Below are 47,475 nucleotides of genomic sequence, written 5' to 3' on the forward strand. Positions count from 1 at the left end.
ACAGGATCAGATCCTGGGTGATCAGCGACTGGCCCAGCGTCCAGCGGAATCTCAGCACATCCCGGACTTGGCCGGAGTGAAGCACGTATTTCTCCACCAGCTCGGCCTCGCCAGCGGGCTGGGCTTCATAGCGGCTGTCGATATCCCAGGCATCCCAGAGTGTCGGACGGTCATGGAAGAAGTGGAATTGGTTGGCCCGTCCGCCCTGCTGCACCACTTCCCGGCCGGCCGCTTTGTCGAACAGGCTGGTGATTTCGCCCCGTTCATTGAACGTCAGGCGGTAGTGCGGGGTCTCCCAGCGGTCATTCAGGACGGTGCGTTCCGGCCTATTCACTGCTTCCAGGCTTCCCGGCGTTGGCCGTTCCCCGCGTCTCAGCCAGATCGTTGTATACCCCATAGCCGGAATGGCCGGGACATGAATGTAAGCGGTCCGGTGATCTGTTGTCGGGTCCAGCGGAACGTCCGCAGCGGGCAAACCGGCGACGAGATCTATCGGAAGTGCATTTCCTGACGCATCATATGCTGCTATATTCCGTTCATTTTCCGTTGGTTTATTTTCCGTTTGTCTATTTGCTGTTGGTTCCCTATCTGTTGCTTCCGTATCTGCCAATGGAATGGCAACGACTGCATCACGCGCCCAGCCGAGGCTGTTGAACAGCACGTAAGGCTGGCCTTCGCCTGCTGTTGTGACCTGAGCCGCCAGGGCTTCCAGCCCCGGCTGCAGCGCTGCCTCACCAAGGGCGAACACCTCGCGGTATTCCTTCTCCGAAGTCTCATAGGCTTCGGGGATGGCCGAACCGGGAATAATGTCGTGGAACTGGTTCAGCAGTATCCGCTTCCAGCCGTGATGCAGCTGTTCGGCACTGCTCCTGCGCAGCTCGGGCTTCATGGCAGGAGCGGCCAGGGTCTGCCACAGCTCAGCCTCACGGTAGAGAATCTCCGCCTTGCGGTTGTTCCGCTTGTTACGGCCATGTGTGGTATAGGTGCCGCGGTGCAGCTCCAGATACAGATCGCCGCGCCATTCGGGCAGCTTGGGCTGCCGCTCCTCCATGCCTGCGAAGAAATCCGCGGCGCTGCTGAAGGTACTGGCCGGCTGGCCGACCATCAGGTCTGCACGGCGGATGTATTCCAGCATCTCGCGGGTGACACCGCCGCCGCCGTCGCCATGGCCGTAGAGCAGCATCTGCTCGTTATGGATCTTCTTTTCGCGGAAGGATTGCCAGTGTTCATGCACGTCCTTCGGCAGCGTATTCTCGTTCACCCCATGGTTGAGGTAGGACAGCATCGGGGTGCCGTCAATGCCCACCCAATGGAACAGATCGTACGGAAATACATTGGTGTCATTCCAGCCGAGCTTCGTGGTCATGAAATAGCGCACGCCGCCATGACGCATAATCTGCGGCAGTGAAGCGCAGTAGCCGAAGGTGTCCGGCAACCATTCAATCTCTGAGGTCTGGCCGAATTCCTTCTGGTAGAACCGCTGGCCGTAGAGCATCTGGCGCATCAGGGACTCTCCGCTTGGGATGTTCAGGTCCGGCTCGACCCACATGCCACCGACCAGCTCCCACCGGCCTTCACGAATTCGCTCTTTGACCTTGGCGAACAGGACCGGGTCGTTTTCCTTGAGATATTCGAACAGCTGCGGCTGGCTCTGGGCGAATTGATAGTCCGGGTATTCGTCCATTAAGGCATTGACGGTGGAGAAGGTCCGGCTGGTCTTCCGCACGGTCTCCCGCGCCGGCCACAGCCAGGCAATGTCGATATGCGACTGGCCGACCATATGAATGGTGCCTTCTGCGTTGCCGCCAATCCCTGCGATATCTGTACGCAGCGCCTCTTCCAGGGCGGCTACAGCACTGCCTTCACGAACCTCAGGCTCATTTAAATTCAAATATTCATCCATCACCCGGTACAAGGCTTCCAGCATCCGCGCGCGGCGCATATCCGCATCGGGCAGCAGGACCGCCGCATCGCGGACGATGACGGCGGTATACATCAGGCTCTGGACCGGCTCATTGACCCGTACCAGCCAGGTGCGGATGGCCCGGATCGGCGGCTGGATGACCGCCTGCTGATTCAGCGGGTCCACCGGCTCGGGAATGGGATCGAACAATTCGATTTCCAGCTCCAGCGGCCGGCCGTCCGGCGAGGCTTCCAGGGTTACAAAGGTGTGGTTCCGGTCGAGGCCGTGGCGGGATTCCCCGTTCACCCGCAGCAAGCCCTCGCCGCCCGACTCAAATATGAGCCCCGTACGCTGCCCTTGCCATTCTGCCGGGATCGTAAGCGAAAGGCGGAAAAAATACGTGGTTCCCTGCACACTCGGGAACAGGTTGAAATCTCCGCCTTCGGTATACGGCCGCATTCCGTCATATTGACCCGGCATGGTATAGACCGAAGCCTGAATGTCCCAGCCTTCCAGCGCCTGCTGCTCCAGCCATTGCCGCTCGGACAGCTCGCGGATGAATCTTCTAATCCGTTCCATGTGACCCCTCCGTTACCTCGAGTGCAGCTTCCAGCACCTCATTGACATGACGGCCCACCAGCACTTTGAATCCTCCCGGCTCCACGACAGGCTGAGCCCCCGGGCCGATATATTGCAGCTGCTCCGCGCCGACTTCAAATTCTACGATTTGCGCTGCGCCTGGAGCCAGCGTGATTTTGCGGAAGCCTTTGAGTTCCTTCGCGGGTCTGGATACCTTGCTCACCACGTCGGAAATGTAGAGCTGAACGACCTCGGCGCCTTCCCGTTCTCCCGTGTTGGTCACGGTGACCCGTACGGTTGCGGTTTGGTCTGCCGTGATTGCCTGTGGCTCCACCTGGAGTTCTGAGTAGCGGAAGCTCGTATAGCTCAGTCCGAACCCGAACGGGTAGCGGGGCTGCGAATCGGCTTCCAGATATTGTTTGCCGCGTGAACGCTTGCCGTTGTAGTACATCGGAAGCTGACCCACATCCTTCGGCCAGGAGATGGTCAGCCGTCCGGAGGGATTCACGTCTCCGAACAGAATATCCGCCACCGCATGGCCGCCCTCCTGGCCGGGATACCAGGCTTCCAAAATGGCATATGCGTGCTCTTCAATCCAGGGCTCGCTCACCGGACGGCCGTTGATATAGACCACAATGACCGGCTTGCCCAGCTGATGAATCTTCTTGAACAGTTCAAGCTGCACACCTGAGAGGGCCAGCGAGATCCGGTCAATCCCTTCGCCGCAGTCCATATCGCTCCAGGCATGCTCCGTCACTTTTGACGCTCCGGTCTTCAGGTCGATGCTGCCTTCGCCGAAATCGCGGGCGCTTGAGCCGCCGAGCACCATGACCACCGTGTCAGCCTGCGCGGCGCAGGCCAAGGCGGCTTCGAAGCCTTCCCTGTCCTCGCCTTTGATCCGGCAGCCGGGGGCATACAGCACCCGCTCTGCTCCAAGCTTGCTGCGGACACCGTCTAAGACGGTGACGATGCTGGACCGCGGCTGCGGTGAGGTATAATCCCCCAGCTGATTGTACGGTGCATCGGCGTTCGGGCCGATGACCGCAACCTTGCCGGTGCTCCCGCTGCCGCTATTGCCTGTGGCACTCGAACTGACGCAGCCACTCAGGCTGTTGTCCGCGCCACTCGAACTAATGCTGCCACTCCTACCGTTGCCTGCACCACTCGCACCGACGCCGCCATCGCTGCCAGGATTGCCTGCGCCGATCGCACGGACGCCGTCAACGCTACCGTTACCACTACCACTGTCACTGGTGCCCCCGCTGACCTTTAGCGGCAGCGTCCCGCCCTCATTCTTCAGCAGAATGATGCTCTCCGCAGCCAGCTTCCGGGCCAGCTCCCGGTGCTTCGCGCTGCCGATGAATTTCTCCGCCGCCTCCGGATCGGCGTATGGCTGCTCGAACAGGCCGAGCTTGAACTTCAGCTCCAGCACCCGCTGCACGGCGCGGTCCAGAACCTCCACCGCCAGCTTGCCGCTGCGGACAGCACCGACGAGATGTTCTCCGAACATGACGCCGGACATCTCCATATCGATGCCTGCCGTGATGGCTTGCACCGACGCATCCAAACCGTCCTCAGCGACGTCATGGCCGGCGGCCAGCATTTCGATGGCGCCGCAATCGGTAATCACGAGGCCGTCAAAGCCCCAGGCCCCCCGGAGAATCTCCTCCAGGAGTGCGGTATTCGTTGTACAGGGCACGCCGTCAATCTCATGGTAGGCGGGCATAATGGACACCGCGCCTGCTTCCACCGCCTTCTTGAACGGCAGCAGATCCACTTCCAGCAGCTCGCGCCAGCCCATATGCACCGGACCGGCATTGCGGCCGCCCTCGGAGCTGCCGTACCCGGCGAAGTGCTTCAGTGTAGCACCCACACTATCCGGGCTGCTCAGCGATTCCCCCTGCAGCCCCTCCACGGCGGCCACGGCCAGCTCGCTGATCAGGTAGGCATCTTCGCCAAAGCATTCCTCCGTCCGGCCCCAGCGGGGATCGCGCACCACATCCAGCACCGGCGAGTAGGTCACCGTTCCACCCTGGCTCCGGGTTTCCAGCGCCACCGCCCGGCACATCTCCCGGTACAGGTCCACATTCCACGAGCTGCCCAGTGACAGCGGAACCGGAAATACGGTCGCCCCGATGGCCATATGGCCGTGCGAGCACTCTTCCCCGATCAGGATCGGGATGCCGAGGCGCGAGTTCTCGATGGCATAACGCTGAATCGCATTCACTGCCTCCGCCCCCTGGCGCGGGGACAGCCCGCTGGCCAGGGTCACTCCGGTCCACGGATCCGCGCGGAGCATACCGTAGAGCGAGCCGATGCCCGTTTCTGCCACCTGACGTTTAAAATCCTCAGTAAGAGTAATCTCCCCTTCAGTATGTTCATAAGCCTGCCAGCCGAAGGGCTGAACCAGCTGTGCAGCCTTTTCTTCCAAGGTCATCTGTCCCAGCAGATGCTCTGCCCGTTCCCGGGCCGGTCTGTCTGGATCTGTATAGGTCATACTCTCCACTCCCTCTCTGGTGACGGTCTTATTCTTTCACGGCTCCTATCGTAAGACCCTGGATGAAATAACGCTGGAAGAATGGATAGGCAAAAATAATCGGACCCGTCGCCAGCACCACCATCGCCATACGCGAGGTATCCTGCGGCATAGAGCGAAGAGCCTCCATGCTGAGTGAGCTGTTGGTCGAGTTCTGCATAATGAACTGCATGCTGGTCTCGATCCGCATCAGCATAGACTGCAGCGGCACCAGATTCGGATCATCGATGTAGAGCAGTGCATTGAACCAGTCATTCCAGTAACCCAAGGTACTGAACAGGGCAATGGTCGCCAGACCGGGCAATGAGAGCGGCAGTACCAGTGTAAGAAAGATGCGGAATTCGCCTGCGCCGTCGATTTTACCGGATTCGAGAATGGCATCGGGAACGCTGGTACTGTAAAAAGTACGTAGGATCATAATGTAGAAGGCATTGACCGCCAGCGGCATCACAAGCGCCCAGATCGTATCCTTCAGGCCCAGAAACTGTGTAACGATAATATAGGTCGGAACGAGTCCGCCGTTGAAGAGCATGGTGAAGAAGGCAAAGAACGCAAAGAAATTGCGGTATCTGAAGCTTTTACGCGAAATGGCATAGGCATAAAAAGAAATAAACAGCAGGCTGATCAGTGTGCCGAGCACCGTCACGAGGATGGTCACCCCATAGGATTGCAACAGCATATCTCCCGACTGGAATACATATTTGTACGCACCCAGACTCCATTTAGCCGGGAACAGACTATAGCCGTCTCTGGCCAAAGCTCCTTCATCCGTGAAGGAAATGATGACTACAAAGATAAACGGAAATACGCATAGTAACGCAAAAACACCGGCAAACAGATTAAACAGCACGTTCCAGGTTTTGGAGAGCTTATGAAAATCACGTTTTTTATTGACAATAGTGGACATCTGGTTCACTCCTTTCGCCCTGACTAGAATAAGGCGCTGTCCTTGTTGAATTTACGCACGATATAGTTCGAGGTAATGACAAGCACGAAGCCGACTACGGATTGATATAGACCCGCCGCAGTACTCATGCCAATCTCGCCTGTAGATTTGAGGCCTTGGTAGACATAGGTATCGATAACGTTCGTAACACTGTAGAGCGTCCCGGAGTTGCGGGGCACCTGGTAGAACAGGCCGAAGTCGGCGTAAAAGATTTTTCCGATGGCCAGCAGCGTCATGATCGTAATAATCGGGCTGAGCAGCGGCAGCGTGATGTTCTTGATCTGCTGGAATTTGCCTGCACCGTCGATCATCGCCGCTTCATACAGCGATTTGTCGATACCCATAATAGCGGCCAGATAGACTACGCTGTTATAGCCGAGCGCCTTCCATAGATACACGAGCACGAGGATGACCGGCCAGTATTTTTTCTCGGAATACCAGTTGATGGGTTCTGCTCCAAAATAGCCTAGGATCTGGTTCAGCACACCGCTCTCGGAGCTGAGAAAGCTGAAGGCAAAGTAGCCGACTACAACCCAGGACAGAAAGTACGGCAGGAACATGCCGGTCTGGTAGACCTTGGCCAGTTTTTTGTTGGCAATCTCTGCAAGCACAATCGCCATAACTACCGACAGCACCAGCCCCAGCAATATGAAAACGGCATTGTATAAAAGTGTGTTGCGGGTGATGATATACGCGTCATTCGTAGTGAACAGAAACTTAAAGTTATCCCAGCCCACCCACTTGCTGTGGAAAATGCTTGCCCAGAAGCCCTCCCGGCTGTAGCGGTATTCTTTAAAAGCAATAACCGTCCCTACCATCGGCAGATAGGAGAAAAAGAGGAACCACAGCGCGCCTGGTAGGACCATGAGCAGCATAACCTTGTCTTTGATGATATTTCGGATGAATCCGCCAATCATTTTCACGTGGAGCCCTCCTAAACTGTAAAAGAAAAGACCGGGCTATAGGCTTGGCACCCGCCCGATCTTCCTTAAGGGAATGAATTATTTGTTGTTCGCAGCTTTCCAAGCGTCGATTTGGGTTTGTGCTTCTGCGATGATTTTATCGAGTCCGGCAGCTTTGAATTTCTCAATCGCTTTTGGCAGATATTCGTCAGGATCTACGGTTCCTGTCATCAGCGGGGCCCAGAATTCTTCCTTCACGTTCTGCACAGCGGCGATTTCACTCGTTACCTTGGAGGTATCAAAGTTGAAGCCGAGCAACGGAGCATTGATGCCTGCTTCATTAAACTTTTTGAACTGCTCCCACTTGTCCGCAGGGTCGCCTTCGTTCAGGTAGTTGATCATGATATTGCCCAGAGAGAAGGACGGCATATCATAGTTTTTCGCTTCCGGCAGATTCTTGATGGTGTTATCATTGATTTTCTCGTAATGCACGCCTTCAATACCCGAGTCAACCAGGTTGCGCAGATAAGGATCGGTGTTCAGCAGGTTCAGGAATTCCATGGCTTTCTCCGGATGCTCGGAGTTGGCGGAAATGGCCTGCATCGAACCCATAACGGACCAGTTATAAATGTAGGATTCGCCCGCAGGGGTTGAAACTACAGGGTAGCCGTAGCTGGCCGTCCACAGATTGTCAGCCATAGGCTGTGTAGTGGCGCGATCCATGAACCATTTGCCGGCTTTGTAGAGATCATCCACGGAGGAGGTTGTCGCTACTTCAGATGATACGTAACCTGCCTTGTAATATTTGTGTACGGTTTCAAGACTGGATTTCAGCTCTGGACTTTCCAGGATGTTGACGATTTTATAGTCCTTTGTATTCAGATACACGGCCATCGGCATTTTTTCGATAATGTAGTCGAAAGGCAGCACCGGCATGTAGTCCTTCACCATTGCATATGGCGTGATGCCTGGTTCGTTTTCCTTAATGGTTTTGAGCATAGGTTCAATGCTGTCCAGTGTGGTTGCTTTGCTGATGTCCAGCTTATACTTGTCCACAAGCTCTTTGTTGAAGCGCCACACTTCCTGTGCCGGAAGCTCTTTGTTGGCAGGAATCGCATAGTTGTGTCCGTCTACCTTCGAGCCTTCCAGGAATGCCGGGTCGATGGCAGTCTTGATGTCTTTGCCGTACTTATCAATCAGGCTGTCCAGTTCCATGAATGCGCCTTTGCGGGCATTCTGCACATAATCCAGGGCCCATGAACTGGTAAACATAATATCCATAGGTTCACCGGAGGCTACCTTAACCTGCATTTTTTGTGAATAGTCGCCGTAATCAAGCATATTGATTTTCAGGGTTGCGTTAATTTTCTCTTTGGTGTATTTGTTGATTTCAGCCACAACCATGTCCAGGTCCTTCTGCGGCGCACCGATAGTGTACCAGATCAGCTCTACCGGCTTCTCCGAGTTGCCTTTTGATCCCGAAGCCGAATCATTGGAACTTGCATTGTTCGAACCACCGCCGCATGCGCTAAGCAGCACCGAGACTGCCATCATCGATGTCAGTAATAGGGACAACCGTTTGCTTTTCTTGCTCATTCTTTATAACCTCCCCTTTATTCACCTCAAAACTGCAGGACATGTGAAGGTCTGTTCGGCCTTTGTCCCTTCAAGGATTACCTTAACTTTAGTTGATGTAAGCATTTTCAGACAGAAGCTAAACTAAATAAATCATGTAGAAAATAAAGAAAAGAACTTGCCCGGCAGACAGCCGTTACACAAGTCCTTTATATTCGGTGGGGGAAATCCCCACATATTTTTTGAATTGCTTATAGAAATAACCGGTCTCCCAGTAGCCAACATTCCTGGCAATCTCATGCACCTTGGACGAGGTTCCCCGCAGCTGCTCCTTGGCCTTCTCAATCCGGTAGCGGTTGATATATTCAGTGAACGTATCCCCTACCTCTTTGCTGAACAGCTGTCCCAGGTAGACCGGGTGGATGTTGAACTGTGCCCCGAGTGTCTTCAGCGAAACATCCTCAGCGTAGGATTCATGGATAAAATTAAGCACCTGCTGCACGACCGGACTCTTCACATCACGGATCAACAAGTCAATCGTAAGCGACGCCGCTTCTTTCAGAATCTGAATCCATTCATGAATGGAGGTCGTTTCGCGGAGTCTGCGGAAGCCCTCCTGGTATAGCTCAGGTTCTTCGCAATGTCTGATTTCCTTCAATTGCATTTTGAAGCGGATTAGCCATTCCATGGAGAAATCATGGAGAACCTCGGGAGTTACGCCTTCCATATGCCGCAGCTGCTCGAACCGCTCATCAATCCGCTGCAGCAGCGCTTCCTTGTCCTTAGCCAGAATCAGCTTCTGCACCTGCTCCCAGTTCTGCGTGACCTCCCGCCCGTCCGCCTCGCTGCGGCTGGCTATCTCCTCATAGCGGATCACTGTCCGTTCCGGGAACAGAATGAAATATTCCCGCGCTTTCTTCGCTTGCTCATAGCTCTGTGCCGCCCCTCCCTCTGTCTCCACGACACTGCCCATCGAGAAGCAAAGCGGCTGATAGGAGGACAGCCTCTTCACCAGGCGCTCATGGCAGCGTTCGACCTCTTCCTTCCCGCGCTGGTATTCGCTTAAGCCATGCAGAAGCACGGCATCTCCATCCATATCCTGAAAAAGAATAGTGGAGCTGCTGTCCCCAAGGGCATTCGCAACCGCCTTCAAGAATTCAGCATTGCCGGCCCCCCTGCCCGGCCGCAGCAGGGCAGCCAGTAATAGCGGCTTGTCCAGCTGGATGCCCAGCAGTTCCGACCGCTCACGGAATTCATTCACTCCAATCTGTTCCCGGAGCCAGCGGTGCATAATATTATCTCTTAATATAGAGATGCTCTGCGCGTTCAGTTCATCTTCAACTCTGCTCATATGAAGCTTCTCCACGGTATTGCTAAGTGTAGCCTTGAACTCCTCGAGATTAATCGGCTTCAGCAGATAATTCTCAATGCCGAGCGTCATCCCTTCCTTCAGATACCCGAACTCATCATACCCGCTGAGAATAATGACCTTCAGCCCCGGCTGGAGGCTGCGGACAGCACGGATCAGATCCAGACCGTTCATCAGAGGCATGGAAATATCGGTAATCAGAATATCTGCGCGGAGCGACGTGAGCGCCTCCAGGGCCTCTTGGCCATTCTCCGCCCGGCCGACAATTTCCATTCCCATCCCGGCCCAATCGACAATATCATACAGCCCTTCAATAATAAAAGGCTCATCGTCCACGATAAATACCTTATACATAGGTTGGCTCCTCCTCTCCCAGATCAGGAAAACATAAGGTCACGGTGGTCCCCTGGCCTTCTTCGCTCGCTACCGCTAAGCCGTGCGGTTCTCCATACAGCAGTTGCATCCGTTCATGAATGCTCCGTAGCCCGAAGGACTGCGAAGAGCTGTCCGGATCCAGGAGATCCTTCTGAATCTGCGCAAGCCGTTCCTGCTTAATGCCACGTCCGTTATCGTTGACCACAGCGCGGAGAATCCCGCCTTCCTTGACCAGATCAACCCGGATATGGTTATCGCTGCGGTCTGTCCGCATCCCGTGAAGGATATAATTCTCAACGACGGGCTGCAGGGACATCTTCAGCACGACCCGCCCCTCTAGCTCCTTGGGGCAATGGAGCTCATAGGAGAATTTGTCCTTATACCGGATGCGGAACAGCTCCAGATAAAGCCGGCAGGCTTCCAGTTCATCCTTCAGGGTATGCTTCGCCTTGGGGTGGACATAGCTTTTGAACAGAACAGACAGGCTGTAGATCATCTCTCCAACATCTGCAGCCCCCTGTGAAATGGCGCGCATGCGGATGACTTCCAGGGTGTTATAGAGAAAATGCGGATTGACCCTTGCTTCCAGCGCAGCGATCTCGCTGTGCTTCTGCTTAATCTCCGCCTTGAACACCCGGTCGATGTACAGATTCAGCTCGTCCAGCATATCATTGAAGCTTTTGGAGATCTGGCCCAGCTCGTCTTCCTTCACATCGGTGATGCGGGCATCAAGGTCCCCATTCTTCACCTTACGGGTAAAGCGGATAATGTTATGCGCCCGGGTGGCAAAATTGCTGATAAACAGCGAAGGTGTGATCACCGCAAACAGAATACAGATCAGGCAAATGGTAATAATCATGTTGCGCAGACCGCTGTAAGTCGCTGCAAGCTCCCCCTCCGGCACCACACTGAGTACAGTGAATCCGCCCTGGGTATGCGTCAGCTTCGTAATCAGCATGCCGTTCACTTCCTCGCCGTCGGCATAGATCGCTTCAATCTGCTCAGGATAAGGATATTTCTTACCGTAGAATGTCCCTGAGCTGTCAAACAATACATCATTGTCTGCCGACAGCACGATAATATCGCCTTTGAAATCATCCTTGTAGTCACCCATGCTCGCCCAGATATGGTCCGCATCATAGAACACCAGCAGCTGTCCGATATTCCGCAGCGACTGCTTGTCATTAATCGGCACACGGATGGAGAACATGGGGGAATCTGCGAGGGATATCGTTTTGCGGACCCAGATATTCGGTGTCGTTACACTGCTGGCTTCCTCCAGATATAAAGCATCCGGCACAAACGAATGGGCCGCATTGGTAGAGATAATATTGAAGTTCTCCTGTTCATTGAATACATACAGCTGCTGTTTGGCAGAGCTGTAGAGCAGCAGGCTGCGGATATCCGGATCATCTTCCATCTGGTTGCGGAAAAACTGCACACTGTCTGTGGTGGTGTTGCTCTCTTTAAGATAACGTTCAAGCCTGTAGGTGACATAATCTTGATAGGGATGCTCCAGCAAGTAGGATGTATTGGCCGTAAGCTCACTGTCCCGGTATACATCGCGCATCATCGTCTGCACGGCATCGTATTTATGCTGCATATAGTTGTTCACACTTTCCACGGTACGCTTCTGGATTTCCAGCTGCCTCTGTACTGCAGATTGGGACATCAGCAGGAACATCAGGTAGGAGAATGTAATCGTGGTTACCACCGCTATAATGGAAAAGATCAGGATGATCTTCATGAACAGATTATTTTTAAAATGCTTTTTGTACCAGTTTCCGGGGAGCAGCATGATGTCTCTCTCCCTCCTATTCACACAGGTTGATTGCCACATTATATCACGCAAGAGGAAACAGCTGGGCTATTCTTGTAAAAGGAAGGCATCTGTTTCCTAACAAATAGTACGATTATTGAGGACTTGTGAACCTGTACATTCCTATGATTGCCAAAAGGTCCACTTATCAAAAAAACAGCCCGTCCGGAGCTTCAGCTGTGAGACAAGTCGCAGTTGATTCAGGCATCGGCCGGCCCGGGGCATTCATGTATCTCCTTCAACAATAAGGTAAGGTCAGATGTGTAAACAGGGTAAAATCTAAAGGTTTACTATACAAATTAAAGGTTAGCGTTTTCATATGCGACAGGATTCAGGTAACAAGCCACAGCCTACTTGTGAACACTCCCAAGGAGCTACCCGCACATAATTTTAGCAGTAAAGAAGCGCCGGATGAGCTGCTCTGCTCTTCCGGCGCTTCCCCTTTTACCCTATATCTCCATCGCCGCTAACTGCTTCGTCATCGAACTGTATCCTTGCACCGACTGGGCAATATAGGACAATACAGTGTCGCTCCAGCCGTAAACATAGTAGGTCTGCTCATCCTGCTCAGGCACCATTGCATGACGGTAAGGTGCGATATCGACAATAAATGCTTTAACATCGGGATTCACCTTCTTGCGGTACAGCTTGAGCTGTTGATAGAATGGGCTGCCGCTGTTCTGCTGCTCATCGGTGATGATGATCACCTGGTCCACCTTGATGTGCTGCTCCAGCAGCTTGCGGACCGGTGCGCCGGTATCGGTTCCACCCCGGGCCTGTATCCGTTCCGCCTGGCCCAGAATGCTGTCCCGCCGGGAAGGCTTCGCGTCGGCCACCTCGGTATCGAAGAGCCAGAACAACGACTTCCCTTGAGTCTTCTTATACAAAGCCAAAGCAAATATGGAACCGGTCTCCAGATAATCACCCTGCATCGAGCCGGAAATATCGAGAAAAATCGCGGTCCGTCCCTCCATATCCGGCAGGTTGTCAAACGTCAGGTCCACCGCTTCTCTCAGCGCATCCCGAAGCTCAGGCTGCTGCACCTGCCGGAACGCTGTCGCGAAACGGAAAGGCAATATCCGCGCTTTGCGCAGCCCCTGTCGATCCACTAACCGGTTCACTACATAATCCAGATTCCGCTGATCGTCGAGGACGCCGCTCCGCTGGAGCGTATTCAAATGGCGGAGCAGGGCGAACGTAGGCATCTGATACAGGATCGCCTTCCAGACTTCCCGGGAAGGCTGGATCGCTCCTGTTACGGCTGAGTATGGAAGCTTGCCCCGCTCGATCCACTCGATCTGCTCCTCCGCGGTCACGGCCTGCTTCAGCTTCTCCATCGCCTCCACCTGTGGCAATAGCATCAGATTGGCCTCCTGACCGCGTAAATAACGGAACAAGGCCTGCTGTTTGAGATCCGTCGGCTTCGGATGAGCTGTGGCAATGGCGTCGCCAAGGCTATAGCCACGGCCTCGACCATTATATTTCAGCGCCCAGTACTCGCTGATTCCTGACAGGAACAGATTGACCTGGCGCTTCACCGCCCGGCCGCCCTCCCCACGTCCCAGCCCCTGCAGGATCGTCAAGAAATCGGACAGGTCAGACGGGATTTGCACAACCTTCATGAAGACTTTGGCGAACAGATCCGGACGGGTACCGGATAGTACAGCCAGCCCAAACAGCGGCTGCAGTCTCATGAACCCCTCCCCCCTGGCATAGACCAGCGCTTTTGCCATAAATTCCGGCTGTTCAAGAGCCATTTGCTGATGCAGCTCTGCCGCATGATCTATAAGCTCCTGCTGGTCCGCATAAAACGTATTATGCATTGTATTCGTCAAAAGCATCTGCAGATACTGCTCTTCCACAGGACGCGTATAAGCGGGATACCCTTCCTTGTTCAGGGCGTGTGGCTTCATGGAGCCAAATAGTTTTGAAGCAAAGCTCATGTTCATTACCTCCTAATCATCAATACCGGTGAGGAAAATGTGGGACAGGTGTATCTGCAGGAGTCGAACCTGCCGTATTGCCCAGGATCATTCATTGGTCACGTTGGAGTGTGAAGTAACCCGTCCCGGCGCCTCACCGGCTTGATGGATTGCACAAAGCGAGGAATTGGGTTGAAAAGGCCGGTCAGTGCCCTGGGGCACCGTCAATTCTATTCCCGTAACAGACGAAGGATCCCTTTCAGTCGCCTCGCTTTGTGTACATTTTATCCTCCGAAGAAAACAAGATTGGACAGGCACAGACTGCTCTACCACTGAGCTATTCCTTCTTTAGAAAGAAGCTGGAGTCGAACCAGCGACAGGTCGCTTAACAGGCGAAGTATCCCGTCCATGCGCCTCGGAGAATCTTTTCAAGTCAGCTTCGCTTGGCAGCATCAGCTTTCTTGTATCCATCTTCGCTTATTTTCTTCCCGGCGAACATGGCGTAAGTATTACGAGAATAGAGAAACTTCTCCATTTTCTCCATTTGCCACCGCTGGTACAATAGAAATTAGGTGTCTACTATGTATGATCGGAGGCTGCCATGGCCAAGGAAAGCTTTGATAAGGAAATCCAGTTTCTGCGGATGCTTGTATTGACCAGCGGTGCGTACAGCCGTCAGCAGTTTGCCGAACGTCTCGGCATCTCGGTTCATACCTTCGATAAAACCCTGAAGAAGCTAAAGGAAGTCGCAACCACCCTGCAGGAACAGCCGCCGGAGGCACAAGCCCAGGGCTTCACCGATGCGCTTCGGTTCAATTACTACGAATCCGCCGACCCCCTGCTGCTGTTTCTGTTCCAGGCCAAGTCGCTCAAGGAATCAGAAAGTCTGAGAATCTCCCGGATTCTAGCTGCACTGAATGGCGGCCAGGAGCTGGCCATAAAGGATCTGCTGGACATCTGCTGCTGCGGGCTGGACCCGGAGAGTACTTTTCCCGATGAAAAGACGATCCGCGGCGACCTGAAATATTTGCAGGAGGTCGGGGCTATTGTACGGGGAGCCGGTCCGCGTCCTTACCGTTACCGGCTGAATAATGATCTGGTCAAGCAATTGACCGGAGAGGAGCTTATGGATCTGTTCGACTTCGTGGATATTATGGCGAATACCCAGCTGCCTTCCGTGCAGGGATATTTGCTCCGCAACAGTCTGAAAAAAGAACTGCTCCGGCTGGATGCGGAGAAACAGGCCATCGAACCCTTTTTATACAAATACCATTATTATTCCAGAATCCTGGATGAAGCCCACTTGTCCACACTTCTGGCAGCTATTAGAAGCCGCAGTAAGGTGCAGTTTCTCTACTTCTCGCCGAAAGCCGACACCAGCTATGCCGCTAAAAGCACCAATCCGCTCTTCGAGCGTGAATCCGGCGGCCGCCCGGAAACAGCACTGCCCCTCAAAATCGTCTACGATCATCAGTACGGCAGATGGTACTTACTCACTCACAGCAAGCACATGGGCATCCGCAAGTACCGGATGGAGGGCATGACACAAATCGAGGAAGGCGAAGCTGTCACAGAAGAGCTTTTCCTGGCGGAGCAATCCGCGTTGGAGCAGCAGATCGCCACAAGCTGGCTGATCGATACCGGCCGGCCCGTTACTGTTAGGGCTAAATTCCTGAATCCCCAGCGCAGCGGCTCTGCCCGTAATTTTGTGAAGGAGCGTGTGCTGCTGCAAGGGCAGTGGGGTGTTATAACCGAGGAAGATCTGCACTTTTTCATCTATGAAATTACCGTAAACGGCACGACCGAAATCAAGCCCTGGCTGCGCAGCTTCGGCTCAAGCTGTGAGGTGCTTGCGCCGAGGCAGCTCCGGCAGGAGCTGATTGCGGAATGGAAGGAGATGCTGGACTACTATGAACCCTTTTGAGAAAATCTTTAATTACCGCATCCTCTCCCGGATGGAGGATAGCGGCGTCTTTCTCTCCACTTCCCATGAACGCTCCTGGCTGAAGCTGATGCTGGACCATCCCTCTGCTGCCGCCGCCTTTTCCGGAGTGACGCTTGATAAGCTGCAGACCCTTTTAGAGGGAGAGGCTCCTCTGAATCTCGCTGAAGATCTGATCCATAAGGCTTCGACTGCAGAAGTACAGGTCTATCATCCGCTGGTGCGTGTGCTTCGCCGAAGTATTCAACACCATCAGGGCATACAGGTGAGCATCGGCCCGAACAACGGGCACCCCGGTCCGGAACAGTCCGGCCTTCCCTACCGTCTCGAATATTCCATGGTCAAACGGGAATGGTATCTGCTGTGGTACAGCTGGACGCGCCGGGACTTCATGAGCATCAGACTGAAGAAAATAACATCGGTATGCGAAGTTCCGGCTGCACCCGAGCTTGTCCGCACGACTCAGGCCGAGATTCACCGAATTCTGGAGAGCCGCAGACAGAGCGCCGTGATTGAGGTCCTTCCGAATTACAACCGGGAGTTGTCGAGGATTCTCTATGCCTTTTCCTGCTTCGAGAAGGAGGTCCGTTATGACGAGGACAAGGACACCTATTACATCTCCTTGTTCTACTTGGGCAACGAAGGTGAATATGTGCTATCCAAAATGCGCTTTCTGGGCAAACGGGTGCGAATTGTTGAAGGGAACTGGCTAAAAAAACGCATGCGGGAATCCGCTTTGAAGGCGTTGGCTCTGTATGGAGCCTCCCCGGACCAGACGCTGACCCGCCAGGAATGATCCTCCGCAAAAGCGGGCACAGTAACAGCAGGTCTGAGAAATACTGCTGCCACACTTAGCACATGCTTACAAAACTTTTAGCGTATGCTTTCGAAGCGAGTTTTGTACGAAGTCACTCGATGGAGCACATGCTTACAAAACTTTTAGCGTATGCTTTCGAAGCGAGTTTTGTACGAAGTCACTCGATGGAGCACATGCTTACAAAACTTTTAGGAGGATATCAATGGACACTCACGAGTTCGTGGAGAAGTTTCAGGAGAACATGAAGAAGGCGGAGAAAAACAAACGCCGCGGCAAAGGCTCACCGGAAGCCCGGCTGGCAACCAAGCAGCACGGCACGAATAAATAAATAGCAGATAACCCCGCAGGACTCCTGAATTCTGGAGAGGAGACCTACGGGGTTATTGTCTGCTGTTCTTCGTGGATATGGAGCTGCAGTGTCTCTTTTGCAGCTGCGATTGCGGCTTTCTTTTCAAAGTTAGGAATAATTCTCGAAGAAATAAAGGCAACAATAGGTACGGTCAGCACCACACCAAAACATCCGGTAATCCCTTGAACCACTTCGATTGTCACCATATTCATGTTGGCTAATTGGTTGAAGGAAGCTCTGATCGCATACAGAATCATAAGCGAAGCCAGCGTAGTTCCGGTGAGGGCAAGAATTAGCGTATTCGCCATTGTCCCCATCATATCGCGGCCAACATTGATTCCCGAGGCAAACAGCTCGCGCTGGGTCAGCTTAGGATTCGTCATGTATACCTCATGCACAGATGCGGCAATAGAGATACCTACGTCAATAATGGCGCCTAGCGAAGAAAGTAATATTCCCGCGAACAGCATTCCTCCGAGTTGGAGTCCAGTCTCGTCGGAAATGGTAATCAGAACATCAACCTCTGCGGTATTATAACCGGAAATATGGACTAAAGAGCCAAATACATAAGCCAAGACCCCCGAAATCAAGACCCCGCACACTGTCCCCAGAATTGCTGCCCAGGACCTTGCGCTCCAGCCGTTCAGCAGCAGCAGAGTAACACAGGTAGTTAGAATAACGATAAGCACGGAGGCAAAAACAGGAGAATACCCCCTATACAGCATCGGGATAAACAAATAGATAATACAGGCAAAGGTGAATATAATCCCCAGCACCGACTTTAATCCTTTTTTGCCGCCAATCCACCATAACACACAAAAAAACAACAGGACCATCGCTGCCATAAGCGGAGCTCTATAATAGCTGTACACCGATACCAGATAATATTTCGGATCAGCCGAGTCAATATTAACGATAATCGTCTGCCCTTTTTTGGCAATCACATTCAGATAGACGCTTACATTATTCGTGATCTTGTGAACCTCGCCCTTATGTTCCCCGGACAGAATTTTGATTTCGATTTCCTGAGAGCCGTTGTATAGCCCCCCTCTTTCGGAATCCCTTGTCAAATCCTCGCTGATGACCTGCAGCACTTTGGCTTTTTCAAATTTCTTGGAGGCTGTGCTGCTGCCCTGCTCGTTATGTTTGGTTTCGGGTGACTGATTGAACAGATACATGCCTAAAGCGATGCAAAGGATAAAACCGATGAACAGGCTGACTCGTGTTTTCTTCGATGCAAACATACCCTACCTCCATTTGCTGTCCAAGCAGTGGTCAGATTACACCAATAATCTATCCTATCATTTCAACATAAACAAGAAATATTTTTTTCTTTCTTTTCATTTCATAAGATTTGTGATGATATTATGTGTGCGTCGGATGTATGGAAAAATCGATTTGGGAGGGCATGAGAAAGATGGCAAAATGGGTGAGGCTGCTTGCATTATTGTTCTTGCTGTTCGGGTATCTGCTGGATCCGGGAGCTCCCGTTTCGCTGGCCCACGGCAACGTCAGTGTAGCCTATTCGGAACTTTCGCTCGCGGACGGCAGCATCAAATTTGTATTGCAGCTGGATATGTATGACATGATTGCCGAGGTCAATCCGGATGACCCGGACCTTGCCTTAACGACACCGGAGGCCTTAAACCGGTTCTTCAGTAAATACCCGGCAGAGGTAGATGAATTGCTGCTAACCAAAATCAGACTCTATGCAGATAATCTACCGCTGGCAGGAAAAGTCACACAGCTCCGCTACACCGAGAAGGAAGGTGAAGTCCAGCCTTTTGCCGAGGCGGTTATAGAATATCCTATCAAAAATGCTCCCCGGCAGTTCACAATGGACTACAATCTGGTGTTCGACCGGGATCAATGGCATGTCAATTATGTCAACCTGTCGCTGGGCGGGCTAAAAAAAGAAGCCGTACTCATTGCACAGATTACGGAGCTTCAGGTGGGCCAGATGGACCCGGCCTATGCACTTAAGCATTTCTTCCAGCTCGGCCTGGATCAATCGCTCCGTGCCTATGAATCTATCCTGGCCGTGATTGTCCTGCTAACAGGATGTCTGACGACAAGGCAAGCTCTGCGGTCTGCTGCTGTATTTGCGGCAACACAAACATTGACCCTGATCCTAGGAGGGCTGCACGTCATTACCTTGCCGGAACGGCTGTTAACTGCCCTGATTCCCTTGAGTATTGTGTTCCTCGCTTTAACTGTTTTGTACAACCGGAACATGAAGCAGCTGCTCTGGATTGCCGGGGCGCTGGGTTTGATCCACGGATTTGGGTATGCGGCAGGGCTGGGCGGTATGAGGGCAGATGGCGGGAGCTGGAATCTAGTATGGCCGGTTACAGGCTTTTATGGAGGTGTGGAAACTGTATTGCTCCTGCTCATAGTGATCCTGGTTCCGGCAACTGTCTACTTACGCAGACTAAAGTATTCCCTGCCCGTGATTTCGGCCACTGCCGCTTTTACCGGACTAGCCACTTTCATTGTGAAGGCTCTGTATTGATTCTGATCACTTTCAAAATATATCCGGTAGAATCACCTGCATATTCACATAGCGTTGATAAATTTTGACATTTCTTTTAACATCTGCGATTTATATTGGTACAAGTGCTCTTATGGGTTACTGGCGTAAGGGCAACCAAATTTGTCCAAGAGGTGGTTGTCAGATGTTAAAAAGGTTTAGTCAAAAGAAACGCCGGTTATACACCATCAGTATCCTGGCTTTGGCCATGCTCCTGATTATCGCGCTGCTACCGTCCGGATTGATCGGCTTCAACTCCAAGATTAATCCGGTACAGGTTGCGCGCGCCGCCTCGTTCCCTTACTCGATCAGAGACATTGCACTTAATCCCGGAGCGGACGAAAGCAAGCTGAACTTCACCTGGCTAACACCCGGACTGCCGGCAGCCAGCATCGTGCAAATGGCCAAAAAGGCCGATATGAGCGGCAATGCTTTTCCGGAAGCCACCAAGGTGATGACCTTTACCGGTCAAGCCTCTCCGGCAACAACCGTTACCGACTCGGTCTACTATTCCAACAAAGCAACGGCCACCGGACTTGCCAACCAAACACAGTATGTATATCGTGTGGGAGACGGCAACGAAGACAATTGGAGCCCAATTTATAATTATACCACCCAAGATCCTACGAACTACACCCTCATGTTTGTCGGCGACCCCCAAATCGGTTCCTCAGGCAGCGTAACAAATGACACGTATGGCTGGACGAAGACACTGAAGCAAGCCGTTGGCAGTTTCCCCAATTTTAGCTTTATCATGTCCGCAGGCGATCAGATTGAGAATAAATCCAGCACGTCACTGGAAACGGAATATGATGCATTCGAGAGCCCCGAAATTCTGAGAAGTCTGCCAATAGCAACCGTTGTCGGCAATCATGATGTCAATGTAAATTACAAATACCATTACAACGTGCCTAACGAATCGACCCTGGGCATGATGAAGGACAACCGCAATAAAGACATTTTGACAGACAACACCTACGGCGGGGATTATTACTACACTTATGGCGATACGCTGTTCATGGTCCTTGATACCAACAACTCCAACGGGGCTGAGCATACCAAGTTCATGCAGGATACTGTGAAGGCCGTTCCCAATACCAAATGGAGAATTGTTACTTTTCACCATGACATTTACGGTGGCGGTCAAGCCCACTCCACTGAGCAAGTCATTCTCAACTTAAGAGCAGCGCTGTTCCCGACATTGGACGCTCTGGATGTGGATATGATCTTTATGGGCCATGACCACTCGTATGTCAGAACTTATGTTATGAATGGAGATAATGTGCAGGGCAGGCAGCTTGTGGACAGTCAGGGCAGAGACGTTAATCCCAATGGCTCCACCTACGTTACCGCCAACTCGGCAAGCGGAAGCAAATACTACGAATTGAACACTACTCCTGAGCGGTATTCAGCAAGCCGCAGCCAGCTGCATACGCCCACTTTCTCCACAATCAAAGTAACGCCATCCAGCCTTACGGTAGATACTTACCGGTCCGACACACTTGAGAAACTGGATACCTACGGGTTCGTAAAAGAAGCCGAGAGCGTAAAAATAAATTCCAATACAACACAGCAAAAGGATACCAGTGCAGCTATCAATTACTATTATGCCGTCAGTAACGCCAATGCTGTACAGAATCTCGATACCACCTTTACCTATGACAGTACAAAGATTAAATTTGAAGGCGCCGAGGCGGTAGCCTCAACACTGGGAAAACTGAACGTTGCAGCGACACCGGGTGAGGTGAAAATCAGTGCACATCCCGAAACGCCTTTCCGTTCGCAAGCATATGGCAAATACGAAGATTTGATTAAGCTCACATTCACTGCCGTGGATAAAAAGAATCCTACTGCCGCAAGCGTAAAACTTACAGCTTCCGCAATGACCACACAGAACAAACATAGCGCTATCCCGTCCAACATAGACGAAAATACTGCTGTCGTAACGGTAGGGACTCCAGTATCTGGAATTACACTCAGCAAGAGTACGCTTACCTTAATAACAGGTTCAACAGCAAACTTAACCGCAGCTGTAACACCAGCAGATGCGACGAATCCTGCAATCAACTGGATTACCAGTGACCCTGCTGTTGCAACTGTTGATGCAAACGGCAAAGTCACTGCCAAGCAGGCGGGAACAGCTAATATTATTGCCCAAGCGGCTGACGGCAGCAATGTTGCTGGCAGCAGTAAAGTCAGTGTGTATAACCAAAGCGGCAGCGGCGGCGGCGTTGTCCCAACAGCTTCTCCTACTGCTTCGCCAACAGCAACCGCCGCTCCAACAGCTACACCTGTCCCAAGTTCTGCGCCGGGAACCGGTGCAACTGCAGCACCCGGCAGCAGCACGAAAGTCTTCACCGATGTGCCTGGTTCTTACTGGGCAGCGGCAGCAATCAATGACTTAGTCTCCAAAGGAATTCTGAATGGAACCAGCGCCAACTCCTTTGAACCCGGCCGCAGTGTGTCTCGTGCAGAATTCACTGCAATGCTGGTCAGAGCTCTGGGACTCACCGATAAAACTGCGGTGGCATTTACAGATGTTAAGAGTGGAGACTGGTACGCGGACAGTGTGGCCGCAGCTGTGAAAGCAGGCATTGTCCAGGGAACCAGTGCTTCTGTGTTCGGAGCCAAGGCAAATATCACGCGCGAGGAAATGGTAACGATGCTGATGCGCGGTTACGAGAAGCTCCATGGCAAGGTATCGGCAGACTCCAGCTCCGCATTCAAAGACGAAGCACAAATCTCATCATGGGCAGCGGCATATGTAAAAAAAGCTGCTGCACTTGGCTTGGTAAACGGTCGTGCGGAAGGCGTCTTCCAGCCCCGTGGAATAACAACCCGAGGCGAAGCGGCTCAGGTCATTTATAACTTGTTGAATCAATAAGACATCAAATAAAGCAAAGAATTGCGGGAATACCGTTCGCATGAACGGTATTCCTGTTAATCGTTACAGGAGGAACAACGATGCCCCGTGTATATTCCTTTTTAAGATTTTCTTTTTGTCTGGCATCCATACTGGTGCTGCTTCTGATGCCTGCCATACCGAAAGCGGATGCCCACGCCTACAGTGCCGGATATGCTACATTGGAGTTATCCCAATCCGCAGTAGAGCTGACCTATGCGCTTGATGATTTGTCTGTCATCGAGCTTACTGGCGGCGACGATAATAAAAACGGCACACTTGAGCTGAATGAGTTCTCCGCGATACAGGATCAGCTTTTGTCCTTACTCAGCGACAATCTCCAAATAGAAATAAACAATCAGCCACAGGAATGGTCCGAGCTGCACAGCTTGACTCTGGAGCAGGAAGCAGGCACCGAAAAAGCAGTCCTGAAGGCCGCTTATCCTCCCATTGCCGCCTCCCAATCCATCTCCTTAATCGACAGCTTATATTCTCAGGATTCGGCAGCCAATTATGTGGATTTGCTTACGGTGAATTTCGGCAGCCAAAAAAACACGCAGGCGCTGTCCGGTAAATACCGGGAGTGGTCAATGCAACTAAGCGAAAAAGATTATAGTAGCCTGCCGCAAAATACACAGTCCCAGTCTACAAGCGAATCAGCAGAAACAGCATCATCTGAAGGTTCAGGTTCACCGGATGCTCTTTCCGGATGGTTTTCCTTTTTTAAGCTTGGAATGAATCATATTCTGGGCGGTTATGATCACTTGCTGTTCCTTTTCTCCCTGCTTATTGCCAGACAAACCTTCAAACAATATGCGGCCATGATTACCGCGTTCACAGTTGCACACAGTATTACCTTAACCTTGACCGTCCTCGGCATTGTCAATGTATCCCCAAGAATCGTTGAGCCGGCAATTGCGCTAAGCATTTGCTTCGTTGCCGTAGACAACATTATACGCAAAGAGGTCAGCTACCGCTGGGTGCTGACGTTTGTGTTCGGCCTGATTCACGGTATGGGCTTCGCCGATATTCTCAAAGAGATGCATCTGCCCAAAAGCCAGCTGGCTGTGGATCTGGTCAGCTTCAACCTGGGCATCGAAGCCGTTCAGATCATCCTGATCGCCATTCTTCTGCCTTTGCTCGTCCTTCTTCATAAATGGAAGTTTTCAAGACGCGCGGTGCTGACAGGTTCGTCTTTAGCCTTTTTATTAGGGGGTGTCTGGCTAATTCAGCGGCTGGTGCTGGCCTAAAGAATGATCGTTATGCTATCATGCGAGCAGCCCGCCTATCCTATGGATAGAGCGGGCTGCTCGCAGTTTCACCTTTAATAATAGAAAATGTTATTTGCTCAGTTTCGCTACACTTGCAGCCACTTTCTCAAGCTGGGCTTTGCTCAGCGCTTTGTCCGGTGAGCTCAGAGTGACGTAGCGGTCATCCAGCTTAAAGGTAAGCATCGGGATATCCGAAGGAGTATACCATTTGGCTGCTGCACCAGTCGAAAGCTTCACTGTAGTACCGTTATACTCGTAGGAGTAATCCCGCGGCGAGATATCTACGTTCATGTGGCTGAAGAGGAATCTTACGCCATCGGAGCCTTCGGCAGCCTTTTGGAAGGCGTCTCCGCTGATCATTTGCATCGGTGCATAGGCGGTCTCGAAGCCCTGGAAGGCGGAGAATGCCTTGGTGATGGCTTCTTTTTGCGCGGCACTGTACTGGATGGTGGCCAAAGTAACCGCTGAACCGTTACCCGGTGCTGCTGATCCTGCTGCCGAACCCAGAATGACCTGATTGGTTGAAGGATTGAAAGTTACCGGCACCTTAAGCGCATCCGCCATCGCCCGGACAGGCAGGTAAGTTGTATCATTATAAGTGATTGGTGCAAGCGTCTTGCCATTATTATCTACCGGAGTGTATGCGGCTCCGTTTACTGTAAATCCAATGCTGTGATTCAGATACGCGCTAATCTTCTGCATGTTGGTTCCTGCATATACCCCCGCCGAGCCTGTAACTGCCATTCCGAATACCATGGTTGCTATGATCATTTTTTTGCTTTTCATTATAATCGTCTCCTTGTAAGTTCGTTTGTGTGTTCCTTGCTATAGATACATTTAATCATGAACTTGTTTCCAACTTGTATCGTGATTGTAAAGAAGTAATTCCAAGCCAGTGTCCGTTTTTCTTGAGAAAAAACCCGCCTATTCATAATGAATAGTGCGGGCTGTGGCCTAGCTCATGGTAATCCCAATGCTACCGGCGGCGGCCAGGAACCGGGATATTATAGACTTCGGTATACAGGATATCCCGGAACATCCGGAATTCCTGCAGCGTCACCTGCCGGGGATAGGTCATGATTCTCAGAGGCAGATCGGCTTGCCCCTCGCGCAGCGGAGGCTGCACATAATCAAAAGGATTAAGATGAAAGCCCAGGCGCTCGTAAAAGACGATTCTGCGCTCTGCAAGCTTATTTTCCGGTGGCTCCACCTCCAGCACAACAGGCTTGTCCGTAAGGGCGAGATACGTCTGCATCAGCTTCTTGCCAATCCCGCCTCCGCGGATCTCGGGGTTGACCGCAAGATGCTCGACAAACCGCAGCTCCGGGAATTCCCATGCGGCCAGGAAGGCCTGAATGCGGTTCTCCGTATCCAGCTCGGTATGCAGCTGGTAATGAGGATGGCTGAGCAACGACTTTTGTCCACTGAAGGTTCTGATTTCAGTGACAGGAAAAGAAGCTTCCATAATGGTATAAATCTCTTCAAAGGCTGTAGGGTTCATGGTCATCTTCCTGCTTTCTGGATAGTTGCCGGTTAGCGGCTGAAGGTTCCTGGCTTGGCTTACCCTTAATGGTATTGGGTATAACCGTAAGCAAAAGATTAGGGAGGGAGCAAGCCATGCCGCCGCTTGGTGGCTTTTTCCACTATTATAGAAGGTTGCCCTGGACAAGTTGTTTCAATTTTGTATAATTTCCCACGAACCCTTCCCTAATCAGGATTGCGGCTATTTCGAAACCGTAGTGCCATGATGCTCTTCCTTTCTGGGGCCTATACATTTCTGCATGATAGCCAAAAATAGTCACAGAACATTCTCTACTGTTCCCCTCCAGTTTAGCACCTGGTACTAGGAGAACGTGCTATACTATACCTATTGAAAAAACATCACGTTTATATTAGGAGAGATTCATTTTGGACAATCAGCATTGGATTGCACCTGAATTCTACAATCTCACTTCGGAAATGGAGCATCATCCAGCCGATAAGATTGCACTTAAGTGGCTACAAGAGAACGGCAATTACGAAGAAATCACTTACGGTGAGCTTATGAAGCAGGCCAACCGCCTTGCCGGCGGGCTGTCCGGTCTAGGCCTGAAGCAAGGTGACCGTGTACTTGTTATGGTTCCGCGCCGGATTATCGCTTATGTCATTTATCTGGCCTGCCTAAAGCTTGGGCTCGCTGTTATTCCTTCCTCCGAAATGCTGCGGGCCAAGGATCTGGCCTACCGGCTGCGTCATTCCGAAGCCAGTGCGGTCATTGTCTGGTCTGAAGTGACCGGCGAAGTCAATAAAATCACCGATGATCTGCCGGCACTTGATTACCGTCTCTCGGTTGGCGGGAGTGAAGAAGTACTTGGCAGCGGGTGGACTGATCTGGAGGGCCTGATGGATGGGCAGCCAGAGAGTTTCACAGCTGTAGCGAGCCGCCGCGATGATATCGCAATTCTGGCTTATACCTCGGGGACAACCGGCAATCCCAAGGCTGTGGTTCATACGCATGGCTGGGGTTACGCACATCTGAGAATTGTCTCTTCGCTCTGGTTCGATATCCGTGAGTCCGATACTGTCTGGGCTACAGCCGCACCGGGCTGGCAGAAATGGATCTGGAGTCCGTTCCTCACTGTTCTAGGCAACGGCGCAACCGGTTTTGTCTACAACGGACCTTTCCATCCGGAACGTTATTTGCAACTGCTGCAGGATCAGGGAATTCAGGTATTATGCTGTACGCCTACCGAATACCGCTTAATGGCCAAGACCGAAGGTCTGCCGCACTATGATCTGTCGAAGCTGCGCTGCGCCGTATCCGCAGGTGAGCCGCTCAACCAGGAGGTCATCAACACCTTCCAGGAGCATTTCGATATTACTATCCGCGACGGCTACGGGCAGACGGAGAGCACGCTGATTATTGCGGCACTCAAGGATGAACCGATCCGTGTCGGCTCCATGGGCAAATCCATAGCTCCCGGCCTTGTCGAGGTCATTGACGAAGAAGGGAACCTGCTGCCTGCAGGAGTCGTTGGAGATATTGCCGTACACTTAAGCATGCCAGCCTTGTTCCAGAACTATTACAAAGACCCTGAACGCAAGGTGAACTGCTCGCATGGAGAGTATTTTGTCACCGGAGACCGGGCGCACAAGGATGAGGACGGCTACTTCTGGTTCGAAGGCCGTGGCGATGACATCATCATCAGTTCGGGATATACCATCGGACCGTTTGAAGTGGAAGAAGCCCTGATGAAGCATACCCTGGTCAAGGAATGCGCCGTGGTGGCCAGTCCTGACGAGATTCGCGGCTCGATTGTCAAAGCCTTTGTTGTACTGAAGGACAATGTTACGGGTACACCAGAATTGGTCAAAGAGCTGCAGTCCCATGTAAAAGAGTGGACGGCCCCTTACAAATACCCGCGCAAAATTGAATTTATCGCGGATCTCCCGAAAACCGCCTCCGGCAAGATCCGGCGCGTGGAACTGCGGGAGCAGGAAAAAAAGGCTGCGCAGGAATAACCGCTTCACCGGCTATAGCATAAACACGGCAAGTTGCTTCTATAAATAATAAAGCGGGTGTCTTCCTCTATATGGAAGACACCCGTTTTTTGTATACGTGAGATAAATTGAACCTCTTTAATAACGAATTGAAATTTTCGTCCGCTGTGTTCTTCTGCCAGGAAATCATTCCGACCAATAGTTGGCCGACGGATTCAGTGCTGCGCCAACTTCCCCTTCGAGAACCAGATCACAGTCCAAATAGCCTTCCTCATCCAGAAAATACACATCCTGCTTGTAAAATTCGCAAAGCGTCTCCAGGAACTTCTCCGGGGAATCGTACATTACCACCAGGTCGCCGTAGTCATGCAGCAGGTCGCAGATCCGCTCGGTTCCGTCCTCACTCTGCAAATAGCAGATAAAATCACTACCGTAGTTGGTCAGGACGGGCAGAACGGTTCCTCCGCCGCTGTATCCCTTTTCTTCCAGAATACTTCTCAGCACCTGGATTTCCTGCGCATACTCCTGAATATGAATCAGCCGGTAGCCCGGAATGAATTCGATCAGACTTGGCTCTTCTTCGTTGCTGCTGGTACCCGAAACCTGGCTGTAGATGGCCTCCAAAAGCCCTGGCACAGCCGGTACGATGTCGCTGATCGCCGGGCCCCCGGCCGTTCCCCCGCTCCCTAAGCTGGCAATGTAGTTCGGGCGCAGTCCGGCAGACAGCTGAAGAAACTCCTGAAATAAGCGTGTTAATGGTTCAGTAGATGAATTGTTAAGCATGTTGTCATCCTTTGCATGATTAGTTTTTGAGAACCGTCAAAAAACGGAGCGATAGGGAATCCTCCCCGTCTCTCCGCTCTATGGCCTTACCTATTTAGTGGCTGAAGCCCACAATTTCTGCAGCCAGGCGTCAAAATCTTCGCCCTTCTCGCCTTCATAAGCATCATAGACGTCAATCCGCATCTTTTTCAGCTTTTCCTTGAACTCTTCATAGGAATGGTCCCTTGGAAGGCTCTTCTTGACGCGCAGCACAATCTTGGATACACCTCTGAACAGCTCCGCTTTGTTCTTCGAAGGCACGGTAACCTCTTCACCGAAGGCCTTCAGCTTCGCATATGCAGCTTCTTGGACGGTATATACAGGATCGCTGATCATCAGACGATTCAGAATATCAATAATTTGTTTATGGTTGAAGCGGCCAAGCTCCTCCACGGCCTCAAGACGCGCTCTCCAATCGGCAGAGCGTCCGGCAGCCTTCTTCAGTTCCTCGTAATTCTCCGGCAGCCCGTTATTCAATTCTTCATTATTCAAACGTTACAATCCCCTTCTTGGTTAAATCTGCTGGTCGTATAGTGCAATTCTACCGTACTGCACTCCTTGATTTCAATCTTTTACACCAATATTAATACGAAGTGAAAAAAACATCCTGCAGAATGGTCTTCGCCTTCTTCAGACTACGTTCATCCAGTTGACGGAGCATAGCTGTAATCTGCTGCAGCTCCGGGGATTCTCCTGTAAACAACGGCTCCTCCGCAGCGGCAGAATGCTGCCCTGCAAACTTAGCGGCAATGGTTTCCGGTTCCGTCCATGTCGCTTCCATCGTATCCTCAAGCCCACGGATGATGAAGGACAGTTCCTCCTCAGTGTATCTTTCCAGGAAAAGCTGGATGCCAATATTCATTTGCCGGTGCAGCGCCTGGTGAAGCTCAAAGACTTCCCGGCCTAACGCAGTCGTGCGGAACAGCACTTCCTTCTTGTTATCCGGCAAAAATTCCGTGCTGATGATTCCTTTCTCCAGCAGCCTCCGGGTGACCTTTGACACACTGCCCTTGGGAATGCCGAACTCTTTCGAAATGGAGGCTCCATTGACCGGCTCCAGCTTACCGATTGCGTCTATGACATGCAACATCATCACCGTAGACTCCTGCAGAAACTCAATGACAAGAGGATTGTTGCAATTGCGGATCATCCAACGCCGCTCGTCATCATCCTCCGTTTGAAAATGCTTCTGAAGTTTAGACGCTGACTCCATTAGATTATGAATGAGAAGCTGCTTAGAGGTGATGCTTGCACGTTCTGGGGAATAAGGCACAGCAGGGTTCCCTCCTAAAAATACTTTCAAAGCCTACGCTTTAAATTCTGTGGCACTTGCTGAATCCAGTGTAGCAACAAACGGAACATAAATAAAGTTTCCAGGAAATATTATTGACACCATAGAAACCAGCATATATTATTGTATCCAAGAAACATAAATGTAATTCACGAAACAATAAACCCAAAGGAGTACTGCTCATGAGAATTGCTATTATTTTCGATCATCCATACGGGGCTGGAGCTTCCGCAAATATCCCTCACGCCCGAAGCTATTCCGCCGCCCTCCTGGCTTCCGTTATGCGCGGTCTGGCCTTGAACCACCATGAGGTGGATCTCATGGATCTTCATGCCGACGGTTTCAATCCGGTGATCTCTGCTGCAGAGCTTGCCGCCTGGAGACAGGGAAAGACGCTTGACCCGCTTGCCGCTGACTACCAGAAGCGTATAATCGCCGCCGATCATCTGATCTTCATTTTTCCAATCTGGTGGGAATGTATGCCCGCTACTACGAAGGGTTTTCTTGACAAAGTATTTGTTAAGGGGACAATCTATCATGAACCGAAGCCGGGACGGCCGTTCTCCCACCTGCTGCCGAAGCTTACAGGCGTCTCCCTGCTGACTGTGATGAGTACTCCGGACACGATCTACCGATGGTTCTTCGGCAACCCCGTCACCAAAGTTCTCTTCCGCGGCACCTTCCGCAAGATGGGTATCCACAAACTCCGCTGGTACAATTATACCAGTATGGAGAGACGCAGCCCGCAAGCGCGTGAACACTATCTGCAGAAAACCGAGCAGCGGTTCGCCCGGCTGTAGTTTGTGACATTGGTTGTCTAGCCGACTACTCCCGGTACCAGCCGGGAATCGTTCTACGGAATTGGTCATAGTCCTTCAGAGCGAGTCGGCAGCGTTCCATCATGTCCTGAATGTCGGCTTCGCCGTAAGGAATCGACCACTTTATGGAATACAGCGAGGTATACGCCACATACAGCGCCTGTCTTTTCCAGAAATCCTCCGGTGGCGGCCCTCCGAAATAGCCCTCCAGCTTGCCCTTAGCAAAAGGGATGCTCTGCTCCCTGTCGAAGAACTGTATTTTATAGAATTCCTCCGCATAATCTCCAATGTCCCAGCGGTTGAAATCTATAACGCCAATCCTTCCTTCAGTCGTGTAAATCTGGTTGCCTACATGGAAATCACCGTGATGATGCACCTTCTCCACATTATGGATCTCGCTGATGTTCTGCCGAACGAAGGCAATTACTTGCTGATCCCCCTCCAGGTGGTACGGGCATTCTTCGTATTCCTTGATCCTTGAGAGAATCTTGGCCTGCATCTCCGCTTCATAGTGGGGGAGCTTCTCTTGCTGCAACTCCCAAAATCAACAGCCCGGGACATCGGGAAGTCCAATTCATTAAAGCTGCGGATCGCTTCATATTCCCGCTGTTTACGCTCAAGCGAAGCACCCGGTGAAAGTCTCAGCAGCAATCTGCGCCCCGCCAGATCCTCGACATAAAACTTCCGGTCACTCGACCAGCCTTTCAGCACGGGTTCTACCGTTGACCACGACTCGGCCCCCGGTATCCCGCGTATAGCATTTATCATTTCCTCACATCCTTCCAGGAGTTTTTTGAATGTTCATCACTTATGCTCCCATCATGACCTTTCACTGATTTAGATCAGCGGTACTCAACAACTATAAAGAAAACTTTAGCACGAAGTCCTGGCAGAGATATGCTAAGCTCAAGATATTGAGCCCTTAACAGGCTTCTATCCGAACCGAGAGGAAGTATCGACCATGGAGCTTTTTATTTCTCAGACATCCCTCCCTGCCGACAAAACCTATGTATCAGACAAAATGAGAGAGTTTAACTGGAGGCATTTCCCTGATTCCTTAAAAGACAGGTACCAGGAAGTACAGCTGTTTCTAAAAAATGCGGATGGCGTGAATTACGGTGGCCTCACCGGTGAAATCTGCTGGAACTGGCTGGAGGTGCACTACCTGTTCGTGGACGAGGCCTGCCGCAAAACCGGCTATGGAAGCCTGCTGATCGCAGAGGCTGAATCCCTCGCCCGTTCCAAAGGCTGCGATTTCATCAAGCTGGACACCTTAAGCTTTCAAGCGTTGGATTTTTACCTGAAACACGGTTTCGAGGTGTACGGGACCCTTCCCAATGCCGGAGGCTTCAGCCACTATTACCTGAAAAAGGATCTCTAAGCGGCGGTTCTTCTACTTTTCAAACAGACTGCCCGTACCCGTACATTATCGCCACCAGCAACACCGCCACCAGAATGCCCGGCAGCAGATTAGCCACCTTGATCTTGGTAATCCCCAACAGATTGAGGCCGATAGCCATGATCATCACCCCGCCAGCTGCTGTCATCTCTGTAATTATGCTGCTCATCAAGGCATCGGGAACGAACCGGGTAATCTGTGTAGCACACAGGGCAATGGCTCCTTCATAGAGAAAAACGGGGATCGCAGAGAACAAGACACCCATTCCCAAAGTTGAGGTCAGTATAATGGAAATAAATCCGTCCATGATAGCTTTGGTATACAGAATCTGATGATCCCCTTTCATCCCGCTGTCGAGTGCGCCCAGAATGGCCATTGCCCCCACCACGAACACCAGACTTGCGGTGACAAAACCAAGAGACAGGCTCCCTTGTTCACCTGAACCTATCTTAAGCTCCAGCCATTCGCCTACCCGGTTGAACTTCTCATCCAGATCTATCCATTCACCTGCCACAGCTCCGATGACGAGACTCAGGATGACGATCAGGAAGTTTCCGCTTTTGAAGCCCATCTGAATCCCCAGAACAATAATGGCAAGGCCAATCGCCTGCATCACTGTGTTTTTCATACTCTCCGGTATCCGCTGCAGCAGCTTGCCCAGGAGTGTTCCTGCAATAATCGCAATACCGTTAACTATAGCGCCTAATAGTACCATCTCTTTCGCTCTTCTCCCACATTTGCGTATTCATTGATCCGAGCACTCTCACTAGTCTACCAACTACCTTGACTGCGTCAATAGTCTATCTTCATGTTATAGTTCAGGAAATTGACAATTTTCAGGTTTCGATGGTACGCTCAAAGTGCGTTCTTTAAACCGAACAGATTACAGAACGAAGCGTTACAAATTCAAGTAAGGAGATCTCCTATGAATGACGGGTATGGCCTGGATACAAAGAGCTTTTCCAAAGAGCTTCGGCTTCTTTTAGAAGTCCTTAACACGGACGACATCGATGACACCGCCAAACAGAATCGACAGCTGTTCATGGATATCGACTGGGAGCTATGGGTACGGTTGTCCCTGCATCATCGGGTATTTCCTTATATTTATCCCAAACTTAGCCGGATGCGTGAAGAGCATGTGCCCCCGGAGGTAACCGAGCGATTGAAACGGGAATACCGCAGAAATACTGTGCAAATGCTCCAGCTCAGCGGGGAAATGGGCTATATCGGGGAGGAGCTTGCGAAGCTGCAGATCCGTTCCCTGTTCCTGAAAGGACCGGTGCTTGCCCAGGAGCTGTATGGCGAAATCTCGCTGCGCACCTCGCGTGATCTCGATTTTATCGTACCGATGGCACAGCTGGCTGAAACGGAATCACTGCTTCTCCGCCTTGGTTATGTCAAGGAGGAAGACTTCGAAAGTATACTGGGAGACTGGAAATGGCGGGAGCATCACACCACGTTCAATCATCCGGACAAAGGCATTAAGGTGGAGGTGCATTGGCGCCTCAGTCCCGGTCCCTCCACAGAGCCGGATTTCGACGAGCTGTGGAAACATGCACGGACGAGCAGCCACTTCGGGCACAATGTCCATTATTTGGGCAGCGAAGACTTATTTCTTTTTCTGGCGGCCCATGGCGCACGCCATGGCTGGTCGAGACTGAGATGGCTGCTGGATATCCGTCAGCTACTGCTCCAAAAGCCCGATACCGGCAAACTGACCGCACTGCTGCGGCGGTACCATTACAACGATGTCGGCGGACAGGCGCTTCTGCTTGCTGCCGATCTGCTGGCTGCGCCAGTTGAGCCTGCGCTGGCCAGCCTCGCGGAGCGGCCCAAGGCGCGGCGGATTGCCGGGCTTTCGCTTTTCTATGTCGCGCGTATGATCAATCTGCACAATCCTCCCCTGGAGCCGGAGGTAGAGCGCCATTACAAATATTATCAGCCGGCGATCCTGACGCGCTGGCATCAGTTTCTGTACATCATCGGCTTTCTGTACCCTTATGCGGCAGATGCCAAGACGTTGCCGCTGCCAAAGAAGCTGCATGTGCTCTACTTCCCTTTGCGCCCTTTTTTGTGGACTTGGCGCAAGGTTAGCGGCAGAACGGAATAATAGCCATACCGCGCCGATGGCCGCACGGTATGGCTGTGAAATAGAGATACTCCCTTTCAACGCACCAATAAAAAGGATACTCCTGCACTTTGTGCGGAAGTATCCTTTTTTTATACCCATTTATTTCATTAGAACGCCGAACCTGCTGCACCACTCTAACCTTACATGGCCTCTTCCTGGCTGCTGAGCAGACGGCTGAACATGCCGCCTTTTTCCGAGGCCAGGCCGCTGAATACTCCCTGCTGGATGACACGGCCCTGGTCGATGACCAGAATCTGATCCGCTCCCCGGATCGTCGACAACCGGTGTGCAATGACGATGACTGTGACCGTCGCCTTCAAACGCTCCAGCGCCTCCTGAATCCGCTTCTCGTTCTCGGTATCCAGTGCACTCGTCGCTTCGTCCAGCACCAGGATGGACGGCTTGCGGATGATCGCCCGTGCCAGCACGAGACGCTGCCGCTCTCCGCCTGAAAGACGGACGCCGCGGTCACCGAGCAGTGTGTCCAATCCCTGAGGCAGCTTACGGACAAAATCGGCTGACGAAGCGAATTCCAGCGCCTCCCATAGCTCATCCTCACTTGCATCCGGCTTGATCATCGTCAGATTGTCACGGATCGTGGCGTTATACAGAAAAGGGTCCTGCGCTACATAGCCTATAGAACGCCGGTAAGGCAGAAGCCTCTCTCCAGTGACCGGCTGCCCGTCTGCCAGAATCTCCCCCGATTCCGGCTGCATCAGTCCCATGAGCAGGTCCACCAGCGTGCTTTTCCCTGCACCCGAACGTCCTACAATGGCAGTCATACGGTTAGCCGGGATCACCACGTTCACACCGCGCAGCGAGTACTCCTGCTCTTGCGGGTTGTAGCGGAAATCCACATTGCGCGCCTCCAGACTATGCTTAAGCATCATAGGGGCAACGACAGCTCTGGATTCCTGCGCGCCATGCTCCGCAGCCTGCAGACATTCTTCCTGCAGCAGCTGCAATTGCTTGAAGGAAGGCAGCACGGAAGCAAGCTGCTCCAGCAGCGTCTGAAGCGCGGAGAAGGTCGGCCACAGCCGGGCGAACACCAGAATCACCAGGAGCAGATAAGGTCCCTCCACATGCAGAAAACGGAACGACACGAAGATGAACATCGCGATCAGCAGCGTAGATGACATTTTATACAGCAGCTGGGAATTCGTGCGCAGCCGCGTATAATCCAGCTGCTCCTGTTTGACCTCACCGGTGAATTCATGCATCCAGCCCAGCCGGGAATCCTCCAGATTGTTGCTTTTGATATCCTTGATGCCGTTCAATTGATCCGTAATCCCGGCCAGATACTGCTTGCCCAGCTCGGAGCTCCGGCTGCCCAGCCTCTTCGCCTTGCGGATAAACCGGCGGGAGAACAAGGATAGCAGAATCGCGCAGACCAGTACGGCAAGCGTCATTTGAGGAGACAGCCAGAACGCGAAGCCAATCTGCACCAGCGTGAACAGCAGCGAAGTCAGGAACTGCAGGAAAGCGCTGATCCCCGCAAGCACCCTCGCGAGCTCGGTCGTCATTACATTGATCAGGTCAGAGGTGCGTTTTTTCAGAAAAAAAGACCATTCGGCCCGCAGCAATGCACTGTACACTTCATACCGCAGCTGCCGGCTGTAGGTCTGCTGAATATCGACGTTCCGGATAGCTACAAAACGGGTGATCAGATTCTGGGAAAGTACAATGAATACATACCCGCCAAGCACCAGCGCAAGCGCTTCGGTCTGAGGCAGGTCTGATATGAAACCGAGCATAGGCAGGTCGAGGCCTGCCGTTTTTCCGCCAAGCTGAATGCCGGCCATGCCCAGCATGGGCACCAGCAGCAGAACGGCAGAGCTCTCCAGCAGGCCGCTGATCCCCATACCGAGCAGATTTAGATACAGTTTGACTCCGGACAAGCGCTGAAGCTGCCGGATGTAGTACATTATCGCTTGCATGGACCCACCTCGATCACTCAGCATGTAATACTTTGGCGAATTTCTTCACCACCACGAAACCCTTCATCACATCATCGCCGGAGACATAATAAGACCCGCTGCGTAACCAGGCATGGGCAATCATCTGGCCCTGCTTGTCCTTGGCAACTCCCATGTACAGCGTGCTCTCGATCCCGCGTTTTTCGAGCATTTGGAGTCCGGCTACCGCCCGGACCATACAAGTGCTTTTCCAGGGCGTATAGCGGCTCATGATACGGATCGCTTTGGTAATATGCTGAATGCGGGCGATATCGCTCTCTTTGGATACTACAGGGGTTTCCAGAGACTGTATGCCCAGCTGGGAAGCCGTTTTGGCAAAAGGAAACAACAGTTGGATCCGAACGAGAAAAAGCCTCCAAAGCGCCTCGGGAAGGAGCGCCAAGGCGGCTTTGTCCACCGTCAGCAGTAAGCGAATGCGCCGCAAGGTAATCATGGCTGGCTTACAATAGCCGCAAGATCCTCATTCAGCAGGCTCTGCAAAAAAGCAAACACATCCTGGCGGGCAATCTCTTCCGGAACCTCAAAGCTCTCCTGAATGATCTCTACCACCCGGCCTGCGGTTACAGGCGACGCCAGCGCAGTCCAGATTTCCCCGCCAACCTCACCCAGGTTGTAGTATTTGCCATTCTTTACATTCAGCATGACCTTCTCACCGTCCATATCGCTGGCAATATTCCCCTCGCGCTGTACCAGCACGGATTCGAGCGATAGAACCTCTGTAGTATTCATATTCATGGATTCATCTCCTTCATTTGATGCTGCTGCAACGCTTCTAGAATAAGTGCGGTTTGCTGCGGAGCACTGAAGCCCTGCTCCGGCCGGGTCAGCCGGTACATCGGCAGACGTCCCACGAAGGAAGCCAGCATTCCAAAATGCCATTCACGGATACCGATCCGGTCGACAATTGCTCTCTGATAAGTATGATTGTACAAGGTGTGAAACCGTTCCATACCGTCAATCGTCTGCAGGCTGACCGGAGCCTCCGGGGCGGCAGATAATTCAAACAGGCCTGCAAGCTGCAATGGCTCACCGTAAAAGCGGTCATGCACCGGTACGGCAAACTTGGTTTCTCTCTCAAACAGCGGGCGGTAGAGGGACGAATTCATTCCCAAATAGTCCAGGCTCTGCTGCCACAGCTTTTGCTGCGGATAACCTGGAACGGCTAATGGATAACCATTATGCACCATAACGGGAATAACGTCGTCACTGATCAGCGGACTCCCCTGATCCATCAAATACGAGGCCAGCGTTGATTTGCCTGCCCCTGAACGCCCAACCAGTGCGTATGCCTTGCCATCTATAACAAGCGCACTTCCATGAAGCGGAAGAATCTGTTTCTGCATCAGCAGAATCCCCATGCAGCTCCCAAGGATGAAGAGACGGATACAATCCGGATCTGCTCCTGAAACAGGTGATACTGTAATCGTATTGCCGTCCTGAATGGCAAAGATGGCTGTATCCTTCGCCTCGAACATAACCTCATGCCCGGATACCCCAAGGCTCCGCGTGATCTTCGGTATAGCTTCCCAGCGGTCTTTCAGATCCCCCTCAATGACCGATATGCTGCCTATAAGCCCCGGCTCACTGGTAATAGGAAGCTCCGGCAAAGGGAATTCGCTGTGGATCTGCAGACCAAACGCTTTGTAAGCCAAACCTTGAACGGTACTCGCCATATGATCCACTCCATATCTTCGGGTTTGCCCGGTTTCGGGGTATTGCTGTAAAATATAGCCCTTGTCCCCCTCAGCAAGCAAAGGGAGACTAGGGCCAATCGAACCAAAACCATCCTAGGAGTAGTGTTGTACTTCATCCGGATCATCTTGGAAGGCATCAACGATGGCGACACCAGGTCCAGCCATAGTCATTTTCACATCGAGTACTTCCAAAGCAGGCTTGCTGTATTCCTTTTTCATATTTTCACCCCCTTTCAAGCATTGCACTCTCAGGACAAACGCTTCAGAAAACGATAAAACACAAGTCCACGTGTCAGAAGGCGAAAATCCGAGTTGAAAATCATACTTGGTGCGGGCTCACTACCCAGCCGATTCAAACATTCGGCGAGCCCGGTATTATTAAGGTAGGCGGAGGTGCGAGGGTCCTTGATCATCTCCCGGAGCTCCTGAAGAAAGGCTTCCCATTTCGGGAGCATACGGTAAATCCCGTCCGCCCCCTGAACGCCGCGCCGCTTCCGGTTCAGACGCACCTCATCAGGCAGTAATCCCTTCATCGCTCTGCGGATCAGTGAACGATCCACCCCATTTTGTACATACTGGCTCTCCGGCACAGACAGGCAAAAGCGGATAACACGCAGATCATTCGTGGGATCTCGATCCCACACCCGGTATTTCAGCGACAGCTTCGTCGCTACCGTACCATTCACATTCCAGACATGCGGCTGTTCAAAATGCTTGCGCCGGATATCATAGATGGTCTGGGAAGATCCGCTGTTTATCCCCAGCACCCTAAGCCGTTCCTCCACTTCTGTACGCCTCGCGAAATCGGGGTGAATCAGATCAGGAGGGGCTTCGTGCTGCTTAGCCGGCAGCAGCTGGGTCAGGGCCGGGAAGGCTTTTTTGCCGACAATTTGAAATACCTTCTTGCGGTTTGCACCCATCGACTCATTGTACTTCCGGTTTTCCCGGTAAAAGGAGATCCAGCGGAATTCACGAATCAGCTTGGCCTGATAATCCAGCGCAGGTCCCCAGGATATGCTCCAGTTGCCTCTTTGTCCGCTGAGCAGCACGCCAATGTTCTTCATTTGCGCCTGTTCAAAGATCCCTTTTAGCCAGTAGGAATTTTCGATAAATTTATAGGGCATCTCCATAATATCCAGCCACTCATCAATGTCATTGTATGGACTCAGATGGGGGAAATTCAAAAAGTTGGGCTGAATATTCCCCACATGATCGATGGTTTCCTGAATATAGGGACGCTCGTCGGCGACACGTTTGCCGATGTTGAAATCGACAAAGTTATCCACCGGATAGGAACTGAAGGTATGTAACGGCTGGCCCTGGCGGCGAAGCTCTGCAGCTGCAAAGCTGACTACCGAGCCGGAATCAAGCCCCCCGCTCAGGTTAGCTCCAACAGCGCGGTGTGTCCGAAGCCTGTCCCGGACCGCTTGCCCAAACACCTCACGAAAGGCTTCCTCATACTCCTGGTCTGACCGCAGCCGCAGCTCGGGTGGAGCCTGCAGAGTGCAGTAGCGGGAGAACGAGATATTTCCGCCGCTTACGGAAATAGAATGGGACGGCGGCAGTTGTTCGATGGATTGATAGACTGTGGAATATAGGTCCGAGACATCTGTCCGTGTATGGATCGCCAGGAACTCGGAGGCCCACCCCTCATTCAGGGTCCGGTCCGCCCCTGGCATCGACAGGAGTGGATGAATGACGGTACAGAAAGATAAGAGCCCCCTGGACCGAAGGAAGTACAATGTCCGGTTCCCGGAGAAATCTCTGGCTCCGAACAGCGCACGCTTCCGTTCATCCCATATCATAAAGGCAAAGTCACCGACCAGATAAACCGGTGCCTGATCGCCCCATTTCTCATAGGCGAGCAGAATAAGCAGACTGTCCGGTATAGAGACTCTATCCCCCCGCGGCACCTGAAGCCGCTCGAACAACTCTTCCCGGTTATCAATAATTGCGTCAGCCGTAATAGCCAGTTTCCGCTCAGCATCATAAAAGGGAAGTGTCTCTCCGAGGGATTGTGGCGTGACCCACTGGGACAGGCAGCCCAGGAAAATGTCTTTGCTCTGCCACGTCCTGAGCTCATCAGCGGGATAGCGGTCAAGCTGTTGCATTAGGGCTGGGCCCAGTTCCGGGTCCAGAGGTTCATGCTGCAATGGATAGATTCCGGCGATCGCGCTCATGGTAAGGCCCCCACCTGATTTAAAAGCCTCCCCGTGCTTCTAAAAAGCACCGATTGGAGCTTTTTTACTGGTTCTTAATTAAGAACATTTCTTTATATATAAGATAACCCCCATCCCATTCATTGTGAATAACACCAGCGGGTACTTTTAGGTATCCTTTAGCGTATTGACAACTTTAGACATGCATGTTATAGGCATAGGCAAAAAGACTGTAATCAATCTGATTGAAAACCGTATAAACCATATGTTATGTTAATCAGTAACATTTTCTGGGAGCTGAGACCATGGGACCTGCTGGTATAAATCCAATTTTAATGAATTTCCCTGAGAACTTCGAAAGTAATCGTCTACTGATTCGTGCAGCACAGTGGGGAGACGGAGCCGCTGTCAACGAGGCGGTTCACGAAAGTCTTGCAGAACTGAGTCCATGGATGCCTTGGGCACAAGTTCCGCCGACTGTTCAGGAATCCGAGGCCAGCATCCGGCGGTCGCATCTACAATTCATGGAGCGTAAGGACCTCAGAATGCTTCTATATCATAAGGATTCCGGTCAACTCGTGGGTAGCAGCGGGCTGCACCGGATAGACTGGCAGACACGAAAATTCGAGATCGGGTATTGGGTGCGGACATCTTGCAGCAGGCAAGGATATATCAGCGAGGCCGTAGATGCCATTACGGACTATGCGATTCGAGAGCTGGGCGCTAACCGGATCGAAATCCGGTGTGACTCGCGCAATACGCAGAGCGCACGGGTAGCCGGGCGCCTGGGCTTCACCCTGGAAGGCATCATCCGGAACGACAAATGTGATGTGGAGGGAGCGTTAAGAGATACTATGCTCTTTTCGAAGGTTCGTGGAATGGAGTACTAGTAAGGTGGGGATTACGCTGCAGGAGCTTGAATTCAAGCTTCCGGTTCCATTTATCAGCTAAAGTGTCATAAACTGGCCCTGCCGCGCCAGAAAAGCCTCCTTCTCTTTATAATCCGGCATTACACTTCCAAGTCGGCGCCAAAAGGACCGGTCATGGTTCATATGCAGCAGATGGCACAGCTCATGGATAATCACATAATCGATCACCTCGGGCGGTGCCATGGCAAGCCGGTAATTAAAGGTCAGCTTTTTATCCGCGCTGCAGCTTCCCCATTTGGTTCGGGATTCTACGATTTCAATGGATTTGGGCTTCACCTTCAGTACCGTCTGATACCGGGTGATCCGATCGGCAACGATTTTTTTCAGACTGGTAAAATAGAACTTCTTCAGCTCGAGCTTCAGCTTCTCCGCATCCCGCTCACCGGTCTCAATCAATTCATGCAGCAAAACTTCCTTCCCGAGGTACAGGAACCGCCCTTCCTCCTGATACTCCTTGGGAGCCGGAAGCTGCCGGGCCGCCGCATTCCTCTGCAGACTCTCCAGAATCCATTCTTGATGCCGCTGTACACTACTCCGAATCATCTCTTCGCTTGTGCCCGTAGGCGCCTTAACAATAATAAGCCCCACCATATCAATCTGCAGAGAAATTTTCTTCCGTTTGCCGTACTGAATATGAAGCTGCAAGGTCTGTTCTCCAAGTTGGATCTGCATAGCCACCATCGTTTCTGTAAGATTTCATTTCCCCTAAGCTTAGCATAATTTCACTCTACATATGAAGCATGATCAAAGAGGGGATGTTTCCGCAGCCGGATAACGGCTTCAGGAACATCCCCTCTTTTCATGCCATATTTATGATTTTATTGGCATCCGCGGGATCACGAAGTGGCCAGCGGAAAATGGCAGGCCACCATCCGGCCGGGGAGCAACTCTTCAAGCTGCGGCTCCTGCTGGCGGCATTTCTCCTGGGCCATCGGACAACGGGTGTGAAACCGGCAGCCTGAAGGCGGATTTGCCGGTGAAGGAACATCACCCTGCAGCACAATCCGGTCTTGCTTCCGTCTTGGCGTCGGCTTGGGAATAGCCGAGAGCAGCGCTGCTGTATATGGATGCAGTGGAGCGGCGAATAAAGCCTCGGTCTCTGCGACTTCGACCATTTTACCCAAATACATGACGCCTACACGATCCGAGATGTGACGGACGACATTTAGGCCATGCGCAATGAACAAGAAGGTCAAACCAAGCTCCTTCTGCAGCTTCATCAGCAGGTTAATTACCTGGGACTGCACCGAAACGTCGAGTGCCGATACCGCTTCGTCGGCAACAATGAACTGCGGATTCAGCGCAATCGCACGTGCGATCCCGATCCGCTGGCGCTGTCCGCCCGAGAATTCATGCGGGTAACGGTTTCTCCGCGATGCGTCGAGGCCCACCAGCTCCATCAGCTCCACGACTCTGGCGTCGATTTCCTTGGCCGACATGCTCCGGTGAATACGCAGCGGCTCTCCGATAATATCCTTGACCAGAAACCGCGGATTCAAAGACCCGAATGGGTCCTGAAAAATAATCTGCATCTTCTCCCGCAGCTTCCGCAAATCCTGATGGCTCAAAGAGTGGATATCCTGGCCACCAAACAGGACCTCTCCCCCAGTAGCGCTTTGCAGTCTGAGCAGTACGCGTCCAAAGGTAGACTTGCCGCAGCCGGATTCACCAACGAGTCCAAAGGTTTCCCCTTTGCGGATAGACAAGGAAACACCGTCTACCGCCTTAACCTGCCCCACGGTCCGGTTAAGAAGACCTTTAGTAATCGGGAAGTATTTTTTGATATTCTTCACCTCCACCAGAACTTCAGCGGTGGAGGTTGTCTCCATCATCGGTTGGACTGCCGTGTCATTCGTCATGCTTGTCTCACCTCATCTTTGTTGTCAGCTTGAACCGGCTTACCCTGAAACAGCCAGCAGGCCGCACGGTGATCATCCGTAATCATGAAATCCGGCGGCTCCTTCATACTGCAGACCTCCATCGCATGCGGACAGCGCGGATGAAAGCGGCAGCCTGTCGGAAGCTGGCCAATGGGCGGAATCGTTCCTTTTATCGTATACAGTTCTCCGCCGCGTCCTCCCTCAAAGCCGGGAATGGATTGCAGCAGACCAATGGTGTACGGATGGCTGGGATGATCAAAGATTTCTTCTACCGTGCCCTCTTCTACAATCGCTCCCGCATACATAACAGCAATACGGTCCGCAATTTCAGCCGCAACACCCATATCATGGGTGATCAGCAGAATGGACATGCCAAGCTCGGCCTGAAGCTTGCGCAGCAAATCCAGAATCTGAGCCTGAACGGTAACATCGAGGGCTGTAGTAGGCTCATCGGCGATCAGCAGCTCAGGATTACAAGCGAGGGCAATAGCGATAACCACCCGCTGGCTCATCCCGCCGGACAGCTCATGCGGATACTGTTTCGCCCGGATTTCCGGTGCCGGAATACCAACCAGCTTCAGCAGGCCAACAGCCATCTCTGCAGCTTCTTTGGCATTTTTATTCTGATGAAGCTGCAGACTTTCGGCAATCTGATCCCCTATCGTAAATACCGGATTCAATGTAGACATCGGATCCTGGAAGATCATAGCGATCTTGTTGCCACGGATTACCCGCATCTCCTCCTGCGTCTTGGCAGCGAGATCCTGGCCGTGAAAGTTAATATTGCCTTCGAGAATCATCCCGCCTGCATAATCGATAAGCCGCATAATAGCGAGTGAAGTGACACTTTTACCGCTGCCGGATTCACCTACCAGACACACCGTTTGACCTTTATCCACTGCAATGGAGATTTGGTCGGTTGCTTTTACCATCCCCTTCTCTGTGATAAAGCCGGTGGTCAGTTTCCGGATTTCGAGTAATTTTTCCGCCATTTGTCCAGCCTCCTCCGGGATTTGGTCACTTGCTGTCTGGGATCCAGTCCATCCCGGATACCATCGCCGATAAAGTTAACCGCCAGCACCACAAGCAGGATACACAACCCTGGATATACGGCCTGCAACGGATCTATCAGCATAAATTCCTGTGCATTACTAAGCATAAGGCCCCAGCTTGTGGCCGGAGATTGAATGCCAAGCCCCAAATAGGACAGTGCAGACTCACTTAGAATCGCCCCGCCGACCATCAGAGTCGCATTCACAATAATCGGGAAGCTTGCATTGCGGAGCAGGTGGCGGAAAATAATCCCCCAGTTCGATACCCCAATCGCTCTGGCAGCCTCAACATACTGCATCTCCCTAAGCTGCAAAAAATTCCCCCGGACCAGACGGGCAATGCTCATCCAGCTGGTTAAGGCCAGAATGAGGATCATATACTTAACCTCTGAACCGAAAATGGCCAGCACCAGAATGTTAAGGAAGAGCGTAGGCACGGAGTTCGTCACGTCAACTATACGCATAAAAATCGTATCCACCCAGCCGCCAAAGTAACCCGAAATTGCGCCGACAATCGAACCAACGACTACTGAAGCAAAGGCTACTGTAAACCCGATACTCAGGGAAATTCTCGCACTGTACAATAGTCGGGTGAGAATGTCGCGGCCCAGTTCGTCCGTCCCCAAAAGATGTCCTTCAGCTCCGGGCTTCAGGTTGGGAAACATCATATCAATGGCGTCTGGTTTATATTTGGTTAGAACTGGAGCAAGAATCGCCACAATGATGAAAAAGAGCAGAACGAAAAGCCCGCTCATAGCATATGGGTTGTGTGAGAACTTTTTCCACAGGATGACCCAAGGACCGGGAGGTCTCTTAAGCTCTGCCGCCGGCAGCCCTTGTTCCACTTTCAATGAATCCGTCGGAAGTTGTGATTGCCCTATACTCATGCCGCCTTGCCTCCTTGCTTGCTAAGCTTGACACGAGGGTCTACTACCGCATACAGAATATCCGCCAGCAGATTGCCCAGTACAACCATAACTGCCGTTACGATGGTTATGGCCATAAGTACTGAATATTCACGCTGGGTCGCCATTTGCACGTACAAGCGGCCCATACCCGGCCAGTTGAATACACTCTCGGTTAATGCGGCCCCTCCTACCAATATTGGAAGATCCATTCCCAGAACCGTAATGATTGGAATAAGTGCATTGCGCAGCGCATGGTGGAAAATGACCTTGCGTTCTTTAACACCCTTTGCACGTGCTGTTCTGATATAATCCTGATCCAGCACTTCAAGCATGCTTGCTCTCGCATATTTCATATAAGACACCAGAAAACCAAGGGCCAGAACGGTAATCGGCAGCACAAGGTGCATGAATAAATCACCAATGTCCCCTTCTTTGCCCCGTGTGTGCATGTCCGATAGGGGGAACCAATCCAGCTTCAGAGAGAACCACTGCTGCAGTAGGATTCCGAACCAGAACGTCGGCATCGCAAAGCCGATATAGGAGATGAAGGATGCGGACTGGTCAGATAATCCGTATACCTTGGTGCTGTTGTAGATGCCCCAGGGAATCGCAATGATCAGGGACACCAGCCAAGCTGCTCCCATCAGAATGAAGGTGTTGCCGATACGAGGCAACAACAGATCGGATACCGCGAGATGATTTTTAAAGGTATACCCCAGATCGCCCTGCAGCAGGTCGCCGATCCAGCGAATATACTGAATATAGATAGGTTTATCCAGACCCAAATTATGCGCTTGCTGCTTGAATATTTCCGGTGAAAGGCCAGGGGACAGCATCACCTGGGTCGGCCCTCCGGGGGCCGCATGTATAAGAAGAAAGGTAACTATAGTAATCAAAAAGATTACCAGCACTGATTGCAGTACGCGACGGATCAGATATTCTGTCATCAAATGTCCTCCTAGAGATGGTAAGACATAGAACCCGGAACTCCCTTATGACAAAAGGAGAAGAGGAAAGAGAATTCTCTTTCCTCCCCCGTAATTCTATTTCCTGTGTCTGTTTGTTTAGTTGGTTACCCACCATTTGAGAGCATGGAAGTACTGTCCATAGCCCAGTGACGGCTCTGGAGCATCTTCGTCTGCCCAATGAACTCTAGGGCCCGTACCAATGGCTTGACCATATTGATACAGGAACACGTAAGGCAGATCAGTAGAGATTTCTTTACCTACTTCTTTATAAATTTCTTTACGCTTCGCTTGGTCAACAGTAGAATATCCATCTACCCACAACTTATCCAGCTTCTCATTCTTATACCAGCCGCTGTTCTGTCCAGCAGGCGGGAAGTATTTGGAGGAGAAGACGCTCTCTGAATCCGGGTCCGGAGTGTTCAGGGACCACGCTAACAGCAACGCTTGGAATTTACCCGGTGTTACGTTCTGGTCAATCCAGGCTGCAAAGTCAATGGCTTTTGGTGTTACCTCAATGCCGACTTCCTTCAGGTTCTGCTGAATGACAGCAGCAACCTGCTCACGGCGGCTGTTGCCCGCATTATATTGCAGTTCGAAGGAGAAACGGTGTCCGTCTTTGGTGAGAATACCATCCTTGCCGGCAACCCATCCGTCTTCTGCCAGCAGCTTCTTAGCTGTTTCGGCATTGTAATCATAGTTAACAGCTGCATCACCCGGATCAGCCCAGGTACCTGGCAGGAACGGTGCGTTCATCAGCGCGCCGACACCCTTCAGAATGTTGTCGACCATCCCTTGGCGGTTCAGTGCGTGTGCAATGGCCTGTCTGGTCTTCTGTCCAGCGAACAGACCGTATTTGTCTTTGAAGTTCTTCGAATCAAAGTTGAACATTACATATTCGTACTGAGCGCCTGGCTTTTGGATGATATTGATCTTGTCGTTAGCTTTGACCGCTTCAACCTGTGTAACCGGAATAGCACTGATATGGTCTGTGTCGCCCTTCAGGAGAGCTTGAACTTCGGTATTCTGGTCGGCATAGATTTTATAAACCACTTGTGCAATGTGAGGTTTAACTTCACCCCAGTAGTTGGGATCAGCATCAAGGGTATGGCTGTCGCCCTGTTTCCAGGAGGTCCATTTCCAAGGTCCGCTTGTGACGGTCTTGGCCGGGTCAGTACCATATGCATTGGTTTGCATGGTTTTCGGTGCTACATCCTTCAGAATATGCGCTGGTACAATAGCCTGGCAAAGTGCGTAGAGGAAAGGCGCATAAATCTTGGACATCGTAATTTTCACAGTGTGGTCATCGACCTTCTCTACGGTCTTCACTTTGTCAAAAGCACTTGTAAGCGGTGATCCGGTTTCCGGATTCTTAGCCGTTTCGATGGTATACACCACGTCATCGGCTGTAATAGGCTGACCATCACTCCATTTGATCGTATCTTTCAATTTAATGGTGTATGTCAGTCCATCTGCGGAGATTTCCGGTACAGCTGCTGCCAGCGACCAAGGTTCTGCTTGTACATTGCCCTGACGGTCCAGATCATAGAGCTTCGCAAATACGAATTCTGCTACATCACCGGAAGAGGTGTCGTTAATCATGAGGGGATTAATATTTACGATATCGGAGAAAGAGCTCATAACTATCGTACCGCCATCAACCGGTCCATCTGCAGCCGGTTTAGAAGCAGCGGGGGCTTCACTTGCGGCAGGAGCAGAGCTCTCTGCTGTAGCACTCGGTGAATTAGTTGCAGTGTTATTTGTACTGCAACCTGTGAATAGAACTCCTACAAGAGATAGAACCAGTAAACCAGACCACCATTTTCTCTTTTTCGCCATTAAATTTACTCCTCCTTTTGTTAGATCCGTGTAACGTAAACCGTCAATGCCATCAGGTTCCAATGTACCCTCTCTGCTAAAGCTTTGTTCAACCTCCCTTGTGTAAATCACAACATCGGTCTTCAAGGTATGTAACAATACCTTACAAAGAATCTCTTACCCCTTCAGTCGCTATCCCCAGAATAGACCGAAGGTCAATAAACTGCAGGAACAGCACTTGAGGAGGTAAGGTTTCCCATATAAATTATGGTTTATATTACATGTTAAATTTTCTTACGTCAATATCTTTTTTATCCGTTTTTTACCTTGTATTATTTCTATTATATGTATTAGATCGCCTTACAAACCCATTACATTTCCTATTTAGATTTTTAATTCCATTAATAGTTAAAAAG

General features: G+C 51.7%; 40 protein-coding genes. 11 read left to right on the forward strand and 29 right to left on the reverse strand.

The window, feature by feature from the left end; translation table 11 throughout:
• The 8 genes from A3842_RS20965 to A3842_RS21005 form a co-directional block, all read right to left on the reverse strand.
• Positions 1–2,482: alpha-mannosidase (locus tag A3842_RS20965; protein ID WP_074102615.1), on the reverse strand; the 2,482-nt coding region annotated here is incomplete at its 3' end.
• A complete protein-coding gene (locus A3842_RS33405; protein ID WP_256701793.1) occupies positions 2,469–4,979 on the reverse strand; it encodes a glycoside hydrolase family 3 N-terminal domain-containing protein in 2,511 nt (836 codons plus the stop codon). The genes A3842_RS20965 and A3842_RS33405, both read right to left, overlap by 14 nt.
• 28 nt (positions 4,980–5,007) lie before the next feature.
• Complete coding sequence (locus A3842_RS20980; protein WP_074102616.1) at positions 5,008–5,925, reverse strand: carbohydrate ABC transporter permease; 918 nt, start codon at positions 5,923–5,925, stop codon at positions 5,008–5,010.
• A 23-nt stretch (positions 5,926–5,948) separates the two neighbouring features.
• A complete protein-coding gene (locus A3842_RS20985; RefSeq protein ID WP_074084398.1) occupies positions 5,949–6,881 on the reverse strand; it encodes an ABC transporter permease in 933 nt (310 codons plus the stop codon).
• 84 nt (positions 6,882–6,965) lie between these two features.
• On the reverse strand, positions 6,966–8,462 hold the full coding sequence (locus A3842_RS20990) for an ABC transporter substrate-binding protein (protein WP_074084389.1): 1,497 nt from the start codon (positions 8,460–8,462) through the stop codon (positions 6,966–6,968).
• 175 nt (positions 8,463–8,637) lie between these two features.
• Positions 8,638–10,164, reverse strand: a complete 1,527-nt coding sequence (locus A3842_RS20995; RefSeq protein WP_074084388.1) for a response regulator transcription factor — start codon at positions 10,162–10,164, stop codon at positions 8,638–8,640.
• Complete coding sequence (locus A3842_RS21000; RefSeq protein WP_074084387.1) at positions 10,157–11,983, reverse strand: sensor histidine kinase; 1,827 nt, start codon at positions 11,981–11,983, stop codon at positions 10,157–10,159. The genes A3842_RS20995 and A3842_RS21000 overlap by 8 nt, the downstream gene beginning before the upstream one ends.
• 470 nt (positions 11,984–12,453) lie before the next feature.
• Positions 12,454–13,947, reverse strand: coding sequence for a TROVE domain-containing protein (locus A3842_RS21005; protein ID WP_074102617.1), 1,494 nt, complete (start codon positions 13,945–13,947; stop codon positions 12,454–12,456).
• 580 nt (positions 13,948–14,527) lie between these two features.
• Between A3842_RS21005 and A3842_RS21010 the strand changes: the two genes are divergently transcribed.
• The 3 genes from A3842_RS21010 to A3842_RS21020 all read left to right on the forward strand — a co-directional run bounded on the left by A3842_RS21010 (position 14,528) and on the right by A3842_RS21020 (position 17,013).
• Entirely contained in the window at positions 14,528–15,850 is a 1,323-nt protein-coding gene (locus A3842_RS21010) for a helix-turn-helix transcriptional regulator (protein WP_074102618.1), read from the forward strand.
• Positions 15,837–16,664, forward strand: a complete 828-nt coding sequence (locus A3842_RS21015; RefSeq protein WP_074102619.1) for a WYL domain-containing protein — start codon at positions 15,837–15,839, stop codon at positions 16,662–16,664. The genes A3842_RS21010 and A3842_RS21015 overlap by 14 nt, the downstream gene beginning before the upstream one ends.
• A gap of 223 nt (positions 16,665–16,887) precedes the next feature.
• Positions 16,888–17,013: a DUF4023 family protein gene (locus tag A3842_RS21020; protein WP_074084383.1), complete on the forward strand. Its 126-nt coding sequence runs from the start codon at positions 16,888–16,890 to the stop codon at positions 17,011–17,013.
• 44 nt (positions 17,014–17,057) lie between these two features.
• On the opposite strand, the gene A3842_RS21025 is transcribed toward A3842_RS21020, so the two are convergent.
• Positions 17,058–18,278, reverse strand: a complete 1,221-nt coding sequence (locus A3842_RS21025) for a YibE/F family protein (RefSeq protein ID WP_074102620.1) — start codon at positions 18,276–18,278, stop codon at positions 17,058–17,060.
• A gap of 173 nt (positions 18,279–18,451) precedes the next feature.
• On the opposite strand from A3842_RS21025, the gene A3842_RS21030 reads away from it, so the two are divergent.
• The 3 genes from A3842_RS21030 to A3842_RS21040 all read left to right on the forward strand — a co-directional run bounded on the left by A3842_RS21030 (position 18,452) and on the right by A3842_RS21040 (position 23,716).
• Positions 18,452–19,546 carry a HupE/UreJ family protein gene (locus A3842_RS21030; RefSeq protein WP_074102621.1) on the forward strand — a complete coding sequence of 365 codons (1,095 nt, stop codon included), beginning with the start codon at positions 18,452–18,454 and terminating at the stop codon, positions 19,544–19,546.
• A 163-nt stretch (positions 19,547–19,709) separates the two neighbouring features.
• On the forward strand, positions 19,710–22,448 hold the full coding sequence (locus A3842_RS21035) for an S-layer homology domain-containing protein (RefSeq protein ID WP_074102622.1): 2,739 nt from the start codon (positions 19,710–19,712) through the stop codon (positions 22,446–22,448).
• Between the two features lie 80 nt (positions 22,449–22,528).
• Positions 22,529–23,716, forward strand: a complete 1,188-nt coding sequence (locus tag A3842_RS21040; protein WP_074102623.1) for a HupE/UreJ family protein — start codon at positions 22,529–22,531, stop codon at positions 23,714–23,716.
• 90 nt (positions 23,717–23,806) lie between these two features.
• Here A3842_RS21040 and A3842_RS21045 read toward each other — a convergent pair whose 3' ends face one another.
• Positions 23,807–24,523 carry a stalk domain-containing protein gene (locus A3842_RS21045; RefSeq protein ID WP_074102624.1) on the reverse strand — a complete coding sequence of 239 codons (717 nt, stop codon included), beginning with the start codon at positions 24,521–24,523 and terminating at the stop codon, positions 23,807–23,809.
• A gap of 190 nt (positions 24,524–24,713) precedes the next feature.
• Complete coding sequence (locus A3842_RS21050) at positions 24,714–25,238, reverse strand: GNAT family N-acetyltransferase (protein ID WP_074102625.1); 525 nt, start codon at positions 25,236–25,238, stop codon at positions 24,714–24,716.
• A gap of 404 nt (positions 25,239–25,642) precedes the next feature.
• On the opposite strand from A3842_RS21050, the gene A3842_RS21055 reads away from it, so the two are divergent.
• Positions 25,643–27,238, forward strand: a complete 1,596-nt coding sequence (locus A3842_RS21055; RefSeq protein WP_074102626.1) for an acetate--CoA ligase — start codon at positions 25,643–25,645, stop codon at positions 27,236–27,238.
• Positions 27,239–27,403: 165 nt separating this feature from the next.
• Here A3842_RS21055 and A3842_RS21060 read toward each other — a convergent pair whose 3' ends face one another.
• From A3842_RS21060 to A3842_RS21070, 3 genes are all read right to left on the reverse strand, one after another.
• On the reverse strand, positions 27,404–28,000 hold the full coding sequence (locus tag A3842_RS21060) for a hypothetical protein (RefSeq protein ID WP_074102627.1): 597 nt from the start codon (positions 27,998–28,000) through the stop codon (positions 27,404–27,406).
• A gap of 90 nt (positions 28,001–28,090) precedes the next feature.
• A complete protein-coding gene (locus A3842_RS21065; RefSeq protein WP_074084378.1) occupies positions 28,091–28,531 on the reverse strand; it encodes a HEAT repeat domain-containing protein in 441 nt (146 codons plus the stop codon).
• Between the two features lie 91 nt (positions 28,532–28,622).
• Positions 28,623–29,312 (reverse strand): winged helix DNA-binding protein, encoded by a 690-nt coding sequence (locus A3842_RS21070; RefSeq protein ID WP_074102628.1) that lies wholly within the window; start codon positions 29,310–29,312, stop codon positions 28,623–28,625.
• Positions 29,313–29,512: 200 nt separating this feature from the next.
• Here A3842_RS21070 and A3842_RS21075 point away from each other — a divergent pair, with 200 nt between their 5' ends.
• Positions 29,513–30,130 carry an NAD(P)H-dependent oxidoreductase gene (locus A3842_RS21075; RefSeq protein ID WP_074102629.1) on the forward strand — a complete coding sequence of 206 codons (618 nt, stop codon included), beginning with the start codon at positions 29,513–29,515 and terminating at the stop codon, positions 30,128–30,130.
• A gap of 25 nt (positions 30,131–30,155) precedes the next feature.
• On the opposite strand, the gene A3842_RS31600 is transcribed toward A3842_RS21075, so the two are convergent.
• On the reverse strand, positions 30,156–30,647 hold the full coding sequence (locus A3842_RS31600; protein ID WP_083609677.1) for an aminoglycoside phosphotransferase family protein: 492 nt from the start codon (positions 30,645–30,647) through the stop codon (positions 30,156–30,158).
• Positions 30,572–30,916 carry a phosphotransferase gene (locus A3842_RS32130; protein ID WP_143186331.1) on the reverse strand — a complete coding sequence of 115 codons (345 nt, stop codon included), beginning with the start codon at positions 30,914–30,916 and terminating at the stop codon, positions 30,572–30,574. The genes A3842_RS31600 and A3842_RS32130 overlap by 76 nt, the downstream gene beginning before the upstream one ends.
• A gap of 193 nt (positions 30,917–31,109) precedes the next feature.
• On the opposite strand from A3842_RS32130, the gene A3842_RS21085 reads away from it, so the two are divergent.
• Positions 31,110–31,529, forward strand: a complete 420-nt coding sequence (locus tag A3842_RS21085; RefSeq protein WP_074102630.1) for a GNAT family N-acetyltransferase — start codon at positions 31,110–31,112, stop codon at positions 31,527–31,529.
• Positions 31,530–31,548: 19 nt separating this feature from the next.
• Here A3842_RS21085 and A3842_RS21090 read toward each other — a convergent pair whose 3' ends face one another.
• Positions 31,549–32,262: a DUF554 domain-containing protein gene (locus tag A3842_RS21090; RefSeq protein WP_074102631.1), complete on the reverse strand. Its 714-nt coding sequence runs from the start codon at positions 32,260–32,262 to the stop codon at positions 31,549–31,551.
• A 210-nt stretch (positions 32,263–32,472) separates the two neighbouring features.
• On the opposite strand from A3842_RS21090, the gene A3842_RS21095 reads away from it, so the two are divergent.
• Positions 32,473–33,657, forward strand: a complete 1,185-nt coding sequence (locus A3842_RS21095) for a nucleotidyltransferase domain-containing protein (protein ID WP_074102632.1) — start codon at positions 32,473–32,475, stop codon at positions 33,655–33,657.
• Positions 33,658–33,818: 161 nt separating this feature from the next.
• On the opposite strand, the gene A3842_RS21100 is transcribed toward A3842_RS21095, so the two are convergent.
• The 6 genes from A3842_RS21100 to A3842_RS21120 form a co-directional block, all read right to left on the reverse strand.
• Positions 33,819–35,615 carry an ABC transporter ATP-binding protein gene (locus A3842_RS21100; protein WP_074102633.1) on the reverse strand — a complete coding sequence of 599 codons (1,797 nt, stop codon included), beginning with the start codon at positions 35,613–35,615 and terminating at the stop codon, positions 33,819–33,821.
• Between the two features lie 13 nt (positions 35,616–35,628).
• The gene (locus tag A3842_RS21105) at positions 35,629–36,087 is read right to left on the reverse strand and encodes a lasso peptide biosynthesis B2 protein (protein ID WP_074084371.1); all 459 of its coding nucleotides are present in this window, start codon (positions 36,085–36,087) and stop codon (positions 35,629–35,631) included.
• Positions 36,084–36,389 carry a lasso peptide biosynthesis PqqD family chaperone gene (locus tag A3842_RS21110; RefSeq protein WP_074084370.1) on the reverse strand — a complete coding sequence of 102 codons (306 nt, stop codon included), beginning with the start codon at positions 36,387–36,389 and terminating at the stop codon, positions 36,084–36,086. The genes A3842_RS21105 and A3842_RS21110 overlap by 4 nt, the downstream gene beginning before the upstream one ends.
• The gene (locus tag A3842_RS21115; protein ID WP_074102634.1) at positions 36,386–37,327 is read right to left on the reverse strand and encodes a hypothetical protein; all 942 of its coding nucleotides are present in this window, start codon (positions 37,325–37,327) and stop codon (positions 36,386–36,388) included. The genes A3842_RS21110 and A3842_RS21115 overlap by 4 nt, the downstream gene beginning before the upstream one ends.
• Before the next feature lie 114 nt (positions 37,328–37,441).
• Positions 37,442–37,567: a paeninodin family lasso peptide gene (locus A3842_RS32135; RefSeq protein WP_020426161.1), complete on the reverse strand. Its 126-nt coding sequence runs from the start codon at positions 37,565–37,567 to the stop codon at positions 37,442–37,444.
• A gap of 29 nt (positions 37,568–37,596) precedes the next feature.
• A complete protein-coding gene (locus A3842_RS21120) occupies positions 37,597–39,528 on the reverse strand; it encodes an asparagine synthase-related protein (RefSeq protein ID WP_074084368.1) in 1,932 nt (643 codons plus the stop codon).
• Between the two features lie 314 nt (positions 39,529–39,842).
• Here A3842_RS21120 and A3842_RS21125 point away from each other — a divergent pair, with 314 nt between their 5' ends.
• Complete coding sequence (locus tag A3842_RS21125) at positions 39,843–40,397, forward strand: GNAT family N-acetyltransferase (RefSeq protein ID WP_256701796.1); 555 nt, start codon at positions 39,843–39,845, stop codon at positions 40,395–40,397.
• A gap of 57 nt (positions 40,398–40,454) precedes the next feature.
• Here the strand turns inward: A3842_RS21125 and A3842_RS21130 are convergent, their stop codons facing one another.
• The 6 genes from A3842_RS21130 to A3842_RS21155 form a co-directional block, all read right to left on the reverse strand.
• Entirely contained in the window at positions 40,455–41,108 is a 654-nt protein-coding gene (locus tag A3842_RS21130) for a M48 family metallopeptidase (RefSeq protein ID WP_074102636.1), read from the reverse strand.
• Positions 41,109–41,272: 164 nt separating this feature from the next.
• Positions 41,273–42,295 carry an ABC transporter ATP-binding protein gene (locus A3842_RS21135; RefSeq protein ID WP_074084366.1) on the reverse strand — a complete coding sequence of 341 codons (1,023 nt, stop codon included), beginning with the start codon at positions 42,293–42,295 and terminating at the stop codon, positions 41,273–41,275.
• A complete protein-coding gene (locus A3842_RS21140) occupies positions 42,292–43,308 on the reverse strand; it encodes an ABC transporter ATP-binding protein (protein ID WP_074084365.1) in 1,017 nt (338 codons plus the stop codon). Before A3842_RS21140 ends, A3842_RS21135 begins: the two co-directional genes overlap by 4 nt.
• Entirely contained in the window at positions 43,275–44,249 is a 975-nt protein-coding gene (locus A3842_RS21145) for an ABC transporter permease (RefSeq protein ID WP_074084396.1), read from the reverse strand. The genes A3842_RS21140 and A3842_RS21145 overlap by 34 nt, the downstream gene beginning before the upstream one ends.
• A gap of 2 nt (positions 44,250–44,251) precedes the next feature.
• Positions 44,252–45,223: an ABC transporter permease gene (locus A3842_RS21150; RefSeq protein WP_074084364.1), complete on the reverse strand. Its 972-nt coding sequence runs from the start codon at positions 45,221–45,223 to the stop codon at positions 44,252–44,254.
• Between the two features lie 117 nt (positions 45,224–45,340).
• On the reverse strand, positions 45,341–47,080 hold the full coding sequence (locus tag A3842_RS21155) for a peptide-binding protein (RefSeq protein WP_074084363.1): 1,740 nt from the start codon (positions 47,078–47,080) through the stop codon (positions 45,341–45,343).
• Between the last annotated feature and the right edge of the window lie 395 nt (positions 47,081–47,475).

The organism is Paenibacillus sp. P3E (assembly GCF_001909045.1).
Taxonomy (GTDB): Bacteria; Bacillota; Bacilli; order Paenibacillales; family Paenibacillaceae; genus Paenibacillus_AQ; species Paenibacillus_AQ helianthi.

Excerpts from the sequence above, each read along its gene's own strand:
- A3842_RS33405 (WP_256701793.1), bottom strand. The coding sequence starts at position 4,979 with ATGACCTATACAGATCCAGACAGACCGGCCCGGGAACGGGCAGAGCAT.
- A3842_RS20980 (WP_074102616.1), bottom strand. The coding sequence starts at position 5,925 with ATGTCCACTATTGTCAATAAAAAACGTGATTTTCATAAGCTCTCCAAA.
- A3842_RS20985 (WP_074084398.1), bottom strand. The coding sequence starts at position 6,881 with ATGATTGGCGGATTCATCCGAAATATCATCAAAGACAAGGTTATGCTG.
- A3842_RS20990 (WP_074084389.1), bottom strand. The coding sequence starts at position 8,462 with ATGAGCAAGAAAAGCAAACGGTTGTCCCTATTACTGACATCGATGATG.
- A3842_RS20995 (WP_074084388.1), bottom strand. The coding sequence starts at position 10,164 with ATGTATAAGGTATTTATCGTGGACGATGAGCCTTTTATTATTGAAGGG.
- A3842_RS21000 (WP_074084387.1), bottom strand. The coding sequence starts at position 11,983 with ATGCTGCTCCCCGGAAACTGGTACAAAAAGCATTTTAAAAATAATCTG.
- A3842_RS21005 (WP_074102617.1), bottom strand. The coding sequence starts at position 13,947 with ATGAGCTTTGCTTCAAAACTATTTGGCTCCATGAAGCCACACGCCCTG.
- A3842_RS21010 (WP_074102618.1), top strand. The coding sequence starts at position 14,528 with ATGGCCAAGGAAAGCTTTGATAAGGAAATCCAGTTTCTGCGGATGCTT.
- A3842_RS21015 (WP_074102619.1), top strand. The coding sequence starts at position 15,837 with ATGAACCCTTTTGAGAAAATCTTTAATTACCGCATCCTCTCCCGGATG.
- A3842_RS21020 (WP_074084383.1), top strand. The coding sequence starts at position 16,888 with ATGGACACTCACGAGTTCGTGGAGAAGTTTCAGGAGAACATGAAGAAG.
- A3842_RS21025 (WP_074102620.1), bottom strand. The coding sequence starts at position 18,278 with ATGTTTGCATCGAAGAAAACACGAGTCAGCCTGTTCATCGGTTTTATC.
- A3842_RS21030 (WP_074102621.1), top strand. The coding sequence starts at position 18,452 with ATGGCAAAATGGGTGAGGCTGCTTGCATTATTGTTCTTGCTGTTCGGG.
- A3842_RS21035 (WP_074102622.1), top strand. The coding sequence starts at position 19,710 with ATGTTAAAAAGGTTTAGTCAAAAGAAACGCCGGTTATACACCATCAGT.
- A3842_RS21040 (WP_074102623.1), top strand. The coding sequence starts at position 22,529 with ATGCCCCGTGTATATTCCTTTTTAAGATTTTCTTTTTGTCTGGCATCC.
- A3842_RS21045 (WP_074102624.1), bottom strand. The coding sequence starts at position 24,523 with ATGAAAAGCAAAAAAATGATCATAGCAACCATGGTATTCGGAATGGCA.
- A3842_RS21050 (WP_074102625.1), bottom strand. The coding sequence starts at position 25,238 with ATGAACCCTACAGCCTTTGAAGAGATTTATACCATTATGGAAGCTTCT.
- A3842_RS21060 (WP_074102627.1), bottom strand. The coding sequence starts at position 28,000 with ATGCTTAACAATTCATCTACTGAACCATTAACACGCTTATTTCAGGAG.
- A3842_RS21075 (WP_074102629.1), top strand. The coding sequence starts at position 29,513 with ATGAGAATTGCTATTATTTTCGATCATCCATACGGGGCTGGAGCTTCC.
- A3842_RS31600 (WP_083609677.1), bottom strand. The coding sequence starts at position 30,647 with ATGCAGGCCAAGATTCTCTCAAGGATCAAGGAATACGAAGAATGCCCG.
- A3842_RS32130 (WP_143186331.1), bottom strand. The coding sequence starts at position 30,916 with ATGATAAATGCTATACGCGGGATACCGGGGGCCGAGTCGTGGTCAACG.
- A3842_RS21085 (WP_074102630.1), top strand. The coding sequence starts at position 31,110 with ATGGAGCTTTTTATTTCTCAGACATCCCTCCCTGCCGACAAAACCTAT.
- A3842_RS21090 (WP_074102631.1), bottom strand. The coding sequence starts at position 32,262 with ATGGTACTATTAGGCGCTATAGTTAACGGTATTGCGATTATTGCAGGA.
- A3842_RS21095 (WP_074102632.1), top strand. The coding sequence starts at position 32,473 with ATGAATGACGGGTATGGCCTGGATACAAAGAGCTTTTCCAAAGAGCTT.
- A3842_RS21100 (WP_074102633.1), bottom strand. The coding sequence starts at position 35,615 with ATGCAAGCGATAATGTACTACATCCGGCAGCTTCAGCGCTTGTCCGGA.
- A3842_RS21105 (WP_074084371.1), bottom strand. The coding sequence starts at position 36,087 with ATGATTACCTTGCGGCGCATTCGCTTACTGCTGACGGTGGACAAAGCC.
- A3842_RS21110 (WP_074084370.1), bottom strand. The coding sequence starts at position 36,389 with ATGAATATGAATACTACAGAGGTTCTATCGCTCGAATCCGTGCTGGTA.
- A3842_RS21115 (WP_074102634.1), bottom strand. The coding sequence starts at position 37,327 with ATGGCGAGTACCGTTCAAGGTTTGGCTTACAAAGCGTTTGGTCTGCAG.
- A3842_RS32135 (WP_020426161.1), bottom strand. The coding sequence starts at position 37,567 with ATGAAAAAGGAATACAGCAAGCCTGCTTTGGAAGTACTCGATGTGAAA.
- A3842_RS21120 (WP_074084368.1), bottom strand. The coding sequence starts at position 39,528 with ATGAGCGCGATCGCCGGAATCTATCCATTGCAGCATGAACCTCTGGAC.
- A3842_RS21125 (WP_256701796.1), top strand. The coding sequence starts at position 39,843 with ATGAATTTCCCTGAGAACTTCGAAAGTAATCGTCTACTGATTCGTGCA.
- A3842_RS21130 (WP_074102636.1), bottom strand. The coding sequence starts at position 41,108 with ATGCAGATCCAACTTGGAGAACAGACCTTGCAGCTTCATATTCAGTAC.
- A3842_RS21135 (WP_074084366.1), bottom strand. The coding sequence starts at position 42,295 with ATGACGAATGACACGGCAGTCCAACCGATGATGGAGACAACCTCCACC.
- A3842_RS21140 (WP_074084365.1), bottom strand. The coding sequence starts at position 43,308 with ATGGCGGAAAAATTACTCGAAATCCGGAAACTGACCACCGGCTTTATC.
- A3842_RS21150 (WP_074084364.1), bottom strand. The coding sequence starts at position 45,223 with ATGACAGAATATCTGATCCGTCGCGTACTGCAATCAGTGCTGGTAATC.
- A3842_RS21155 (WP_074084363.1), bottom strand. The coding sequence starts at position 47,080 with ATGGCGAAAAAGAGAAAATGGTGGTCTGGTTTACTGGTTCTATCTCTT.